At 39.3% G+C, this 57,671-nt stretch carries 51 protein-coding genes, 4 tRNA genes and 1 pseudogene (2 of these 56 cut by a window edge); 32 read left to right on the forward strand and 24 right to left on the reverse strand.

The window, feature by feature from the left end; translation table 11 throughout:
- From nagA to B5G52_RS05315, 5 genes are all read right to left on the reverse strand, one after another.
- Nucleotides 1-152 carry the start of an N-acetylglucosamine-6-phosphate deacetylase gene (gene nagA, locus B5G52_RS05295; RefSeq protein WP_087531665.1) on the reverse strand. The gene continues 967 nt to the left of window position 1, outside the view, so 152 of the gene's 1,119 nt are visible here — the first part of the coding sequence; it begins with the start codon at nucleotides 150-152; its stop codon lies off the left edge, out of view.
- The gene (gene nagK / locus B5G52_RS05300) at nucleotides 152-1,066 is read right to left on the reverse strand and encodes an N-acetylglucosamine kinase (RefSeq protein WP_087531666.1); all 915 of its coding nucleotides are present in this window, start codon (nucleotides 1,064-1,066) and stop codon (nucleotides 152-154) included. Before nagK ends, nagA begins: the two co-directional genes overlap by 1 nt.
- Before the next feature lie 349 nt (nucleotides 1,067-1,415).
- A complete protein-coding gene (locus B5G52_RS05305) occupies nucleotides 1,416-1,628 on the reverse strand; it encodes a helix-turn-helix transcriptional regulator (protein WP_087531667.1) in 213 nt (70 codons plus the stop codon).
- Between the two features lies 1 nt (nucleotide 1,629).
- Nucleotides 1,630-2,058, reverse strand: a complete 429-nt coding sequence (locus B5G52_RS05310) for a hypothetical protein (protein WP_087531668.1) — start codon at nucleotides 2,056-2,058, stop codon at nucleotides 1,630-1,632.
- Between the two features lie 141 nt (nucleotides 2,059-2,199).
- Complete coding sequence (locus B5G52_RS05315; RefSeq protein WP_087531669.1) at nucleotides 2,200-2,718, reverse strand: NYN domain-containing protein; 519 nt, start codon at nucleotides 2,716-2,718, stop codon at nucleotides 2,200-2,202.
- A gap of 154 nt (nucleotides 2,719-2,872) precedes the next feature.
- On the opposite strand from B5G52_RS05315, the gene B5G52_RS05320 reads away from it, so the two are divergent.
- On the forward strand, nucleotides 2,873-3,499 hold the full coding sequence (locus B5G52_RS05320) for a hypothetical protein (protein WP_087531670.1): 627 nt from the start codon (nucleotides 2,873-2,875) through the stop codon (nucleotides 3,497-3,499).
- Entirely contained in the window at nucleotides 3,496-4,242 is a 747-nt protein-coding gene (locus B5G52_RS05325; RefSeq protein ID WP_087531671.1) for a DUF3307 domain-containing protein, read from the forward strand. Before B5G52_RS05320 ends, B5G52_RS05325 begins: the two co-directional genes overlap by 4 nt.
- Nucleotides 4,243-4,285: 43 nt before the next feature.
- On the opposite strand, the gene B5G52_RS05330 is transcribed toward B5G52_RS05325, so the two are convergent.
- Both B5G52_RS05330 and B5G52_RS05335 read right to left on the reverse strand, forming a co-directional pair.
- Entirely contained in the window at nucleotides 4,286-5,686 is a 1,401-nt protein-coding gene (locus tag B5G52_RS05330; RefSeq protein ID WP_087531672.1) for a DEAD/DEAH box helicase, read from the reverse strand.
- 219 nt (nucleotides 5,687-5,905) lie between these two features.
- Nucleotides 5,906-6,745, reverse strand: a complete 840-nt coding sequence (locus tag B5G52_RS05335; RefSeq protein WP_087531673.1) for an isopenicillin N synthase family oxygenase — start codon at nucleotides 6,743-6,745, stop codon at nucleotides 5,906-5,908.
- Between the two features lie 236 nt (nucleotides 6,746-6,981).
- On the opposite strand from B5G52_RS05335, the gene B5G52_RS05340 reads away from it, so the two are divergent.
- A complete protein-coding gene (locus tag B5G52_RS05340; RefSeq protein ID WP_087531674.1) occupies nucleotides 6,982-8,184 on the forward strand; it encodes a bifunctional alpha/beta hydrolase/OsmC family protein in 1,203 nt (400 codons plus the stop codon).
- 91 nt (nucleotides 8,185-8,275) lie between these two features.
- Complete coding sequence (locus B5G52_RS05345; RefSeq protein WP_087531675.1) at nucleotides 8,276-8,599, forward strand: hypothetical protein; 324 nt, start codon at nucleotides 8,276-8,278, stop codon at nucleotides 8,597-8,599.
- Between the two features lie 39 nt (nucleotides 8,600-8,638).
- Here the strand turns inward: B5G52_RS05345 and B5G52_RS05350 are convergent, their stop codons facing one another.
- Both B5G52_RS05350 and aspS read right to left on the reverse strand, forming a co-directional pair.
- Nucleotides 8,639-9,232 (reverse strand): pentapeptide repeat-containing protein, encoded by a 594-nt coding sequence (locus tag B5G52_RS05350; RefSeq protein WP_087531676.1) that lies wholly within the window; start codon nucleotides 9,230-9,232, stop codon nucleotides 8,639-8,641.
- 89 nt (nucleotides 9,233-9,321) lie between these two features.
- Nucleotides 9,322-11,109, reverse strand: coding sequence for an aspartate--tRNA ligase (aspS, locus tag B5G52_RS05355; protein WP_087531677.1), 1,788 nt, complete (start codon nucleotides 11,107-11,109; stop codon nucleotides 9,322-9,324).
- 202 nt (nucleotides 11,110-11,311) lie between these two features.
- On the opposite strand from aspS, the gene B5G52_RS05360 reads away from it, so the two are divergent.
- Nucleotides 11,312-12,160, forward strand: coding sequence for a DUF72 domain-containing protein (locus B5G52_RS05360; RefSeq protein WP_087531678.1), 849 nt, complete (start codon nucleotides 11,312-11,314; stop codon nucleotides 12,158-12,160).
- A gap of 3 nt (nucleotides 12,161-12,163) precedes the next feature.
- Nucleotides 12,164-12,664 (forward strand): M48 family metallopeptidase, encoded by a 501-nt coding sequence (locus B5G52_RS05365; protein WP_087531679.1) that lies wholly within the window; start codon nucleotides 12,164-12,166, stop codon nucleotides 12,662-12,664.
- Nucleotides 12,665-12,693: 29 nt separating this feature from the next.
- Here B5G52_RS05365 and B5G52_RS05370 read toward each other — a convergent pair whose 3' ends face one another.
- A complete protein-coding gene (locus B5G52_RS05370; RefSeq protein ID WP_087531680.1) occupies nucleotides 12,694-13,707 on the reverse strand; it encodes a DUF5924 family protein in 1,014 nt (337 codons plus the stop codon).
- A 177-nt stretch (nucleotides 13,708-13,884) separates the two neighbouring features.
- On the opposite strand from B5G52_RS05370, the gene B5G52_RS05375 reads away from it, so the two are divergent.
- Together B5G52_RS05375 and B5G52_RS05380 are read left to right on the forward strand one after the other, a co-directional pair.
- Nucleotides 13,885-14,247, forward strand: coding sequence for a hypothetical protein (locus B5G52_RS05375; protein WP_140394302.1), 363 nt, complete (start codon nucleotides 13,885-13,887; stop codon nucleotides 14,245-14,247).
- A gap of 70 nt (nucleotides 14,248-14,317) precedes the next feature.
- Nucleotides 14,318-16,285 carry a TonB-dependent siderophore receptor gene (locus tag B5G52_RS05380; protein ID WP_087531682.1) on the forward strand — a complete coding sequence of 656 codons (1,968 nt, stop codon included), beginning with the start codon at nucleotides 14,318-14,320 and terminating at the stop codon, nucleotides 16,283-16,285.
- Between the two features lie 80 nt (nucleotides 16,286-16,365).
- Here B5G52_RS05380 and queE read toward each other — a convergent pair whose 3' ends face one another.
- The gene (queE, locus tag B5G52_RS05385) at nucleotides 16,366-17,031 is read right to left on the reverse strand and encodes a 7-carboxy-7-deazaguanine synthase QueE (protein ID WP_087531683.1); all 666 of its coding nucleotides are present in this window, start codon (nucleotides 17,029-17,031) and stop codon (nucleotides 16,366-16,368) included.
- Nucleotides 17,032-17,161: 130 nt separating this feature from the next.
- Between queE and queC the strand changes: the two genes are divergently transcribed.
- A complete protein-coding gene (queC, locus tag B5G52_RS05390) occupies nucleotides 17,162-17,842 on the forward strand; it encodes a 7-cyano-7-deazaguanine synthase QueC (RefSeq protein ID WP_356948015.1) in 681 nt (226 codons plus the stop codon).
- A 49-nt stretch (nucleotides 17,843-17,891) separates the two neighbouring features.
- Here queC and B5G52_RS05395 read toward each other — a convergent pair whose 3' ends face one another.
- Nucleotides 17,892-18,341 carry an isoprenylcysteine carboxylmethyltransferase family protein gene (locus B5G52_RS05395; protein ID WP_087531685.1) on the reverse strand — a complete coding sequence of 150 codons (450 nt, stop codon included), beginning with the start codon at nucleotides 18,339-18,341 and terminating at the stop codon, nucleotides 17,892-17,894.
- Between the two features lie 161 nt (nucleotides 18,342-18,502).
- Here B5G52_RS05395 and B5G52_RS05400 point away from each other — a divergent pair, with 161 nt between their 5' ends.
- Nucleotides 18,503-18,745, forward strand: coding sequence for a hypothetical protein (locus tag B5G52_RS05400; RefSeq protein WP_087531686.1), 243 nt, complete (start codon nucleotides 18,503-18,505; stop codon nucleotides 18,743-18,745).
- On the opposite strand, the gene B5G52_RS05405 is transcribed toward B5G52_RS05400, so the two are convergent.
- Genes B5G52_RS05405 through B5G52_RS05425 form a run of 5 tightly spaced genes read right to left on the reverse strand, consistent with a single transcriptional unit; the run spans nucleotide 18,732 to nucleotide 24,794 of the window.
- Complete coding sequence (locus B5G52_RS05405) at nucleotides 18,732-19,757, reverse strand: hypothetical protein (RefSeq protein WP_087531687.1); 1,026 nt, start codon at nucleotides 19,755-19,757, stop codon at nucleotides 18,732-18,734. The genes B5G52_RS05400 and B5G52_RS05405 overlap by 14 nt on opposite strands.
- A gap of 59 nt (nucleotides 19,758-19,816) precedes the next feature.
- Nucleotides 19,817-20,488 carry a tRNA (adenine(22)-N(1))-methyltransferase TrmK gene (locus B5G52_RS05410; RefSeq protein WP_087531688.1) on the reverse strand — a complete coding sequence of 224 codons (672 nt, stop codon included), beginning with the start codon at nucleotides 20,486-20,488 and terminating at the stop codon, nucleotides 19,817-19,819.
- Nucleotides 20,489-20,495: 7 nt separating this feature from the next.
- Nucleotides 20,496-21,425 (reverse strand): class I SAM-dependent methyltransferase, encoded by a 930-nt coding sequence (locus tag B5G52_RS05415; protein WP_087531689.1) that lies wholly within the window; start codon nucleotides 21,423-21,425, stop codon nucleotides 20,496-20,498.
- Nucleotides 21,418-23,418: an excinuclease ABC subunit UvrB gene (uvrB, locus tag B5G52_RS05420; RefSeq protein ID WP_087531690.1), complete on the reverse strand. Its 2,001-nt coding sequence runs from the start codon at nucleotides 23,416-23,418 to the stop codon at nucleotides 21,418-21,420. The genes B5G52_RS05415 and uvrB overlap by 8 nt, the downstream gene beginning before the upstream one ends.
- On the reverse strand, nucleotides 23,415-24,794 hold the full coding sequence (locus B5G52_RS05425; RefSeq protein WP_087531691.1) for an MATE family efflux transporter: 1,380 nt from the start codon (nucleotides 24,792-24,794) through the stop codon (nucleotides 23,415-23,417). The genes uvrB and B5G52_RS05425 overlap by 4 nt, the downstream gene beginning before the upstream one ends.
- A gap of 1,105 nt (nucleotides 24,795-25,899) precedes the next feature.
- Here B5G52_RS05425 and B5G52_RS05430 point away from each other — a divergent pair.
- The 12 genes from B5G52_RS05430 to nth all read left to right on the forward strand — a co-directional run bounded on the left by B5G52_RS05430 (nucleotide 25,900) and on the right by nth (nucleotide 35,219).
- Nucleotides 25,900-25,976: transfer RNA gene (locus B5G52_RS05430), tRNA-Asn, on the forward strand.
- A 21-nt stretch (nucleotides 25,977-25,997) separates the two neighbouring features.
- A tRNA-Asn gene (locus B5G52_RS05435) sits at nucleotides 25,998-26,074 on the forward strand.
- 24 nt (nucleotides 26,075-26,098) lie between these two features.
- Nucleotides 26,099-26,175: transfer RNA gene (locus tag B5G52_RS05440), tRNA-Asn, on the forward strand.
- Nucleotides 26,176-26,201: 26 nt separating this feature from the next.
- Nucleotides 26,202-26,278 (forward strand) — tRNA-Asn (locus tag B5G52_RS05445).
- Between the two features lie 152 nt (nucleotides 26,279-26,430).
- Nucleotides 26,431-28,374: an EAL domain-containing protein gene (locus B5G52_RS05450; RefSeq protein ID WP_087531692.1), complete on the forward strand. Its 1,944-nt coding sequence runs from the start codon at nucleotides 26,431-26,433 to the stop codon at nucleotides 28,372-28,374.
- A 206-nt stretch (nucleotides 28,375-28,580) separates the two neighbouring features.
- Complete coding sequence (gene rsxA, locus B5G52_RS05455; RefSeq protein WP_087531693.1) at nucleotides 28,581-29,162, forward strand: electron transport complex subunit RsxA; 582 nt, start codon at nucleotides 28,581-28,583, stop codon at nucleotides 29,160-29,162.
- 1 nt (nucleotide 29,163) lies between these two features.
- Nucleotides 29,164-29,718 (forward strand): electron transport complex subunit RsxB, encoded by a 555-nt coding sequence (gene rsxB / locus B5G52_RS05460; protein ID WP_087531694.1) that lies wholly within the window; start codon nucleotides 29,164-29,166, stop codon nucleotides 29,716-29,718.
- Between the two features lie 8 nt (nucleotides 29,719-29,726).
- Nucleotides 29,727-32,138: an electron transport complex subunit RsxC gene (gene rsxC / locus B5G52_RS05465; protein ID WP_087531695.1), complete on the forward strand. Its 2,412-nt coding sequence runs from the start codon at nucleotides 29,727-29,729 to the stop codon at nucleotides 32,136-32,138.
- On the forward strand, nucleotides 32,135-33,193 hold the full coding sequence (gene rsxD / locus B5G52_RS05470) for an electron transport complex subunit RsxD (protein ID WP_087531696.1): 1,059 nt from the start codon (nucleotides 32,135-32,137) through the stop codon (nucleotides 33,191-33,193). The genes rsxC and rsxD overlap by 4 nt, the downstream gene beginning before the upstream one ends.
- The gene (gene rsxG / locus B5G52_RS05475; RefSeq protein ID WP_087531697.1) at nucleotides 33,190-33,825 is read left to right on the forward strand and encodes an electron transport complex subunit RsxG; all 636 of its coding nucleotides are present in this window, start codon (nucleotides 33,190-33,192) and stop codon (nucleotides 33,823-33,825) included. Before rsxD ends, rsxG begins: the two co-directional genes overlap by 4 nt.
- Entirely contained in the window at nucleotides 33,822-34,520 is a 699-nt protein-coding gene (locus B5G52_RS05480) for an electron transport complex subunit E (RefSeq protein WP_087531698.1), read from the forward strand. The genes rsxG and B5G52_RS05480 overlap by 4 nt, the downstream gene beginning before the upstream one ends.
- A gap of 36 nt (nucleotides 34,521-34,556) precedes the next feature.
- Complete coding sequence (gene nth, locus B5G52_RS05485) at nucleotides 34,557-35,219, forward strand: endonuclease III (protein ID WP_087531699.1); 663 nt, start codon at nucleotides 34,557-34,559, stop codon at nucleotides 35,217-35,219.
- Nucleotides 35,220-35,680: 461 nt separating this feature from the next.
- On the opposite strand, the gene B5G52_RS05490 is transcribed toward nth, so the two are convergent.
- The 4 genes from B5G52_RS05490 to B5G52_RS05505 all read right to left on the reverse strand — a co-directional run bounded on the left by B5G52_RS05490 (nucleotide 35,681) and on the right by B5G52_RS05505 (nucleotide 41,863).
- Nucleotides 35,681-38,881 carry an efflux RND transporter permease subunit gene (locus B5G52_RS05490; protein WP_004588883.1) on the reverse strand — a complete coding sequence of 1,067 codons (3,201 nt, stop codon included), beginning with the start codon at nucleotides 38,879-38,881 and terminating at the stop codon, nucleotides 35,681-35,683.
- A gap of 11 nt (nucleotides 38,882-38,892) precedes the next feature.
- Entirely contained in the window at nucleotides 38,893-40,149 is a 1,257-nt protein-coding gene (locus B5G52_RS05495; RefSeq protein WP_010388432.1) for an efflux RND transporter periplasmic adaptor subunit, read from the reverse strand.
- Nucleotides 40,150-40,213: 64 nt separating this feature from the next.
- Entirely contained in the window at nucleotides 40,214-41,431 is a 1,218-nt protein-coding gene (locus B5G52_RS05500; RefSeq protein ID WP_010388430.1) for a TolC family protein, read from the reverse strand.
- Between the two features lie 81 nt (nucleotides 41,432-41,512).
- The gene (locus B5G52_RS05505) at nucleotides 41,513-41,863 is read right to left on the reverse strand and encodes a hypothetical protein (protein ID WP_010557528.1); all 351 of its coding nucleotides are present in this window, start codon (nucleotides 41,861-41,863) and stop codon (nucleotides 41,513-41,515) included.
- A 165-nt stretch (nucleotides 41,864-42,028) separates the two neighbouring features.
- On the opposite strand from B5G52_RS05505, the gene B5G52_RS05510 reads away from it, so the two are divergent.
- From B5G52_RS05510 to B5G52_RS05530, 4 genes are all read left to right on the forward strand, one after another.
- Nucleotides 42,029-42,928: a cation transporter gene (locus tag B5G52_RS05510; protein WP_002962256.1), complete on the forward strand. Its 900-nt coding sequence runs from the start codon at nucleotides 42,029-42,031 to the stop codon at nucleotides 42,926-42,928.
- Between the two features lie 455 nt (nucleotides 42,929-43,383).
- Nucleotides 43,384-44,676, forward strand: a complete 1,293-nt coding sequence (locus B5G52_RS05520; protein WP_002962255.1) for a TolC family protein — start codon at nucleotides 43,384-43,386, stop codon at nucleotides 44,674-44,676.
- 70 nt (nucleotides 44,677-44,746) lie between these two features.
- Nucleotides 44,747-45,643 (forward strand): efflux RND transporter periplasmic adaptor subunit, encoded by an 897-nt coding sequence (locus B5G52_RS05525; RefSeq protein WP_002962254.1) that lies wholly within the window; start codon nucleotides 44,747-44,749, stop codon nucleotides 45,641-45,643.
- A 10-nt stretch (nucleotides 45,644-45,653) separates the two neighbouring features.
- Entirely contained in the window at nucleotides 45,654-48,782 is a 3,129-nt protein-coding gene (locus B5G52_RS05530) for an efflux RND transporter permease subunit (protein WP_002962253.1), read from the forward strand.
- 84 nt (nucleotides 48,783-48,866) lie between these two features.
- Here B5G52_RS05530 and B5G52_RS05535 read toward each other — a convergent pair whose 3' ends face one another.
- Both B5G52_RS05535 and B5G52_RS05540 read right to left on the reverse strand, forming a co-directional pair.
- Entirely contained in the window at nucleotides 48,867-49,754 is an 888-nt protein-coding gene (locus tag B5G52_RS05535) for a cation diffusion facilitator family transporter (RefSeq protein WP_002962252.1), read from the reverse strand.
- Nucleotides 49,741-50,471: pseudogene (locus B5G52_RS05540) on the reverse strand (transglutaminase family protein). The gene B5G52_RS05535 and the pseudogene B5G52_RS05540 overlap by 14 nt, the downstream one beginning before the upstream one ends.
- Before the next feature lie 78 nt (nucleotides 50,472-50,549).
- Here B5G52_RS05540 and cadR point away from each other — a divergent pair.
- The 6 genes from cadR (at nucleotide 50,550) to B5G52_RS05570 (ending at nucleotide 57,453) form a co-directional block, all read left to right on the forward strand.
- A complete protein-coding gene (gene cadR, locus B5G52_RS05545; protein ID WP_002962247.1) occupies nucleotides 50,550-50,939 on the forward strand; it encodes a Cd(II)/Pb(II)-responsive transcriptional regulator in 390 nt (129 codons plus the stop codon).
- Nucleotides 50,940-50,990: 51 nt separating this feature from the next.
- A complete protein-coding gene (locus B5G52_RS05550) occupies nucleotides 50,991-51,359 on the forward strand; it encodes a MerR family transcriptional regulator (RefSeq protein WP_028834999.1) in 369 nt (122 codons plus the stop codon).
- A 102-nt stretch (nucleotides 51,360-51,461) separates the two neighbouring features.
- Nucleotides 51,462-51,704, forward strand: coding sequence for a MerC family mercury resistance protein (locus B5G52_RS22505; protein ID WP_327077832.1), 243 nt, complete (start codon nucleotides 51,462-51,464; stop codon nucleotides 51,702-51,704).
- A gap of 427 nt (nucleotides 51,705-52,131) precedes the next feature.
- Nucleotides 52,132-54,240 (forward strand): ATP-dependent endonuclease, encoded by a 2,109-nt coding sequence (locus B5G52_RS05560; protein ID WP_002963062.1) that lies wholly within the window; start codon nucleotides 52,132-52,134, stop codon nucleotides 54,238-54,240.
- A complete protein-coding gene (locus B5G52_RS05565) occupies nucleotides 54,222-56,234 on the forward strand; it encodes a UvrD-helicase domain-containing protein (RefSeq protein ID WP_087531700.1) in 2,013 nt (670 codons plus the stop codon). The genes B5G52_RS05560 and B5G52_RS05565 overlap by 19 nt, the downstream gene beginning before the upstream one ends.
- A gap of 409 nt (nucleotides 56,235-56,643) precedes the next feature.
- Nucleotides 56,644-57,453, forward strand: a complete 810-nt coding sequence (locus tag B5G52_RS05570) for a toll/interleukin-1 receptor domain-containing protein (protein WP_002962239.1) — start codon at nucleotides 56,644-56,646, stop codon at nucleotides 57,451-57,453.
- Between the two features lie 142 nt (nucleotides 57,454-57,595).
- Here B5G52_RS05570 and B5G52_RS05575 read toward each other — a convergent pair whose 3' ends face one another.
- Nucleotides 57,596-57,671 carry the end of a heavy metal sensor histidine kinase gene (locus B5G52_RS05575; protein ID WP_010388405.1) on the reverse strand. Its footprint extends 1,322 nt past the window's final position, so only the last 76 of its 1,398 coding nucleotides appear in the window; its start codon lies off the right edge, out of view; it ends in the stop codon at nucleotides 57,596-57,598.

Consider the following 57,671-nt stretch of genomic DNA (forward strand, 5'->3'; position numbering starts at 1 on the left):
ATAAACCCTGGTGCCACTAGGCCTTCAAGTTCTGTAATAGTGCTATCGGTATCACTTTCTAATTGAAAAAGCCCATTCGCTACACTAAATAACGCGTCATCAATAAAGTTTTCGCCAGTGAATAAACACTCAGCACGGTAAAATGTTTTCATTACAAAGCTACCTTTTGATTTTGTTCTAATACTGATTGCTGCGCAAAATAAATAGCGCCCATTTCAGGGGGTTGGATTGGTGCTTCAACCAGTTTTGCAATAGCAGGGTCAAGCCATTTATTAAGCGGCTCAGCAAGCCCGCCTATCATCGTTAGACGTGGTGGGTTGTTCTCTAATAAACGATGTGCTAATTGACTTACGTACGCTGCGCCTTCTTTTACTATCGCTAATGCAATTTCATCGTTTTGATGTGCTGCATCAAATACATATCGAGCAAGTTTAGCATAACTGCTTGAAGGCTGACCGGCCATCTGCTCAGCTATACCCATCGCGTTATCAGTATTAAAGTGTTCTTTAATTATTGCTGTCAGGGCAGTTTTAGGCCCTAAACCATCTAAATCAATTAATGCCGCTTTTATTGCTTCAAGTCCCATCCAGGCACCACTGCCTTTATCACCTAAGGCAAAACCATGACCGCCATAATTCACTGACTGACCTTTAACATATGAAAAACCACACGATCCGGTTCCCGTGATTATAACCGCGCCATCACCGCCATCATGTGCGCCAATGCACGCAGTATGCAGATCTGTGGTTAAAAACATTTGTTTAAATGGATGTTCCCATTCACTTATTTTTTCATATAAGCTGGGTAGGTTTACGCCAGCCAAGCCAAGACCCGCATATATTTGATGAATTCTCTCTAGGGATAAGCCTGCGTCACGCATAGCGAGTTGTGTAGACACCATTATTGACTCTAATGTGCGCTCTAACCCGTGTAGTGGATTCGCGGGGCCGCCAAGACCAGTTCCTAATACCCCATTTTGAACAGAGTATATAGTTGCACGGCACTTTGTTCCGCCACCATCGATACCAATAAACAATTGGTCCTCATTCGCACTCTTAGCCATCATCTAACGACCTCTAACCTTCGTTTTATATTTGTTTCAACCGCACTTTTTTTATTATATTAATGCGATTCACCCTCAACCCATGTTGAATTAATGTTACACAACAAATGACAGCGTTGTCATTATATTTTTGATAAAAATTCATATAACTTTTATATTTATTCGTAATCACCTGAATTAACTATAAATTTAGTAAAAATAAATTTATACCGGTTATTTTAAATACAGGTTGGTTTTATAGTTTTCACTCGTTTTTGTATCGATAATAGTTAAAAGTTGTTTAAGAACGTTATTTTCATTTGAAATCAAATAACATTCTTAAGGTACAACTTAAAAATAAATTAGTAAAGTTTTAAGGTGAATATTGGAATATATTTTCTAGAGGCTGACCAAATACCGTTGCAATTTTAAATGCTACTTCCAATGAAGGAGAGTACCTAGCGGCTTCTATTGCAGCAATTGTTTGACGCGTAACGCCAACGTGATCGGCTAACTGTTGCTGAGTCATTTCGTTATGGTGAAATCGTTGGGTTCGAATTGTATTTGTGATTGCTAATTTTGCCATTCTAACCTCTGTGCAGTAACCATGTTTCAACAGCGGCGCCAATCACCTCACTCAATAAAGCAGCAATAACTAACTGATGTACTGGGCTCATTGGTATTGGGTAAACTTGGTCAACTAATAGGGCAAAAACAGCATTAACAACACCCAGCTGTAAAATAAATAAGCTCACACTTTTAGCTTTCAAGGCAATTGCTTGTTCACGTTCATCTTTAGCCTGGTTAGCGTATTTTGAGTTAAACGTAGCTAAAATACTATGCATAATTACCAGCATTACGACCGTTTGAATCACTAACTTTATTAGTAAGCCACTGGCAAGTGTGGGATCCATCTGTGCTTCTGGGGTCATCGACAGCACAGCTTGTAAATAATTAAACAGCACAACTAACGTGATGCCTGCTTCTAATAACCGTGTTTTTTGTGTGTAACTCATTATTTGCTCCTCGTGTAAAAAATTACAAGCTCAATGTTAAAAATAGTTAACATAAGCAAATATAGAAACACTCACCCCAGATGTCAAACATTTTTAACATAAGGGCCAAGTTATTTTACATCAAAATTGAATAACTTTTCTTTAAAGCAATAATGTGTCATCAATACAATAAAAATGCTCTGCACTGTGTTTTAACGCTTCGGCAGTTAATTTATCTGCGCCATAAACATCAGCGGGTACATTATACTTATGTTCTAAATGACCTAGTAATAACGCAAAATCACCATCACCTGAGAGCAAAATAACACGATCAAGGTTTTTACCCTGTTCGATCATATCGATGGTTATACCTACGTCCCAGTCCCCTTTCGCACTGCCATCTTTACGCTGAATGAACGGTTTTAGCTTTACCTCAAAACCTATTGCCCGCAAGATATTTTGAAATTGTGATTGTTTATCATCACCTCGATAAATAGCATAAGCAAAGGCGCAGTCAATATCGTAACGTTTACTTACGTGTGCCCAAAATGCATTGTAATCAAAATTTTTGCCATAACTTTGTCGGCAGGTGTAGTAAATATTTTGCACATCAACAAATATTCCGACCTTAGGCTTTGAGGCTATTTTTGATGTATCTAACAACTGTGATGATTGCGCCATAAACTGCTCTTCAATTAAGTTTTAAACAATGTAGCATAGTTAACTTGAAAAAAAGCTAAAAGTAACCTAAATTGGTTACTTAGTAACAAGTAACTGAATTTGGTTACATAACAAAAAGTAACTTATATAGGTTACATATAGCTGGGTAAAAATAATGATTGCTGTCATTAGTGGCGACTTGATCAAATCACAAAAAATTCCGCAACAACAATACGATGATATGCTTTATCAACTAGATCAAAGCTTACGCTTTATTGTAAGCAAATTTAATGGTCAATTCAGTGTTTATCGTGGTGATGCCCTACAAATACAGTTACCCGATCCAACTGATGTTTGCAGTGCTGCCGTATTACTCTACTTACAGCTAAAATCAGCCAATTACTCATTACGCCAAAGCCTAGCTGTTGGGGCGCTTGATAACCCTCGCGCTGATATAAAAACAGCCACGGGCTCTGCGTATACGCTCTCTGGCCAAGGTTTAGATGCAATGAATCAACTTTTATTATTGCAAATTGAGCATAGTCCGCTCGATATAAGCTTCGCACTTAATATAGATTTCATTAATGTTTTACTCGATAAAATGAGCCAAAAACAAGCTAATGCGTTGTTCTACTATTTAACCACCAACAATAACAGCCATAGCGAATTGGCCAAAGAGCTTAACACTAGTCGCGAAAATGTGACTAAGTTACTTAATTTAGCGCATTACCAACTTATAGAACGCTTTTTGAATTACAGTAAAGATGCTATCGAGCAGCAACTCAAAGGACTGACAACGTGAGCTTTTATTTATTATTAATTGGCCTGGTTATTGCTCATTTACTTGCCGATTTTTATTGGCAACCCATGAGCTGGGTGCATGATCGAATCACACGGCACTTTAGAGCGAGCAAGCTTTATTTACATGTTTTAATGCACAGCCTAGTCAGCGCACTCGTGGTTACTCTATGGGAATACCACTATGGTTGGGGAGATTGGTTAAACATCGCACTTGCGACAGTGGTGATTGCAATAACCCATTATTTTATTGATATAGCCAAGTCATACTCAAATAAAGGGGTACTCCCTTTTGTACTTGATCAATGTGCTCATTTTATTGTCATACTCATGGTCGCTGTGTGGCTTGCTGATAACCACGACTTTTACTACCAACTATTACATCAGCTTATTGCCCTTGATAGCTTAATTGTACTGACAGGCTATTTATTAGTGCTCAACCCAAGCTCTGTGTTTATTCGCATGGCACTTGAGCGTATCACTAATGGCTTTGCAACATCTGGCAGCATTCCAGCGGCAGGGCATAGCATTGGTATATTAGAGCGCGTTTTGATGCTGACATTTATTTTAATAGGTGAGTATGCAGGTGTTGGATTTTTACTAGCGGCTAAGTCTATTTTTCGTTTTGGGGATTTACGTGCCAGTGAAGAAAAACAACTTACTGAGTATGTGATGCTAGGTACTTTGTTAAGCGTAACAGTAACTTTATTTATCGGTCTAACCATTAACTTTTTAACTGCACAATAAAAAACGCGCCATTAAAGCGCGTTATATATTATTACAGCAAAGGTTACGTGTTGCCCTGCGAGCCGCCATTACTTGGACGACGACGGCGCTGTGAGTTACCACCAACAGATTGGCGTTTTGCCCATGGGTTTTGCTCCCCCCCCTCGCCTTTAGCTGCAGGCTTTTTAGAACCACCACGGCGTGGTCCTGTACCGTTGCCACCATTGTTTGGCTTTTTGCTATCAGACTTAGATTTTGAAAACGGCTGTTTAGCTTTTTTAGGCTTTTTCGGTTTTATTGGCCTTGCATCAAGCGCTCTTTCTGGCACTGGGTTGTTTGGTTCAAAACCCGGCTCAGAAGCACGAGGAATAAGCTCACCAATAAAGCGTTCAATACCATACAAGTCAGCAGCATCATCAGTCGTTACAAAAGAGATAGCATGGCCTGTGGCACCCGCACGACCTGTGCGGCCAATACGGTGAACGTAATCTTCATAAATGTTTGGTAAGTCATAATTTACCACATGCGGAAGCTCAACAATATCAAGACCACGAGCCACAATATCTGTTGCCACTAATACACGCACTTCACCACTTTTAAAGCCATCTAATGCTTTGACGCGCGCACCTTGAGATTTATTACCATGAATCGCAGCTCCCACAATATCATCACGTTCAAGTTGTTTAACTAAGCGGTTTGCACCATGCTTAGTCCGACTAAAAACTAAAACTTGCTGCCAATCATTACTGCGAATTAAATGACTCAAAAGTGCCGTTTTACGTGCTTTATCTACAGCATACACTGACTGTGTAACGCTTTTAGCCGTGGTGTTTTTTGCTGCTACAGAAATCTCAACAGGATCATTAATCAAGCCTTTTGCAAGTGCACGAATTTCATCTGAGAAAGTAGCTGAAAACATTAAGTTTTGACGTTTTGCAGGTAATTTACTAATAATGCGTTTAATGTCGTGAATAAAGCCCATATCGAGCATACGGTCAGCTTCATCAAGCACTAAAACTTCAAGGTTATCAAACTTCAAAGCATTTTGATTATGTAAATCAATAAGTCGCCCAGGTGTTGCCACTAAAATATCCACACCTTTACGAAGTCTTTGCATTTGCGGGTTTATTTTAACTCCACCATAAACAACAAATGAGCTGATGTTAGAATGCTTAGCATACTCTTCAACGTTTTCACTTACTTGCAACGCAAGCTCACGAGTGGGCGCTAAAATTAAGGCGCGTACTTGGTTACCTTTGGCTTTTTGTCCTTTGGCTAACGACTCAATCAACGGTAACGTAAAACCAGCAGTTTTACCTGTGCCTGTTTGCGCTGCTGCCATTACATCACGACCTTCGATGATCGCAGGAATGGCCTGAGCCTGAATTGGTGTTGGCGTTTCATAGCCCTTTTCTAAAACTGCATTAACTAAAGACTGTGATAAACCTAACCCATCAAAACTCATATAAACTCTCTTTTAAATAAGGCCAAAGTGGCCAGTTGCGCGCATTATACCGATCGTGGCCAATAATGCATTGAATATTAACCCTACTCTTTATACGCTAGCTAGAAGTTGAGTGCTTATGTGTTCAAAATGGCGATAAAAACACAAGCAAATAAAAGTAAATATCCTGCAAAATAAAAAAGCGGCATTAAGCCGCTTTCATCTCACGAGAAAGAGTGATTACTTCACACCTAGCTCACGTAAACGCTCTTGTAAGTAGCTGTCAGCGGTATAACGCTCTGACAACACCACATCTGGACGCGGATGTAAGAATAACGGCAGCGAAATACGTGACTTAGTAGACGCCTTGCCTGTTGGGTTAATTACCCTGTGAATCGTTGATGGAAAATACCCGCCTGACGCTTCTTGTAACATGTCACCAATATTTATGATCAAACTGCCAAAATCACACGGTACGTCTAACCAACCACCGTCAGTTTTTTGCACTTGTAAGCCAGGCTCATTAGAGGCAGGTAAAACCGTTAATAAATTGATGTCGCCGTGCGCTGCAGCGCGGATTGCGCCAGGCTCTTCATCACCCGTCATCGGTGGGTAATGCAATATACGCAATAACGTTTGCTCAGAGTCAGCAATCATGTCTTTCAAATCGATTGAAAATTTAGCACGAACATCAGCTGGCGCTTCAGCTTGGACCCAGCTTAATAATGTTGCCGCAAACTCATTCGCTAATCGGTAATATTCACGCACGTCAGCTTCAAGCTGTTCAGGCACACGGCCTTTAGGATAAACATGAAAATATTCTTTAATGTCTTTTACTGTAAAACCTTTAGCAACCTCAGATACTGACGGTGGAAAATACCCATCTTGAGTATCTTTAGAGAATAAGAAATCATGCTTTTGCTCAGAGTTAAAAAATTCCTGCCAGTTGTGGTAAATCGATTCAACTAAAGATTGTGGAATTGGATGGTTTTTTAATACACCAAAGCCTGTGTTTCTAAGAGATTCAACAAATTGAGCGGCTGCATCGCTCGCTTGATAATCAACGGTAGGTAGTTGCATGTTCGTATCCAATGAATTAAGTTGTCAAAAGCCTGTGCTAATCATAGCAGTTGCTCTATTATTGCGCTCCGCGAGGATAATAAAATAGCCTTAAAAACATAAGGACTTATGTCCGCACCTTTACCGAGTTCAACTAATAGTTGATATGGATCAAACGCTAAAAATTAGCACAATTAAATTGAAATCATACCGTTATTATATTGGTCTACTCTTTCTAATTACTATAGGTACATTCAATGCGACAAAAAATAACTTTTCAAAGTGGTGAGTTACAACTTGCCGGACAATTAGAGTCACCGGCTGGCGATATTAAATTTTACGCCCTATTTGCTCATTGCTTTACGTGCGGTAAAGACATTGCAGCAGCTACTCGTATTAGCCGTGCATTAACACAGCAAGGTATTGCTGTTTTACGGTTTGACTTTACTGGTCTGGGTAACAGCGATGGCGACTTTGCCAATAGTAATTTTTCATCAAATATTCAAGATTTAATTGCAGCTGCTGACCATTTGAGAGAGCATTTTAAGGCCCCACAATTATTAATCGGTCACAGCTTAGGTGGTGCTGCGGTACTTGCTGCAGCAGAGAAAATAAATGAAGTACAAGCGATTACAACTATTGGTGCTCCATCAGATGCACAACATGTAGCGCATAACTTTAATGCCCACCTAGACGAAATAAACAGCACAGGTGAAGCCAAAGTGAGCTTAGCCGGACGCGAGTTCACCATTAAAAAGCAATTTGTTGACGATATAGCTCAATACGATCGTAGCCATATTAGTAAATTAAAACGCGCTTTACTGGTTATGCACTCTCCCATTGATGCTACTGTTAGCATCAATGAGGCTGAAAAAATTTACGCTACGGCAAAACACCCTAAAAGTTTTATTAGTTTAGATAAAGCTGATCACTTACTCACTAACAAAGAAGACGCCGACTACGCAGCTGAGGTTATCGCTTCATGGGCTAAGCGCTATGTCGATCACAATAAAACTCAATACTCTGCCAGACTAACTAGTGGCAATGTATTAGTGGAAGAAAAAGACCATGTGTTTACGCAACATGTTAGCACTAAGGATCATACTTGGTTTGCCGATGAACCTTCAAAAGTCGGAGGCAATAATTTAGGCCCAGATCCTTATGATCATTTACTCGCCGGGCTTGGAGCCTGTACTGCAATGACACTGCGCATGTACGCTAGCCGTAAAAACTTGCCACTTGAACATGTAAAGGTAGAACTTGATCATACCCGCGACTACCACACTGATTGTGACGATTGTGAAAAAGACACTAAAATTGAAGCCATCACCCGAAAAATCACTCTGATAGGCGATTTAACCGATGAACAACGCAAGCGCTTGCTTGAAATAGCAGACAAATGCCCTGTGCATAAAACCTTGCATAACGTTCCATTAATCGTCAGTGAGCTGGCTAAATAAATACATAGGCGCTGTGTCGTGTTTAGCAGCGCCATAATTTTAAATATATGCGATAATAGCGCTAATATTTATGTTTATTTAAAAGTGTCCCATGAAATCATACAGCAGCATCGAACAACGTATCGACATTTTACAAAGTCGCATTGAAGCCTATAAAGAAGAAATCGCAGTACTACAAGCCGAACCAAAAAGTAATAACGAGCGTATTATTTTTAAATTTATTGAAACCGGCAGCACAGGTAAAACCAAAGACTTCGTCAGAGAGCTTGGCATTAAATCACCCCGTGATAGCTTATACTCGTCTGGTGATGTGACTAAGTTAGTTAAAGATGGCGCTGATGATATTAACCCTGCGCTACTTGAGATTGCTCGCGCCCTTGCCAGCGCTCGCAATAAAAATGGCCCTGCTTGCTAATAAGTAAATACAATAGCGCATTAGCCGTAAGCTCTACGGCTAATCTACCAGCTCGATATCGAGTCCTGCTAATAAATTTAACGCTTCAAGTCGCTCAAACTTAGCACCACTTACATTGTTATTTTTTATATCAATATTAAACTGTGTGGCACTCACAAAATTAACACTACTTAAATTAGTTTGATGAAACACACTGTCTCTAAAATCTGTGCCCGTAAAGTTACTTATTGCTAAGTTAGCGTGCCTAAAATCAACATCTTTAGCAAAGCAGCCCGTCATTGTTAATGCTTTTAATTGCAACTCAAAAAATGAGCTATGGCTAAGCTCGCAGTCTTTAAAACTAACCGGTGCTGTTAATGCCAATTGCGGCCAGTTTACTTGTCCCCAAACAATGCTATTGAGCTTACATCCTTTAAAATTCACCTCTTCTAATGAGCTGTAGCTCCAGCTTAAATCACTCAAATTGCAATTAATAAATTCGCAATCAATAAAACGACAGTTACTGAATTGAGCTTGGCTAAAGTCACACTCAATAAATTGGCATTGCTCAAATTCAATGTCACTAAAGCGCTGTGCTGTTGCTTTAACTTTTAAAAATTCATGTTCATAATAATCGTTTTGTGAAAATAACATGCTTCTGGCATTACCTCTCTTAAAACAGCAATAAAAAAACCCTAAGTATCAGCTTAGGGTTTTTAACATTAAACTAGTTTGTCCGTGATTTATTCAGCTGGTTTTTCAGCTTTTTCAGCTTTTTCAACAACGTTGATAGCAAGCTCAGTCAATGAATCTGCATTGGCTTTGCTTGGTGCGTCAGTTAGTAAACATGAGGCTTGTGTTGTTTTAGGGAAAGCAATAACGTCACGAATGTTATCAGTACCACACAGTAGCATTACTAAACGGTCTAAACCAAACGCAAGACCTGCATGCGGTGGCGTGCCGTATTTAAGCGCGTCAAGTAAGAAACCAAACTTATCTTGTTGCTCTTGTGCTTCAATACCTAGGATTCTAAAAGCCGCTTCTTGCATATCTGCGTTGTGAATACGGACAGAGCCGCCGCCTACTTCGTAGCCGTTTAGTACCATATCATAGGCATCTGAGATAGCCGCTGCTGGATTTGCTTCAAGAGCCGCTGCATCAATGTCTTTTGGCGCTGTAAATGGGTGGTGTACAGCATGAAGTGTGCCTTCGTCGTCTTCTTCAAACATTGGGAAGTCAACAACCCAAAGTGGTGCCCAGCTATCAAGGTTGGTGATTTCTAAATCAACACCAATCTTCAAGCGTAATGCGCCCATGGCTTCATTTACTGTGTTGCGTTTATCTGCACCAAATAAAATGATATCGCCCGTTTGTGCATTAGTACGTGCAAGAAGTTCGTTAATCACTTCTTCGTTTAAGAACTTAGCGATTGGTGATTGAACACCTTCAGCGCCTGCATCACGGTCGTTAACTTTCATCCAAGCTAGACCTTTCGCACCGTAAATACCAATAAACTTGGTGTAATCATCTAACTGCTTACGAGAAAGCTTAGCACCACCTGGTACAGTTAATACTGCAACACGGCCTTTTTCATCATTTGCAGGGCCTGAGAATACTTTAAACTCAACATCTTTTACCAAATCAGCAACGTCAATTAGCTTCATTGGGTTACGTAGGTCTGGTTTATCAGAGCCATACAAGCTCATGGCTTCTGAATAAGGCATGATTGGGAACTCGCCTAAATCAACGTTAAGCAATGACTGCCACATTTCACGGATCATCTTTTCAGTCATACCGCGTACTTGATCAGAGCTCATGAACGACGTTTCTAAATCTATTTGAGTAAATTCAGGTTGACGATCAGCACGTAAATCTTCATCACGGAAACATTTAACGATTTGGTAGTAACGATCAAAACCAGACATCATCAATAATTGCTTAAACAACTGTGGTGATTGCGGTAATGCGTAAAAGCTGCCTTTGTGAACACGGCTTGGTACTAAATAGTCACGCGCACCTTCAGGTGTTGCTTTAGTTAAAACAGGTGTTTCAATATCTAAAAATGCATTTTCATCTAAAAAGCGACGAACAAAGCTGCTTGCCTTAGCACGTAATTTAATACGGTCGCTCATCTCTAAACGACGTAAATCTAAATAACGGTACTTTAAACGGCGCTCTTCTGAATTTACTTGGTTAAAATCAAGCGGTAACGGCTCAGAGCGATTGATGATAGTTAAGCTAGTGCCTAAAATTTCAACTTCACCTGTTGCCATATCTTTGTTTACTTGGCTATCAGGGCGTGCACGTACAACACCTTTTAGCTGCACACAAAATTCTTGGCGAAGTTTATTTGCTGTATCCATTAAACCTTCAACTTCAGGATCAAATACAACTTGCACTAAGCCTTCTCTGTCGCGTAAATCGACAAAAATAAGACCACCAAGATCACGTCGTTTATTTATCCAACCACATAGTTCAACTTCTTGATCTACGTGAGTTTTGTTAAGCTGTCCGCAGTATATAGAGCGCATAGTATTCCTGTCAGTTAAAGACTCATAGCCGCTTTCCCTAAGAATTTGCTGTTTTTGGGGAGTTAAAGCCACTATTTATTAATCATTTTAGGGGGTGCATTATACCCAAGTTACTTAAAAATGCGAGCGCGGCAGCGGTCACTGTGCTTTCAATTTATAGATTTGATATACTAGCTAAAACACACAATCAGTTAACCGTTTTATGTTGTATTTAGGGTGTCCGCAGTGGTCAAGCACCGCGTGGAAAGGCAATTTGTTATCCAGCCATTGTAAAAATGCTGACATGCTGCATGAATACGCGCAGGTGTTCAATTCTGTTGAAGGTAATACCAGCTTTTACGCCGACCCTAGTATTGAGTCACTCAAGCGCTGGCGTGATGCTGTTAATAACGATTTTAAATTTACCTTTAAATTTCACCGCCGCTTTAGCCACGAATTGCAATTAACCAACATTGATGATGAGCTAACTGCTTGGTTTAACTTATTCGAACCGCTATTACCTCATATTGGGCAAATCATGCTACAACTACCAAGTAGCTTTGGCCCTGCACAATTGCCCCTTCTCACTCAGTTTATTAGTAAGTTGCCACACGATATAAATTACGGGGTTGAAGTACGCCAACCTGAATTTTTTAAAAAAGGTGATGCAGAAGTTGCGTTAAATCAGCTATTAATGGGCAACAACATAAACCGTATTGCTATGGATACACGTGCCCTGTTTGCGGTAAAAGCTAATACCGAAGCCTTGATAGATGCCCAGCAGAAAAAGCCTCATTTACCTGTGCATGCCATCGCAACCGGTGAGCAGCCAATGGCCAGATTTGTTATTGCCAGTTTAGAGCATGACTATAAAAGTTATTACCAGCCGTGGCTGAAAAAAGTACAACAATGGCTTGATGAAGGTAAAACCCCTTTTGTGTTTTTTCATACCGCCGATAATCGCCAAGCTCCATTGTTAGCGCGTCAATTTTGCCAAGACTTAAATTATAACCACCGCGTTTTATCACCTTTTGTAGGTGAAAAAGAAGCCACTCAATCGAGCTTATTTTAATTTATGAAAGACTACTCTCGCTATTTTATCAGCTACCCGGAGCAAATTGTCACCCAAGTGATGCAGCTCATTAATAACAATAAACACAGTGCCTATTTAACAAAAAAATACCCACATGCTCACACGATAAAGAGTGACAAGTCGTTATATGCTTACGCAACCGAGCTTAAAAAGCGCTACTTAAAAAATGCCCCGCCGTTTGGCCGCGCCGCGTTTAAAAAACAAGGTGACATGGTCACTAATGCACTGGGTACGCATACCTACCGTATGCAAGGTAAAACCCGCAAACACGATTTAGCGATCAACAGCGATTTACTGCGCGCGCCAGAACCATTATTAAAAGCATTAGTGGTACATGAACTCGCCCATTTTAAAGAAAAAGATCACAACAAAAGTTTTTACGCCCTGTGTTGTCACATGGAGCCAGAGTACCACCAGCTGGAGTTAGATTTACGGATATTTTGTGTCTTGGTCGAACAAAATATCAATCCTTATATAACCTAATGGGCCCTATTCATAATAAGGACAACTGATTATAGACTAACATTAAATTTAGCTAGTCCTATCAATTGTCCTGATTCAGTAACAACGTGTACTTGCCATTTCCCAACCGGATCTGCGGGAAAGTTCATTTTATGGGTCCACGCTCTATAACCTTGCTCACGCCCACCTGTAATATCTAATGCAATTCGTTCCACGACTTGGTTATTAAGGATCCAAACATGAAAAATCTTTTCATTTAACCCTCTTGGTGCTTTCACCGCTGTCCAACTATACAAACCTTCCTGTCGTAATGTATTTACATCTAACTGCTTAACGTTACCGATGGGCTTGCGTTGTGCAATATCGACTTCATGGGATACTGTAATATCAGTTAAGCGCAGCGCTGCCGGCGGTACCCAGCTGCGAAGTTGCCATAAACCAGCGCTAAGCGCACTCAATAATAAAACGAGTAAAGGAAAGCGCCACCAGCGCGCATTTGGCATTAAATTACCCATGCTTGGCAGTGTACAAATAACTGAGGTGATCAATGCTATTGTTAGGCTTTCACTGGTGGTGAGATTAAGTAAAATAGGCAAAGTAACGAGAATAACAACGAACAGTGCGAAGTTGTGAAACACCGTAAATAATATACTGTGCTTAGCCAATTTTTTATAATACAGCGGATCGACAACCGATATAAATGCGCAAAGTATAATTAATGATGTAAAAACAGCCTGTGGATGATTCCACGAAGTCACCGCGAGAAAAAATGGCAATGCAAAAAACAAGCTTTCTTGTTGTACCATTTGTAATGCAAAACGCATAAAGTTAGGTGAAACAGCAACACCGAAGCGCTGCTCAACTTTATCGCGCAGCCAATTATCTACGATTAACCACACCCAACTGACGAGTAAAAGTATAGCTATAATTTGCGAAAACGACTCCTTTCGCTCAACTAAAACGTAACTTGCCACACCACTGCAAAAAGCAAATACGGCCAGCAAGCCTGGATGCTGCTGCATCATTAAAATAAATTTTGTTATTATATTTTTAAAATAGCTCATGCAAAAATAAGATCCTTTTACAACTTAACATCTTAGTTAGTCACCTAAACAATATACCTTAATACATGAACAACGGGTTTACTCATTTGTCTAAAATTATTTAGTTATGAGACACAAGTATTCACATAGCATTGTAAATTCAATATAATGTTCACACTTTTTACTTTTGAGATTACTATGCCTAAGCCATTTTCAAACATGTTGGCTGTTTTGTTTATTTTGCTCACCTTTGCTGAACAAAGTATGGCGTATAGTGTATCTCCTTCGAACAGTACTCACCTTTACAGTCAAACGTTAAATATTGACAGTCCGCTGGGGATTGAAAACACCACAAAGAGTGACGATGACTGTTGCGAAATAGAGTGTTGTGATAGCACCTGTTTTTGCCCTGCAAATACTTGTGTATCAGCCTTTTACCTGCCGTCAGAAATCACGACAACTCAAATTGATATGCAAAATCATCACGCTATAAAACAAAATATTGCAAAAATAATCTCCGTTGCCACTTATATTTACCGCCCTCCTATCGCTATCTCATAAATACAGTTCCCATGTTTTTAGCCACGTTAAGGGCTAATTCGCTCTACTTTAATACAATTATGAGATAAATATGTTTACGAAAACATCTAAGCTAGCTGTTGTTGCTGCGTTACTCCCTGCTTATTCGTTCGCCCACGAACAGCATCATGACCATGACGAACATGAAAAAAAACCGATAGAGAAAATACAAGTCACCGCTTCTCGTCTTGGTCGCATTGTTACCGAGTCAGCAACTCGTACTGAAATTATCAATGCTGAAGAAATACATGAAAAAGCGTTAATGCGTCCTGGTAACATTTCAATGCTAGTGGCAGAAACTGGTGGTGTACGCGTGCAAAACACTTCACCCGCTTTAGGCAGTGCAAATATCCGTTTGCAAAGCCTATATGGCCGCTATACCCAGCTACTTAGTGACGGACTGCCATTATATGGCGGTCAATCAATAGGCTTATTACAAATCCCGCCGACTGATCTTGCCAATGTTGAGATCATAAAAGGCTCTGCTTCTTCATTATATGGAGGCTCTGCGCTAGGTGGTGTGATCAATTTGATTTCACGTACGCCGAGCGATGAATTTGAGGGCGAAGTTCTCCTTAATGCGACCTCAAAAAATGGCCAAGATGTTACCTCTTACTTTGCTGCCCCGTTAACTGACTCAATCAGCGCCTCTGTTACCGCAGGGCTTCATCATCAAGAAGAGCAAGACTTAGATGATGATGGCTGGCTTGATATGGCAAGCTATAATAGAGCAAGTGTACGGCCGCGTATCTATTGGGAAGGTGATAATGGCGCCAATTTATACGTCACTGTAGGTGCAATGACCGAGCAACGAGATGGCGGCACCGCTGAAAACGCAACCATGCCAGATGGCAACCCATTTGCACAAACACAAGACAGCTTAAGGCTCGATACAGGGTTTATATTTGATAAACCATTAAATGAAGTACTGGCTTTAAATGTACGTGGTTCTGCAATGCAGCAAGATCATGATCACGTGTATGGCACAGTAAACGAAGATGACAATCATGAAAGTTATTTATTTGAGTCAAGTATCTCTGGTTATACCGACAACATAGCATGGCTAGTCGGTGCCGCTTACCAATCTGAAAAATACCATTCTGAAGATTTTTCCGCGTTTGACTACAGCTACGAAGTGCCGGGCGTTTTTTCACAGCTTGATTATGAAGCCAGCGAAAATGTGTCGCTGTCATTAAGTGCACGTGCCGATTGGCACAATGAATACGGTACGCAATTTAGCCCACGTATTTCAATGTTATACAACCCAGAAAATTGGACTGTACGAGGCTCTTACGGCAAAGGATTCTTTGCCCCTACTCCATTTATTGAAGATATTGAAGATGCCGGTTTATCCCATTTAGAGCCGCTTGAAAATATTGAAGAAGAACATGCAAACACCGCTTCTATCGATATCAGCTATGCATTTGATAGCGTCGAAACAAGTGTTACCTTTTTCTCCTCCGATGTTGAAAACGTCACTGAGTTAGAAGTTATTAATCAGCAACTCACACCTTCAGATAAAAATGTTCGCATTGTCAACGCACCTGGCCAAAGTGAAATACGCGGTGCAGAATTTCTATTACGTTACCGCTGGAATGATATCAAACTAACGGGTAGTTATTTATATACAGATGCAAGTAAACAAAGCAGCTCAGGAACGGGTCGTGTGCCTCTTACTCTCACTCCAGAACACTCAGCGGGTGCAGTAATCATGTGGGAAGAACATGGTAGTCACCTAGTTGGTTTTGAAGCCTACTACACCGGCACACAACACCTTGAGAATAACCCGTACAGAGATAAAAGTGATGCCTACTGGCACTTAGGTTTACTTGGGCAAATTACCGTTGGACGGATTAGCTATTTTGTTAATGCAGAGAATCTGCTCAATGTAAGACAAACAAAAGAAGACTCTCTTATATTGCCACAACAAGCACCGAGTGGCCGTTGGACGACAGATATTTGGTCTCGAAACGATGGTTTTACTGTCAATGCTGGCATTCGTATCAAGTTTAACGATTAATGAAAGGATAAACACGCTGGTAAGATAATCACCGGCGTGTTTTTACAAATTCAGCTATAAAAAATAAAAGACAACGTTTGCTAACTGATTCCCAAGTACTTGTGTACTTGCACAGATAAACGCCAGTTTTTATCAATGCACGTTTCTATTGCCAATTTCGTTGCAGAAACTTTTTGGCTAATAGGTTGCAAGTAGACCAATTTAGGGTCAACACCCGTTTTAGCAAATAATGCTTCAAGCTCTTCTACATGTTTTTGCATTGCGATTGGGTGCTTTATTTCATCTGCGCGCTTCATTGCCGAGGTCAGCACTTCATAGCCACCACGCATATTAATTTTTGGCGATACAGTAACCCACGTTTGCGTTGGTACTAAAATTTCAAAAGTCCCGCTGGTTTCTATTTGAGTACTAAAACCATTCTCATGAAGTAATTCGCATACTGGGTTTAAATCATACATGCATGGCTCGCCACCGGTGATCACCACATGTTTTGCACGGTAACCTCGCGACTTAAATAGCGCTAATATTTGCTGTGCTGATGCATCAGCCCAGTGATCTGAGTCGGCTTTTTTTTCAACCGTCTCATCAAGTGAAACTTTATATACGTTATCGACATCCCAAGTTTGTTTTGTATCACACCAAGCACACCCAACCGGGCAGCCCTGCAGACGCAAAAATATTGAAGGCGTGCCTGTAAAACTTGCTTCACCTTGGATTGTTTCAAATACTTCATTTATTTTGTACAAACGTTATCTCACTTACTACTTGGCATATTTATCGGGTAAAATAGCGATAAAATAGAAATCAAAAAGCACGGGCAAAAATTGTTATTTATGCTCCATCCGTGTAGTATATCGCGCCCTGATATAAACCTCTATTAAAACTAAGAGCAAAACAGATATGACGCAAAAAGTAGTTGTGATTTATTCCGGCGGTATGGATTCATTTACCGTATTAAATAAAGCCCTGCAAGAAGGCCACGATGTTTACGCCTTATCATTTGATTATGGTCAGCGTCATGTTAAAGAGCTAAAAGTCGCCGCACAAGTATGTGAAAAGCTTAATGTTCCACATAAAATCGTTGATATCTCTGCCATCAACCAACTTATTGGTGGCTCATCATTAACTGACGATATTGACGTGCCTGAAGGCCATTACGAAGAAGAAAGCATGAAAAGTACTATCGTACCTAACCGTAATATGATTTTACTGTCATTAGCTGTTGGGTATGCAGTTTCTCTTAAAGCCAGCCAAGTTTATTATGGTGCCCATTCGGGCGATCATGCTATTTATCCTGATTGTCGCCCTGAGTTTGTGAAGAAAATGGACGATTTATGCCGTATTGCTAATTACGATGCTGTCGAAATTTTTAGCCCTTACTTAAACAATACTAAAATTGATATTTTAACCGATGGTATAAAAATGGGGCTAGACTACAGCCAAACTTGGACCTGTTATAACGGCCGAGAAAAAGCCTGTGGTAAATGTGGTGCGTGCCAAGAACGCCTTGAAGCATTTAAACTTAACGACGTTACAGACCCACTTGAGTATGAATAAGCTTATTTGAAGCTAATTAAAGGCTATCATTGATAGCCTTTATTATTATTTATAACCAGCGTCTTACTTGGTTCATGTAATCTGTGTATTGTTGACCAAATATTTTGCTCAATGCGCGCTCCTCTGGAATTATCTGAAAAAGCGTTAAATACGCAACAAACCCCGCAATGCAAGCGATAGCCCAAATAGACATTAGCCATACGCCCCAGCCTAATAATATAAACGCAAAACCAACATACATAGGATTACGAGACAACTTATACACTCCTGCTGTTACAAGCTCCGTAGCCTGCTCAGGGTTATTAGGATTAACAGTAGTTTTAGCTAAACGAAAACTCACCACACCGGCAATACAAAAAATAACCCCTATAACCACAAAAATAGCGGCAACATAGCTAATAAATGCGCTCAAATCGATAACACTATAGTGAGCAACTAACGCCATAATCGCGGCGAAAAAAAGTACTACCAATACCGGCGGTATTTTATTATTTAACATACATATCCTTCTAGATAGTTTCACTTATACTGACTTAGTAAACGGCCTTAATTTAACCTCTCAGACTAAGAATACAAATAAAGTTACAATTGTCAGCTTTCTGGGTGCGTAAAGCAGGTTATACTTTATACTAATAAAAACGAATAAAGGAAATAAAAGTTATGTCAGGTACAACGATGATCGTGTTAATTGTGTTTATTTCGGTTGGCTCTGGAGTCATATACGATATGTACAAGAAGCACCTTGAGTTTAAACATAAAATGCAAAACAACAATAACGATGCAAATAAGCAACTAGATGCGGTAAATGCTGAAGTACGCGCACTAAAAGAGCGCGTACAAACACTGGAAGCTATCGTAACCGACTCAAGTTATGATGTTAAACAAGAAATTAATCGACTTTAAACTGCTTTGAGTACAAATGCGCATTTTCTGGCCGTTCGATACCATGAGCGGCTAAAAAACCCGTAATTTCGCTATCACAACCTTGTGGAACGCGTGCACTATCGATTTCAAAATTAAGTTGATTCGCGTTTTGTTTACCCAAAGAGCATAATTGTAAGGTATTATGCGATCTCAACTTGATGCTCAACTCCCCCACTTTTTCAACTGCGATACATCGACCAAACCGCGTTAATCCAGCGTAACTAAATTGCTCACTCACATATTCGTTACTTTTATCCACAAGCGCATTCATTAAGCCATGTAAAAACCCGTTACTTGTATTATCAGTAACCAAAAATGTAATGGACGCATTATTAAATTCACTAAGCTGACACTCACTACACATCAGCTGAACACGATATAAACAACAAACTGAATCAATATTGTGTACTGATACTAATTCAAGCGCTTCACCTGCAAACAGACAATGACTTAAGAGCGTATGTATATCGAAGTCACCCTCTTCGCTCTGATTCACTAAAGCTGCATTGTCAGCCATTAAGGGAAGATCATGATGGTTATTAAATGGTGTACTAGCACCGTGACGGTGTTTGAACTGAAATAACTCTCTTACTTCATGTTCTCTCGCGATTTTTAGCGCTAAAAAAGCGGTTTGAATTAACTCCGAGGTGGGTAGGTTTTCTTCCACGTACCAGCGCCGACCAAAAAGTAACTTTTTAGCATCAGGACTTTGTGTATTAGTTTGATAATTATCAGGGCTCAGAACCGCTACTTGTAAATATAGTTGGTTATCTTTTTGCGCTGCGAGCACTGTAAAGTGTGCTGAAAACTTGATTTTTTCAAGCACTTCATTGACTGATGTTAACGTATGCTTGTAACGTAAAAAGTGCTGCGGCACGACCCAATTATTATTAGCAAGTTGAACAAGTGGCGCATAAGAGATGGGCTGTTCATAACTATGCGGCCACTTTTCATTATTATTGCTTGAAGGTCTCATTGTTTGACGATTCATACTTACTTCAATTCATCTACAGGTTATCTTTGTATTACGAATTAACAGTACTAAATAGATCACTCAATGCTTAACAATTGTTTGTAATCATTGATCACTTTTTCAAAGCGTTGTGGGCTCTGATGTGCCATTCGCGTATAATGCAAAAGCAGTTTATTTAAATAGCTACGATGATGTTTATTACTCATATCCCACATCGTATTGCCTGTTGGGGTTATTTTAGTTGTGCTTTCAAAACTAAGGTGTAGGGCTTCATAAAAACGCTTATTTTCAACAATAATTTGTTCTGATATCAGGCCTAAATCAAGCTCGTTTAGCCCCTCTCTTAAACTGTAGGTATGATGAACTGAGCAGATAATAAAGCTTATTTTAGCTAATTTTTGTTGAGTGTGGTTGGCTATAATTTGCTGCATTAACTTAAGTAGTAACTCGCCTCCCACACCGGCGATAATCACTAACTGTTTGGCGTTTTTCTCAAGTGTAATACCGCCTACATCTTTACACATTACTTGCCAGTCACTGCTTGACTGAGAACCTGCAAAACGCGTCAACGTCACATTAAGCTCGCTCATCAGCGAAGGTACAATATCAACAAACACCACTTTTTTTGCAATCTGGCGCTTGAGAATTGCCATACCCAGTAAACCATGATCGCAACAGCAATCCCAAATCACATCATAGGGCTGAGTGATTAATGCATTGATCGCATTTAAACGATTACTCAGTTTCATTCATACCCTATTTTGCTGAGGTTTTATAAATAAGCGCTTTTAAGCTACGGTCACTGTCTATTTCAATAAAACCAGCCGTAGGAGCTAGGCGCTCAACAAACTCAATGGCATCTTGGGTATGCTCTGCAATCAGTGCTTTGAATGCACTTTCACTTAGCTCAGGGCTATTTGCGCAGAGCAAAAGCTGGGTATTACTATTAAGTAACTCTGGTAAACGTCGTAATACTTTTTGATAGTCTTTAGTGAGTATAAAACTGCCTTTTTGAAAGCTAGGCGGATCGACAATGATCAAATCAAACGGTGCCGCTTTTTTTAGCTTACCAAAGGATTTTAAAATATCATGAGGTAAAAAGCTCACGCCGCGCTCAAAGCCATTCAATTGATGATTTTGTTTACCTGTGCGTAATACGCCTTTATTCATATCCATGTTGATCACGGAATCAGCCCCACCCTGCATCGCACTGACTGAAAAACCGCACGTATAAGAGAATAAATTAAGGACCTTTGCGTTTTGGCTGTTGCTACTTACAAACTCGCGGCCACTTCGCATATCAGGGAAGATACCGGTGTTTTGACGACTCATTAAATCAACAATAAATTCAACGGCACCCTCTTTTACTGTATGACGCTCAGGTAATGTTCCCTGCACTAATTTATTTTGTGTTTGTAACCCAGCTCTTTGCTGGTAAACCATCGCCGTAACCTGCTCAGGTGCATGTTGTTGCGCCCATTGCCACACCTGTTCAGTTAATATATTTAACGTGTCATCGTCTATTTCTTCATACGATACTAAAAACAAGCTCGGTGGGTAAAAGTCTAGATTTAAATGACTTAAATGCTCAACACTGTGACCACGACCATGAAAAATACGGCACAGCTCATTAGCTGCAAGCGGTGCACTTTCAAGTGCACTAATAAGAGGAGAAAAATTATGCATTTTTAATCAACTGTTGTTGTAATTCGTGTATTTCATCGCGTACTGAGGCGGCCTTTTCAAACTCAAGGTCGCTCGCATAGGCATGCATTTTACTCTCAAGTTGTTTAATCTGCGCCGCAATCTCTTTTGCACTAAGCACTTGCGTGGTTTCTTTACGAATAAGTTTTAAGTTATCTTGTGGACCGGCTTGCTCACCTACATCCATAATGTCGGTTATTTTCTTCAGCAGTGCTTTAGGCTCTATACCATGCTTTACATTGTAGGCATGTTGGATATCACGACGACGCTGAGTTTCGTCCATCGCTTTGGCCATCGACTTAGTTACCCGATCAGCATATAAAATGGCACGGCCATTTAAGTGCCGTGCAGCACGCCCTATTGTTTGTATAAGCGAACGAGCCGAGCGTAAAAAGCCTTCTTTATCAGCATCAAGTATCGCCACTAACGACACTTCTGGCATGTCTAAACCTTCACGTAGTAAGTTAATACCCACTAACACATCAAACACCCCAGCACGAAAGTCACGAATAATCTCAACGCGCTCGACAGTGTCTATGTCTGAGTGTAAATAACGTACTTTTACATTATGCTCATTGAGGTAGTCGGTTAAATCTTCGGCCATGCGCTTAGTCAGTGTTGTAACTAACACCCGCTCATCAATCTCCACCCGTTTATAAATTTCAGAGAGTAAATCATCAACCTGGGTGCCTACAGGGCGCACTTCTATTTCAGGGTCGAGTAAACCAGTTGGGCGAATAACTTGCTCAGCAATATCATCGCCACAGCGCTCTAGTTCAAAGTCCCCTGGGGTTGCTGAAACATAAATAGTCTGTGGCGCAATGGCTTCAAACTCTTCAAATCGAAGTGGTCGGTTATCCATTGCTGATGGCATCCGAAAACCGTATTCAACTAAATTTTCTTTACGGCTGCGATCACCTTTATACATAGCGCCAATTTGCGATACGGTAACGTGTGATTCATCAATGATCATTAATGCATCGTCAGGCAAATAATCCAGTAACGTAGGTGGTGGATCGCCAGGCGTACGGCCCGATAAATAACGGCTGTAGTTTTCTATGCCTGAACAATAACCAAGCTCGGTCATCATTTCTATGTCGTACTGGGTTCGCTGTGCAACGCGCTGCTCTTCAACCAGCTTATTAGCACTGAGCAGTTGTGCACGGCGTTCTTTAAGTTCTGCTTTAATATGCTCTACCGCATCAAGAATCTTCTCGCGTGGCGTAACATAGTGCGTTTTAGGGTAAATAGTCGCACGTACAATGTGCTTCTCAATTGCACCAGTGAGTGGATCAAAAATACTTAAGCGCTCTATTTCGTCATCAAACATTTCAACGCGTACGGCATAGGTGTCTGACTCTGCAGGAAATATATCGATTACTTCGCCCCGCACTCGATAGGTACCACGACTAAAATCAATGTCGTTACGGGTGTATTGTAATTCAGCTAATCGGCGTAACATATCGCGTTGGTCAACGGTTTCACCGACTTTTAATAACAGCATCATTTTCATGTATGAATCAGGGTCACCCAAACCATAAATGGCTGATACTGAGGCCACTATTATCGTGTCACGGCGCTCTAACAAGGCTTTAGTCGCACTTAAACGCATTTGTTCTATGTGTTCATTAATTGAAGCGTCTTTTTCGATAAATGTATCGCTGGCAACAACATAAGCCTCAGGCTGATAATAATCATAATAAGAGACAAAATATTCAACAGCATTATTGGGGAAAAACTCTTTCATCTCACCGTAAAGTTGTGCTGCTAAAGTTTTATTGTGCGCCATAATAATCGTTGGGCGATTTAAATCATTAATAATGTTCGCCATGGTAAATGTTTTACCAGTCCCGGTAGCACCAAGTAAAGTTTGGTGAGCTAAACCAGCTTCTAGCCCTTCGCAAAGCTGGGCAATCGCAGTGGGTTGATCGCCACTTGGGGTAAACTGTGATACCAATTGGAAATGGTCACTCATGCTTGGCACTCCTTAACTGGTTGATTATTAATAGCGTCTAGCTCTTTTATAAACCACTTATACGCCACAATGCCGGTAAATACATTGCCTATTGCAGCACCTATTAACAGCCCTGACAACCCTGCAAGTACACTCCCCAGATAAGCAAATGGAACATAAAACACAAATAAACGCACCACACTCAAAATAAGCGCATTCATTGGCTTATGTAAGGCATTAAATGATGAATTAGATAAAATTATCACCCCTTGAAAGCCATAACTAAGCGGCAATGTGTATATAAAAAGCTTGATAACATCAATAACCATTTGCTCTTTACCAAACAATTGGCTGATGACACCTGAAAACACGATTAATAATAAATAAATAATAAATTGCCATACCATGACAAATTTTAACGTTGTACTGTAGGCACTCTTCACTCGGCTTAGCTTACCTGCACCAAAGTTTTGACTAATAAATGGGGGTAATGTCATTGATAAGGCAAGCACAACAAGGCTTGCAATGGATTCAACCCTACTGCCGACGCCAAAAGCGGCGACTGCTTCTGGACCATAACCCGCCACTAATGCTGTCATTACGGCCATAGCAATTGGGGTTAACATATTGGCTCCCGCTGCCGGAAAACCTATTTTTAATATCTTTTGCATTGATGCCAAAGGCGTTTGATTTCTCGCGTGTAAGCTTAACAGCCCTTTTTTTACGACTAAAATATATAAAATGATCACCACCGCAACTGACCACGCAATGACACTGGCGATGGCCGCACCTTGAATCCCTAAAGCAGGAATAGGACCAAAGCCAAAAATTAACACAGGATCAAGAACAGCATTAATCAGCCCTGCTCCCCCCATAACAATGCTTGGTGTTTTTGTATCGCCGCTAGCGCGAAGCACTGAATTACCAACCATTGGAGTAATCAAAAATACACTACCCAGAAACCAAACACTCATATATTCATGTATTAATGGGAGTGTATGCTGTCCTGCCCCAAGTAAACTAAATATGGGTTCAAGCATTAAATAGCCAAAAAGTGACAAACACAAAACCATTACTACGGCGATAATCAACGCCATGCTGGCATCAAAACGTGCTTCTTCTATATTGTTACTGCCTAGTGCTTTGGCAATCACTGCGGATGTTCCAATACCTAAGCCAATTGCTAAACTAATAACAGTAAACGTGACAGGAAAAGTAAAGCTCACAGCAGCTAAAGGCTCTGTTCCAAGCATACTGATAAAAAAAGTATCAACAAGATTAAACATCATTAACGTGATCATGCCAAAAATCATTGGTATGGTCATTCGTTTAAGTGTTGGAACTATAGGGGCATTTAATAAATCAGGAGATGTGTTTGTTTGCAAATTAGCGCGCATGGGAATAAATAAGCCTCTTTTATTAAGCGTGCTATTTTAAAGCATGATGCCTTTTCAAGCCATGCATTTATCAAATGAATCCCAACTAGCAGCAATAATTATTAAGAATAAGTAAACAGAAGCTACTTTCTCTACGAAAACTTACTATTTCAAGCTGTTTAACGAAAATTGTAGCCAACCTTTAGTAAAAAACAATAAAAATACAGCTTTGCAACTTTTTATCATATAAAACGTGTGGCCACTGCTGTATTTTTACACAAAATTTACTGATATCTAATCATCACGAATAAATTTACTCATCAATCAGTTGTTTTCCACCCTTAATTTTTAAGTTGTTGTTTTTATTAACAATAAAAAAAATGTTTTAAAGACTTGATATCCTTACAGCGCCCGAAAAATCAGGCTCAAACGATGTTCTTAAAGTTTCATAAACAGAGTTATCCACAGAAACCGTGGATAACTCTCTCAAACCCGCATTAATAAAGGCGTACAACCATACTCAAATTTCTATTCAAACTTCATGTTGGCGAATACTAACTTTAATGTATTTAATCAATCAGTTCAAAAAATATACTCAAACCAAACATTGCAGAAATATTAATGTAAGTGAATTATTTTTTATTATCGTATCTGAACAACTATATAACTGATATAGAATAACTTTTACTAACCTTCTACTCAGATCCTAAAAACCAAATTTAATTAAAGCAAAATATAATCATGGATTTTATTGCATGGGAATAATGAAATGCTTACTCATTAACTTAGTTTATGTCGCTGGCAAGCTCAACTTAGCTAAATATTCTTTCTGCCTCTTAAAATACTTTTTTATGATTTTGATGCCTTTGAGCGAGGCAACTGCATTTTAATACATTTATTACTCGCGTAACCCTAGCGAATTTTTGTACAAAACTAATTTGATTTTCGGTATTTGCTATTTCGACTGCTATTTTCGTGCGTTATAAAACGTACGATTAAAGCTATAAAACACACAGATCGAACATAAAAACATCGAATAGACTACTTTTTTGAATTTATGAAGTTTTTATGTTGACACTTTGCGGCTCCATCATTAATATTTCGCCCCGTTGAAAGGCATGACGCTTCCCCCTTAGCTCAGTTGGTTAGAGCGACGGACTGTTAATCCGCAGGTCCCCCGTTCGAGTCGGGGAGGGGGAGCCAAGTTTATCAGCCATAAACGATTCCCCCTTAGCTCAGTTGGTTAGAGCGACGGACTGTTAATCCGCAGGTCCCCCGTTCGAGTCGGGGAGGGGGAGCCAAGTTTATGCAATATGATATGTAGTTCCCCCTTAGCTCAGTTGGTTAGAGCGACGGACTGTTAATCCGCAGGTCCCCCGTTCGAGTCGGGGAGGGGGAGCCAAATCATATAATTTAAGTTATTGTAGTTCCCCCTTAGCTCAGTTGGTTAGAGCGACGGACTGTTAATCCGCAGGTCCCCCGTTCGAGTCGGGGAGGGGGAGCCAAGTTAACGAATCAATTAGACTTTTCTTAATATTTCCTCTACTCTACATCTGTCAAATAAATAATTTTTGTTATTACATTAACAACCAAATAAAACCTTTGACTGATCAAGGACTTGATTCCTTCCCTTTTGAACGACTTAAAGACTTAAAACATGGCTGGTTTTAAAAAACTTATATTAATACAACTTATTTCTTGGCTGTTACTAGCAAGTGTGGGCGGTTATTTTGTTGCTTTAGCTTTTGACAACGCAGCGAGCTCTGCACAAAAGAAAGCTCAAAATGTTGTGAGTAATTATATCAACGATCACACCATTGAAGAAATCTCACCACAACAGATTCAGCAAGCACTTGCTGATGGCAATACTTTTTCGTCATTTATTCTTCGCGATTATGATGGAAAAGAGCTTATAAATATTCAGTCCCCCACTCCATTGCCAAGTTTTGCGGCATTTGTTGAGAAACGTTTTAACTCTATACGCCCACAATTTGCGGTTAATAAAGCATCTGATATCAAAGTTGAATTCACAATTAATGCTCACAACCTAGGCGCATTGTTACAACAAGCCATGTTCATTGTTATTTTGGTTTCAGGATTGATGGCAATAATCCCCGTTATATTTATGAAAGCTATGCTCAAAAGGCTTAACAGAAATATAAGCATGACGGTGGCAGAGATTGTTGACGTTTATATAAATCAAAACCAGGTCAACAGCGGATTAGAAGCGTCTATTGATAATACTAAAATTAAAAGGCTTGCCGCTGATTTAGTGCCAAGCTTTAATCGGCTGTCACATTTTTTACAATCTAAACACGAAGATATCCAAAATGCAGCCCTCTCTATTAAGCAAGAAGCATATAAAGACGTAGTCACTGAGCTTGGTAACCGTAATATGTTTGTTGAATATTATGAAAAGCATATTGAGAGCAGCGAAAAAAGTACGTTTGGTTCACTGGCGATGGTCAGATGCAGTGAACTACAATCTATTAACCAAACTCGTGGTTACCAAAAAGGCGATGAATACGTTAAAGCCGTTGCTGATATTATTAAGCATATAAGTGGTACGTATACCGGAAGCAAAGTTTTCCGATTAAATAGCTCTGACTTTGCTGTAGTACTGCCAAACATTCCACTAAAAGAATCTGAACGTTTTGGTGATAACTTACAGTCCCGTTTTACCCAGTATCAACAAAACCAAGAACTCAGCTCCGTCGCTAATACAGGTATTGTTGGCTACGAAAAAGGCAAACCTTTAGGAGAGTTACTGTCAATTGTTGATAATGCTATGAGTATGGCACAATCAAAACAAGCAAATGCATGGCATGTACAACGAGACACTGACTTAATAAATAACGTCAGCGCTGGTTTTGGCAACCAAAATTGGCGCAAGGTTATAAACGAAGTAATTGAAGCTGAGCGAGTGCATTTGGTAATGCAAAACATTATGCCAATAGGCAAAAGTATTAAAGCTTATGCTGAGATTCAAGTACGTTTTAAAACCGAAGAAAACCAAGCGTTACCAACAGCTTCATTCTTAGCCATGGCTGAAAAACTCGATATGGCCATTGAAATCGACCGGCTTATTATTGGCACTTCATTAGAAAAAATCAAAAGCCGTAATTTTTCAGAAAAATACTTTGGAATCAACGTAACTGCATCGAGCGCCCATAATGACCAATTTGTCATTTGGCTAGAGCGCCGCTTATTAAAAGACACTAACATTGCTTCTAAACTGGTTTTTGAAGTCAGCGAATTCGGACTACAGCAAAATATTAAAGCTAGTAAACGCTTTATCGACATGGTGCACCGTGTCGGTGCTCGTATCACGGTTGAGCGTTTTGGTGTTGGTTTAACTTCATTTAAGTTTTTCCGAGATTTAAAGCCAGACTTTATCAAAATGGATGCAAGCTATACCCGCGGCCTAGAGGAAGATAAAAACAACCAATACTTTATGCGTTTAATGGTTGACTTAGCACATCGCATAGGCGTCAGTGTTTTTGCTGAAGGTATTGAAAGTCAAGAAGAAAAGCATATTGTTGAAACATTGTGTTTAGATGGTGTCCAAGGCTATTACATAGAAAAACCAAAAGATATCTAACATTTCACATTTCTAATAAGGCGCGTCTAGCGCCTTATTGCTGCCCGTAAAAACACGCCGATACTAACAAGATCCAACTGACTTATATTGCAAAATTGTAAATGATAGTAAGTATCATTACTAAAGTAGCTTTTTTCCTTTTGATGTGTTGTTAAACTAGTGAGAAAAAAGGATAATGTCGACGATTATGATTGCTTGAGGCGAATATGACAGAATATGTCTTGCTGTTAATTGGCACTGTGCTGGTTAATAACTTTGTTTTAGTACAGTTTTTAGGTTTATGCCCTTTTATGGGGGTATCAGGTAAATTAGATACTGCTATTGGTATGTCGCTCGCGACGACCTTTGTACTGACGCTCGCCTCTGTAACAAGCTATTTAGTCAATCAGTATATTTTAGTTCCTTTAGATATCACTTTTTTACGTACAATGAGTTTTATTTTGGTGATTGCGGTCGTCGTTCAATTTACCGAAATGGTGGTAAAAAAAACCAGCCCTACACTCTATCGCTTGTTGGGGATATTCTTACCTTTGATCACCACTAACTGTGCAGTATTGGGGGTTGCAATATTGAATATTAAAGAAGACCATACTTTCTTACAATCAGCGGTTTATGGCTTTGGCGCTGCCGTTGGTTTTTCATTAGTGTTAGTTTTATTTGCCGCCCTACGCGAGCGCTTAGCTGCCGCAGACGTCCCCTCTCCTTTTAAAGGTGCATCTATTGCAATGATCACCGCAGGCCTTATGTCTATGGCCTTTATGGGTTTTACAGGATTAGTGAAGTTTTAACATGACCTTGTTTTATGCATTGCTGGCGCTTGGTTCGCTGGCACTTATTTTTGGCTTAATTTTAGGCTTTGCTGCTGTACGCTTTCGCGTGCAAGGCAGTCCTATTGTTGAGCAAATAGACACCATTTTACCGCAAACTCAATGTGGTCAATGTGGTTACCCTGGTTGCCGTCCTTATGCTGAAGCTATCGCCAATGGTGATGAAATCAATAAATGCCCACCAGGTGGTGAAGCGACCGTTAAAAAGCTGGCTGATTTAATGGGCGTTGAAGCCAAGCCACTTGCCGGAGGTGAGCAAGCTGATCCTGTTAAAACTGTTGCCTATATACGAGAAGATGAATGTATTGGCTGTACAAAATGTATTCAAGCTTGCCCTGTTGATGCCATTGTAGGTGCAACAAGGCAAATGCACACTGTACTGATAGATGAATGTACTGGCTGTGATTTATGTGTTGAACCTTGTCCTGTTGATTGTATTGATATGTTGCCCGTAGAAACCACAAAACAAACGTGGAAATGGCAACTAGATGCAATCCCAGTTACACAAATAGATTAAGGTCACACATGGAAAAGTTAATTCAGCAAATAAAACAAGGTAAAGTGTGGCCGTTTCCAGGCGGAATTCACCCACCGGGGCAAAAAGCACTGTCGAATACTCAGGCTATATCGCGCCTTCCGTTGCCTGATAAGCTTATTGTGCCACTTAAACAGCATATCGGTGCAAACGGTCAGCTCATCGTCGAAAAAGGTCAGTCGGTTTTAAAAGGCCAAGCACTCACTAAGCCTGTTGCTAATTGGTCAGTGCCGGTGCATGCACCTACATCTGGTGTTATCGCTGACATTTGCCAGATGCCATCAGCACACCCATCAGCATTGCCAGAGTTAAGCATTATCATTACACCTGACGGCCAAGATACATGGTGTGAGCTTAACCCTATTGCCGATCCCAGTAACCTTACTCATCAAGAGTTAATTGATATTATCCATAACAGCGGTATTGCTGGCATGGGGGGAGCTGGTTTTCCTACATATATAAAAGCTGATAGTCGCAAGCCGATTGAATTTTTTATTGTTAATGCCGTTGAGTGCGAGCCTTACATCACCGCCGATGATGTTCTCATGCGCGAACACGCAGATCAAATCGTAAAGGGGATAGAACTGATGCAACAGTTACTATCTCCTACATTAACAATCATTGGCATCGAAGATAATAAGCCTGAAGCCATTGCATCGATGAAGCATGCGGCTCAGCACAATGCTAAAATTATCGTGCAAACCGTGCCAACCGTATACCCGTCAGGGGGTGAAAAGCAGTTAATTCAATTATTAACTGACAAAGAAGTTCCCAGTGGTGGAATACCTGCCGATATTGGTGTACTGGTGCAAAATGTGGGGACCTTGTTCGCCATTGAACAAGCGGTGACACAAGGCAAGCCACTTATAGAGCGTGTGATCACTGTCACTGGTAATACAATTCACAATGCAGGAAATGTTTGGGCTCTATTAGGCACTGAGATAAAGCACTTATTAGATTGCCAAGGTTTTTCGCCTGTTCCTCAGCAACGTGTATTAATGGGTGGGCCTATGATGGGCTTTACTCTTCCTACAGTGCGCATTGGTGTAGTTAAAACTACAAACTGTATTTTAGCACCTGATCATAATGAGCTAGCAGAGCCAGGCCCAGAGCAAGCATGTATTCGCTGTAGTGCCTGCGCTGATGCATGCCCTGCTTCTTTATTACCTCAACAGTTACAATGGTTCGCTAAGTCAAAAGAATACGACAAACTCAAAGAATATAACTTATTTGACTGTATTGAATGTGGGGCATGTGCGTATGTATGCCCAAGCGAAATTCCTTTAGTTCAATACTACCGTGTCGCTAAAGTCGAGATAAAAGAGCAACAAGCAGAACAAGTTAAAGCTGAACGGGCAAAAGAGCGATTTGAACTGAGAAAAGAGCGCTTAGAACGTGAACAAGAAGCAAGGCAAAATCGCCATAAACGCAAGCCTGCAGCGAAATCGGCTGATGAAAAGCAAAAAGTCGCAGATGCGCTAGCACGAGTTAAAAAATCAGACGATAAAGCAGACAGTAAATCAGCCGTCGCTGCTGCCATTGCCCGTGCTAAAGCTAAAAAGCAAACAGGTGAATTAGAGCCAGATAATAGCGAAGTAGCGCAAGAGCGCGCTGCACGTAAAGAACAAGCACGGGCCTACAAAGCGCAAAAAGAAGCTGAGAAAAACTCAACAACGCAAGAAACAGGTGATAAGAAATCAGCCGTTGCTGCGGCAATTGCACGTGCTAAAGCTAAAAAAGCCGCGCAAGCTAATAATAGCGATACCGCTGATGCGCCTGTTGATGACAAAAAAGCGGCTGTCGCAGCCGCTATTGCCCGCGCTAAAGCTAAAAAAGCTGCGCAAGCTGATAATAGCGAAACCGCTGATGCGCCTGTTGATGACAAAAAAGCGGCTGTCGCAGCCGCTATCGCCCGTGCGAAAGCGAAAAAAGCAGCCAAACAGACTGATACGGCACAATCGGATGAACTAACAACCGACGACGAATCAAGTCAAGTGCAAGAACCTTCACCGCAAACCGCAGATGATAAAAAGAAAGCTGCCGTTGCAGCCGCTATCGCCCGCGCTAAAGCTAAAAAATCAGCCAAAGAGACTGAGACTGCACAATCGGATGAAGTAACAACCGACGACGAATCAAGCCAAGCACAAGAGCCTGCTCCGCAAACCGCAGACGATAAAAAGAAAGCGGCCGTCGCTGCAGCTATCGCTCGCGCCAAAGCGAAAAAAGCGGCCAAAGAGACTGAGACACCACAATCGGTTGAAGTAATAACCGATGACGAGTCAAGTCAGGTGCAAGAACCTTCATCGCAAACCGCAGATGATAAAAAGAAAGCTGCTGTTGCAGCCGCTATCGCCCGCGCTAAAGCAAAAAAACGCCAACAAGAAGGAAGTGATAAGTCATGAAGTTAACCATGGCAAGCTCGCCCCACAATCATAGCCATAAATCACTTAATAAACTGATGCTGACTGTGATTTTAGCCTGTATTCCGGGTTTAATTGCCCAGCTGGTGTTTTTTGGCACAGGTGTTTTAATACAACTGATCCTAGCACTGCTCACCGTCAGTGTTGCAGAAGCGGCTATCATGCGGATACGTAAACGCCCAGCACTGACAGCGTTGAGTGACGGCAGTGCTTGGTTAACCGCAGTATTACTCGCTTTAAGCATTCCGCCACTTGCCCCTTGGTGGATTATTGTCATTGGTTGTTTATTTGCCATCATTATTGTGAAACAGCTGTATGGTGGCTTAGGGTTTAACTTATTTAATCCAGCCATGGCTGCCTATGTTTTACTGCTTATCTCATTTCCAGTACAGATGACTGCTTGGCTACCTACGGCCGATTTATTGGCAAAGCCAATAAGCTTTACTCAGCAGCTGAGTGTTATTTTTAATGGTTATACAACAGCTGGTTTTAGCGTTGATCAACTTAGGGTAGGCATTGATGGTATGACGATGGCCACCCCCCTAGATACGGTTAAGACTGATGTCGCACATGGTTTAACAATCACTGAAAGCATGCAGTCGCCACTATTTAATCAATGGCTTGGTAAAGGCTGGGGATGGGTAAACCTTGGCTTTTTGCTAGGTGGATTATATTTAATTAAAACTAACGTTATCAATTGGCACATTCCAGTTAGTTTTATCGCAACACTTGCAATATGTAGTGGCATTGGCTATCTCGTTGCCCCAGGCACAGAGCCAGGTGTCGTGTTTCACCTATTTAGTGGTGCAACCATGCTCGGCGCATTTTTTATAGCCACAGACCCTGTTTCAGCTGCTACAACGAATCGTGGGCGTTTAGTATACGGTGCATTAATTGGCTTATTAATTTATCTGATCCGTACATTTGGCGGTTTTCCTGATGCTGTCGCTTTCTCAGTGTTGCTTTTAAATATGGCAGTCCCTTTAATTGACTATTACACACAGCCTCGAACATACGGCCATGGGATGAAAAAATGATCCTACCTTCAATGACAAAAAATGGCGCGATATTGACCCTTTTTGCGCTGCTTACAACAGGCGCTGTTGCAATTATTCATGAATTAACAGCTGACAGTATTGCTGAGCAAGAACGTAAGCAGCTATCAACCCAATTACAAGAAGTGCTGGATCCTAGTTTTTACGATAATGTTTTATATAATGATTGCGCCCTCATTAATGAGCCATTATTAGCTAAAACACCACAGATTGTTTACCGAGCTCGAAAAAATGGTGAGCCTGTTGCCTTAGTTATGCGACATATCACCCCTAAAGGCTACAGTGGTGATATTGAGCTGTTAACCGCGGTATTTGCTAATGGTGATATTGCAGGTGTTCGTGTGACTAAGCATGAGGAAACTCCTGGCCTTGGTGACAAAATTGAAATTAAAAAATCACCTTGGATCACTGTATTTAATGATAAAACAGTCTTGGGCGAAGACGACGAACGCTGGGCGGTAAAAAAAGATGGCGGTAGTTTTGACCAGTTCACTGGTGCCACAATTACACCTCGCGCTGTTGTTGGCTCTGTAAAACACGCTGTGCTATTCTCTCAAACTCAATTTGATGCTGTATTTAATGCATCTAACGCATGCAAAGTAGGTGAGTCATGAGCCAATTAAAAGAACTTTTTAACGAAGGAATGTGGAAAAACAACCCTGCCCTCGTCCAGTTACTTGGTTTATGTCCATTACTCGCTGTCACGTCAACTGTCACCAATGCAATGGGGCTGGGACTGGCAACTTTAATGGTGCTAGTCGGTTCTAATGTTACTATTTCTGCTGTAAGAAACTGGGTACCAAAAGATATTCGGATTCCTGTCTTTGTGATGATCATCGCAGCCTTTGTAACAATTATTCAGCTTTTAATGAATGCCTATACATTTGGCCTGTATCAATCTTTGGGGATTTTCATACCCCTTATTGTTACTAACTGCGCCATTATTGGTCGCGCAGAAGCGTTTGCATCAAAAAACCCAGTGCATTTATCCGCCTTTGACGGACTCATGATGGGCGCAGGCTTTATGGTGGTATTGTTAGTTTTAGGAGCAATGCGAGAAGTCATTGGGCAAGGCACTCTTTTTGATGGTGCCGATTTATTACTTGGCCCATGGGCTGCTGTTTTGCGCATCGAAATATTTAGCTTTGACAATCAATTTTTACTGGCCATATTACCACCAGGTGCTTTTTTAGGGTTAGGTTTATTAATTGCAGCTAAAAATGTGATAGATGCACAAATAAAAGCAAAGCAAGTAGCACCGCCAGAAGCAGAAAAAGGCCCAAGGGCACGAGTAACTAGTTTAACTTAAGGGGAAGCGTATAGCTTAGCTGTACGTTTAAGTTGCATGAATAAAGAAAAACGCTACGAGATTTTAACTCGTCTACGCGATGATAATCCACATCCAGAAACCGAGCTTGAATACTCAAGCCCATTTGAATTACTTGTCGCGGTCACATTATCTGCGCAAGCCACAGACGTAGGCGTCAACAAAGCCACCCGAAAACTGTTTCCAGTTGCTAATACGCCACAAGCTATTTTAGATATTGGCCACGATACACTGCGAGACTACATTAAAACCATCGGCTTATTTAATTCAAAAGCTGCTAACGTGTATAAAATGTGTGAAATTCTCGTCAATCAACACAACAGCGAAGTCCCTGAAAACCGTGAAGCCCTAGAAGCCCTCCCTGGCGTTGGCCGTAAAACTGCCAATGTAGTACTCAACACCGCATTCGGCTGGCTAAAAGATAATGAAGGTAGATACTTTTTAGCAGTAGATACTCACATCCAACGTCTTGCAAACCGTACTGGTTACGCTAAGGGTAAGACTGTTGAGCAGACTGAACAGGCTATAATTAAAAATACGCCAAATAAGAAAGAATTTATGTTTAACCTCCATCATTGGTTTATTTTACATGGGCGCTATACGTGTACAGCGAGAAAACCAAAATGTGGAAGTTGTATAATTGAGGATTTGTGTGACTATAAAGAGAAAACTGAGTCATAGTTAAGAGTAGTTATTTTTTAATTAGCATAAACCTTTTAACGGTCACATCTTTAGTTTCTATTTAAGAAGCTGGCGATTTGATTCTCATATGAGCCTTTATTCGGCCAGCACCAATTAAATTGAAAATTTGCGTTAACTTCAGAATAGTTTGAATTTAAGCGAGGTGTTGCAAATAGATTATGATTTATTAATTAGAGCCCAGCTAAAACCTAAAATTTAAATACGGAGTTAATTGGAAGCTATTTCCGGTTTGTGCCATAAGCCGACCTTGAGACACATAAAGATTAAGACTGCAAAGATACGAAAGCGGAAGTTAGCTTTGGCCTGTTTAACGACAAATATTCCGACAAAGCAGTCATGACTATTAGTTTATTGTTAAATCTAATCTTTCTTTTCGTTCATCTACTCAATAACCCCACGCTAAACGTGACTTTAGCGTGGGGTTAGAGTTCACAGTCATTTTATCTGGATAGCTCTTTTATTTTTTTCTCTGAAAACCAGCGATATAAAACAGGTAAAACAAATAATGTTAACAGTGTTGCAGTTACCAAGCCGCCAACAATAACACTCGCTAAGGGGCGCTGTATTTCTGCACCAACACCATTAGACATTAACATCGGTATCAAACCTAAAGCTGATGTTATAGCAGTCATAAGTACAGGTCTTAATCTTGAAGTAGCGCCTTCAAAAACGGCTTTAGATGCTTCTAGACCGTCTTTAATACGTTGGTTGATACTTTCTACCATAACGACCCCATTCAATACCGCTACACCAAATAAGGTAATAAAGCCAACGGAGCTTGGTACAGACAAGTATTGTCCAGATAAATATAAGGAGAAAACTCCGCCAATTACAGCAAGCGGCACGTTGACCAATATCAGCATAGCTTGACCAACAGAACCAAAGGCAAAGTAAAGTAGTAGTGCGATTAGTGCTAACGATAAAGGTACAACTATAGCTAACCTATTTTGAGCACGTTTTTGACTTTCGAACTGGCCGCCAATCGAAACAGAATAACCTGAAGGTAAGTCAACCTTTTCAGCAATTACCGTTCTGATATCGGCAACCACGCTTCCCATATCTCGATTTTGTACATTTGCTTGGATAACGACTCTTCGTTGTACATCATCGCGTCTAACTTGTGGTGGGCCTGACTCAAATGAGACTGAGGCTACGTCACCCAGTCGCACCCAAGCACCAGTAGGTGATTGAAGCCGAATATCAGCAATAGCTTCTTTGTTACTTCGGTACTCTTCCTCTATGCGAACGTAAATATCATAACGTTCATTACCATTGATTATTTGTCCGGCTTCAACACCACCAATACCATCACGCACAACCTCCATTATGTCACTCACAGACAATCCAAAGCGCGATAGTTCTTGCCTGTTAGGACTTATCACCAATTGCGCTTCACCAGCAATTTGCTCCAATGCAACATCCCTTGCACCTTCAATGTTTTTAATTGCTGTTTCTATTTCTTGACCTTTAGCCGCCAGTACCTCAAGTTCAGGCCCAAACAACTTTATCGCCAACTGAGCCTTAACACCAGATAGTAGCTCATCGACACGAGTCGCAATAGGTTGAGAAAAGTTGAGTAGCAACCCAGGGAATTCTTCTAAAGATCTCTCCATTTTTCCTTGAAGTTCATATCGATTAGATGCACTGGTCCACTCAGAAACAGGCTTCAACCCTATGTAAATTTCGATGTTATTCACAGGCTCTGGGTCTCCACCTATTTCTGCTCGACCAATTCGGCTTAATGCATAGGTTACTTCAGGGAAAGCCATTAGTTTTTCTTCTAGAATTGGTGCCACAGTGAGCGCGGTATCTAAACTGGAAGAAGGTGCAAGCGTTGCTCTTAAGTTTATCGTCCCTTCTTCTAACTCAGGTACAAATTCAGTACCAATTAATGGAACTAATGCAAAGGCAGAGAAAACTAATATAAGTGCGGCTGAAATGACTAATTTGGTGCGTTTTAGTGCGAATGTAAGCCCTTTTCTGTAGAGTTTGTCTAATGGCCTAAGAACAAAGCTTTCCCTCTCTTTTACACCTGACTTAAATAAATAAGTAGCTAAAGCGGGTACAACAAACAACGCAACCACAATAGCAGATATAACAGCTAAAATGATGCTTATTGCCATAGGTTGAAATAACTTTGCCTCAACACCTTCAAAGCTAAATAAAGGCGTAAATACGACTAAAATAATAGAAGCTGCAAAAAATACGGGACGAGCCACTTCTTTACCCGCATTTTGAAGACGTAACTTAATACCATGCTCATCTTGTTCTACATCATGTGGATCAGTATCAGCACTAGGCACTCTTTCTTTTACAGTTTTTAAATGGGTAGAGTCTGGTCTATTTAAATGCTTAAACATGTTTTCAACCATCACGACTGAACCATCAACTAGCATACCAATGGCTACGGCAATGCCACCCAATGACATAAGGTTTGCAGAAATGCCCCACCAAGCCATGATCATTAACGCGATACCAATTGAAATTGGAATAGATATTAGGACAAGGAAGGTTGCACGTATATTCATTAAAAATAGTGCTAATACAATACAGATGAAAATAAATGCTAGTAATAGTGCATCAACTACTGTATCAACGGCTTTTTCAATCAAATCAGCCTGATCATAAAATGGTTCAAAGCGAACACCTTTAGGCAATGCTTGATTAATTAATGGGATTCTTGCATTGATACCATCAATGGTGGCTTTAGTATTAGACCCCATGCGTTTTAAGACAATGCCAGAGACAACTTCACCTAAATTTTCGACTTTACCGTCTTCGGTTTTGCGCGTCATTGTGACAGCACCTTGACGAATTTCACTGCCCATTTCAACTTTAGCAATATCCGAAACCGTCACAACTGTCCCATCAACTGTTTTGACGGGAACTTGTTTGATATTACTAATACCAGCGTCACCACTTTCAAACCAACCTGCACCTCTAATAACAAGCTGCTCTTGCCCACGGTTCATATACCATCCGCCAACATTGGCATTGTTGTTATCTAGGGCACCAACAACGTCTTCTTGCGTTAGGTTATAAGAAAGAAGCTTAGATGGATCTACATTTACTTGGTACTGCCTAACAATACCTCCAAAGGAGAGTACATCAGTAACACCATCGACAGGCATAACGAGTAATTTTACTACCCAATCATTGAGACTCCTGAGTGCCATAGCATCATAGCCTGCATCTTTATCTGAAATAAGAAGGTACTGAAATACTTGGCCTAGCCCTGAGGTGTTTGGCCCCATTTCGGGTGTGCCGACACCTTCTGGTATCAGTTCTTTTGCGGCTTGAAGACGCTCAAATACAAGTTGTCTTGCAAAGTAAATGTCGGTGCCTTCTTTGAAAACAACCGTGACGCCAGACAAGCCTGTTTTAGAAATTGAGCGCACTTGTTCTACATCAGGTAAGGCATACATGACCGCTTCAATGGGGTACGTAATGAGTTGTTCAACTTCTTCAGCAGCTAGTCCTGGCGCTTCAGTATTTACAGCAACTTGAACATTAGTAACATCAGGAAAGGCATCTAAATTTAGTTTTGGTATAACCATAATTGCGCCGACAATTGTGGCAAACAGCGCAATCAAAATCAGGAGTCTATTATTAACAGACCAATCTATTATTTTATTAAACATAGTCTTGCTCCTTAGTGGTTATGCGGATCAAATCCGCCTTTAGCGATTTCAGAAGCAACAAAAAATGCGCCTTTGGTTACAATTCGCGTCCCACTATCAAGGCCAATGATTTCCCTAAAATCACCTAAGGCTCGGCCTAGTTCTACTTCTACAGCTTTAAATTCTCCAGGGTGGTCTTCGACAAATACGGTCCAATCACCATCTGCGCTGCGGATCAATGCTTCTTCTGGCACAGCCATCACTTTCTGCTTTGTGGCAAACTGAAAGTAAACTTTTACAAACATACCTGAATGAAGGTTATCATCAGCATTCTGTACCCCCAATCTAATAATTCTTGTACGAGTTACGGGATCAATTGTATGGGCTTCTTGGATAACTTTGGCATTGTAACTCTGGCCTTCTAATTTAAGTACCGCAGGAGAATCAATTGATAAATTTAGCTTTTTATTTGGAGAAACTTTTGCTTCAACCCATAGTTGTTTTTCATCAGCTAACAACATGACTGAATCCCCAGCATCAACACGTTGCCCTTGGATAAAGTCGTCTTGAAGCACGACACCTTCACGGTGCGCCGTTAATGCATATTGCCCAAATGCTTTAATGTCTTTGTTAGAAATACCATTTATTGCTTTTTCAGTTAACCCTAAAGCAATGAGCTTGCCATAGCTCGCATTGTATGTTGTTTCAGCTTGTAATAATCGACTTTCACTCACCGTCTTATTACCCAGCTTTTTTACACGTTGCCATTCGGTTGAAGCGATTAAATAGTCAGCTTGTGCTTGTGCCATTGCTTCACTAAATAATGTAACTAACTTCTGACCTATTTCTACATACTCGCCAAGCGCTGCATGGCGACTGATAATGACTGACTCTGTACGTGGTGATACCACATAACTTTTATAGCCATTAGCTTTTATTTCGCCAGGTGCATATACGGAGCTAAATTGATATTCAGGCTTAACACTTTCCACTTTAATTTTAGCAAGCGACATCTTCTTTGGATCAATAGTGATACCTTCTTCATGTTCTTCTTCTCCCTCTTTATTACCACCTTCATGGCCGTGCTCGTCATGGTCACCTTTATCTTCTTCATGTCCCTTTTCGTGTTCATGCTCATCTTGATGTTCTTTTTCTTCTTGTTTCGAAACGTTTGTGACAGAACCAGTTCCATCTGACGACTGTGCAAAAGCATCATGATTTGTAGTAAACCCAACTAACAGGCTGCTAATTACTACGGCTAAAAATTTTTTACTAATTACTGTATTCATTTTTGTAACCTATATTTTTAATAAATTTAAGATTTCGTTTTTCGCTACTGAAAAAACAAAGCGCTCAAATCTCAAATTTGGATAACTGACCCATACTTAAAATGAAGGATATTTCTGCAAGCTTGAATTGATTTTCCAAACGTATTCCTGCATGAAGCCCTTCCGCACGTTGATTTAATGCAAGTAAGTAGTCAGAAGTATTAATATCACCAGCTTGCCAGCGCTTATTTAATAAGTTTTCGCTGCTATCTAATCTGCCTTTTGTCAGTTTTTGCCATTGCTCATAATATTTTCTACTGACATTAAGCGATTCATAATTAGCTTTTGCTTCAAAAGACTGCTTTCGATATACCGACTGAAAATTCGCCTCGGCTGCAATGGCTTCTGAATAAGCGGCTTTAACATTATCTGTATAGTTATTTCTGATGTTTAAAGGCATTGAAAAAGTCACACCAACCAAGTCTTCATCTCCACTTTTCCCTGCGCTAACGCCAATGGTTGGATTAGCTTTAGATTCCATAGTGGTTAGTTGAGCTTTAGATTGTTGTCCCTTCCATTTCGCTCTAGCAAGTTTAACTTTTGGATGTTCCTCAACCCACTGGGAGTTAAATGAGTAGCTTGTTGCTCCAAAAGTAAATGAAAACAAATTGGTAGTATTAGGCGTCCAATCAGGCAATAACTCCTGAACCTTTACCTCTGCATTTTTCAAAGCAATTTGAGACTCAGATATTTCACTAAAAATTTGCGACAAGTTTAAATAGACTAGCTCAGCGTCAAGTGGCTCTAGAAGTCCAGCTTTTCGTTTGTCTTCAACAATTCCAACGAGCGTTTGCAATTGCTCTTCTCTTTCTGAAAGTAACTGAGCAGCTTTTTTTGCTGCTTGCCAATTAACTAATGCAGTTAAGGCATTAGCCTTTTTAGAATCGAGTAGAGATAACAATTGTTGCTGGTTTGCATAAACATCAATTTCACCAATGGTTTTATTTGTTGATTGCTTATCCCAAAAATCTATCGTTTGACTGATACCAATAGAGTAATTATCAAAATCACCTTCTTTTTCATAGCTTGCTTCAAGCTCTGGGTTATATACGGCTTGAGTTAAGCTTTTGGCTCTATGATTACTTGCATTAAGTAACTCTTTAGCCGCAACAACTTCGGGATCTTTATTTATTTGACTATCTAGCCATGAAATACTTTTCTGTTTGCCATAAGTGGCAACTGAAAAACTCACAGCCATGCATAAAGACAGGGTTAAACCTGTATTTTTTAAAAATATATACATAAAACTTCTTAATTTTTTAATTTATAAACACGAACCCTTTATCCTTCTCATGGACAAATAGGTCATTAAAAATCAATCTAATTAAGAAATGGGTGGGCGAAGTATCGCTTCAAGGTAAGTATTTGTTTGATCAATTTGATAAGGCGTTTTATTGATAATGTTTAGTTTGCCCGTGGTATTTGAATTACTGACTAAAATCCAAGATAAGTGGCTGCCACTGCAATGACCGCAGTGATGACAATCTTTTTCATTATGCTGCTCATCACCTACATTATCATTTGAGACATTTCGATCATCTGCATGATCATGTTGAGTTTGAAGGTGCTCTATATCTATTTGGTGATTCTCAGATGTTGAGGATGCTACAGCAGTTAACGATTGTAAAACAATCGAAATAACCAAGAGCATTTTTAGTACAACATTAAGGTTCAAAGTTATCACCAGTTAAATATAGTATTTAAAATACTAGCAGAAACTATTTTCTTAAACTAGCTTTTCAATTCAGTTTCCACGCTTTTACATTAAATAATTTTTTATTTGACTCTATAGCCACTATAGATTTTATACTTATTTTAATATTATTACGGAGTGTTAAATATGTCAGAAAAATGTAGTGGTCAGTGTCAATCATCTTCTACCAATGAAGATGTAAAAATTGATACACAATTAGATAACTATAGTGGCGCGTTTGTCAGTACATTTAAAGTACCTCAAATGGACTGTCCTTCAGAAGAGAGATTGATTAGGTTAGCACTTGACTCAATTGAGCCTTCAGTTGGGTTGCAATTTGATATTCCTAGCCGTTTAGTCAAGGTTTTTCATGATGAAAATTTAGATGAGATAACAAAAAAATTACAACAACTCAATCTCGGTGCAGAGTTGGCATCAACTAAAGAAAGTTGCAGCACCGAAGCTGCAAAAGCAAAAGATCTAGCCCAAAAAAATGAGATGAAAGAAGCATCAACGCTAAAATGGTTGTTAGCCATTAATGGAGTCATGTTTTTTATAGAAGTAATTGCTGGGATTATTGCGCAATCTGCTGGCCTTATTGCCGACTCATTAGATATGTTTGCTGATGCTGCTGTTTATGGTTTAGCTATATATGCTGTCGGTAAAAGCATAAGCATGAAACTTAGAGCGGCACATATATCTGGTGTACTTCAAATTATTCTAGCGCTAGGTGCTTTGAGTGAAGTCGTAAGACGCTTTATTTACGGTAGTGAACCTATCTCTTCTTTAATGATGATATTTGGTGGAATAGCACTAATCGCTAACATTGCTTGTCTGTTTTTAATATTTGGCAACAAAGAAGACGGCGCTCATATGAAAGCGAGTTGGATTTTTTCCGCAAATGACGTAATCGCAAACGTAGGTGTAATCTTAGCTGGCTTATTAGTTACAGTAACTAGCAGCCGTTATCCAGATTTAGTGATTGGTTTGATTATTGCTGTTGTCGTTTTAAACGGTGCTCGCCGCATCTTACAGCTAAAGTCTTAAGTAGAAAGTAGTTAAAAGAATGCACCCGTCATATTTTAAACCATATATATCATACGTGATAATGATTTTAATCGCGGTGCAGTCTGTGTTTTTTTCGCAAGAAGAGATTGAAGGAAACTTAATTGAAAGTTCTTTTAATATATCACTAACTGAGTCTATTACCCCGCTAAAAGCTCCTGAAAGCTCTAATTTATTTGAGGAGGGTAATAGCCAAACTTTAATTGATAATTGTAATTTTTGTTGCTGCTGTCAGTTATTTTTAAATACAGATTCTTCTTGTAATATTTTACAAGCAATAGAATATTTCCCTACCTACGCCTTAGTTTCCCCTGAGCTAAAAGGCTATATCTCGGTGCCATTCCGCCCACCTAAATACGCCTAAATTTTATAGAAAATTAAGAAAGGTCAAATGTTAATGACCTAAATATCACATATAAATTTATAGGAAAGTATACATGGCACTTAATACCTGTGTGCATCGCAAGATAGCAATTTTAAGGTGTGTAACACCTCGGCTTAAATATATCGCGTTTCTCGCTTTGTCACTTTTTACATTTAATGTTTATGCCTTTGAGAAGCAGTTAAACCTTCAAGAGGCAATTCAGTGGACGCTTAAACAAAATCCAGAACTTAAAATATTTGATTTCAAGCAAACGGCATTAATTGGACGAGAACAAATCGCAAGTTTAAATCCTGCTTATGAACTAGAGCTTGAAGCTGAGAACTTTGCAGGCTCAGGTGAATTTAATACATTCGACAGTGCTGAATTAACAGTCGCTCTATCTTCGGTTATCGAAATGGGAGATAAACGCTCAGCGCGGATTGGAATTGTTTCAAAATCAAGAACACTACTCACTGCTGAAAAAGAAGTCTCTGCGCTTAATTTAATGGCTCAAGTCACTGAGAAGTACGTGGAAGTACTTGCAGCCCAACAAAGAGTTATATTGGCAGAAAATGCTTTGAGCTTAGCACAAGAAACCTTAGAGATTGTATCTCAGCGTAACCGCGCAGGTGCTACTCCTGAGGCTGAAGTGAAACGCTCAAAAGCAGTTATTGCTCAGGCTAACCTCACCCTTCAATCTGAACAAAAGCGCTTGGAATATCTAAAGCTTTCTTTATCAGCTTACTGGGGAGAAACATCAGTGTCATTCTCTAGAGTAACTGGAGATCTGTTTCAGTTTGGCAATGATAGTGATTTTAGTAGTCTCTTTGCGAAATTAGAGAAAAACCCTGCTATTCAAGTTTATGCAAGTGAGCAGCGACTAAAAGAGGCCGAGTTACAGTTGGCTAAAACAGAGTCAACGGCCAATATCAAATGGTCTGTTGGTGTTAGGCGCTCTCAAGAAGCCAATGATACGGCACTGGTCGCTGGCTTTAGCTTACCTTTGTTTGCTGAAAAGCGAAATTCTGGCGCAATCGCTAGTGCGCTAGCAGAGCGTGACCAAGTTGCCATAGAGAAAGAGGCGACTAAGTTAAGATTTAGAAATCACTTACTACGAGCATACTCCAATAGAAAACAAGCCATATTAACAGCTAATTCATTAAAGCAGTCGGTTATCCCAATGCTTGAAGATGCACTGGAAGATACTCAAGACGCCTATCAAAAAGGTCGATATGGATATCTTGATTATGTATCGGCTAGACAAGAGCTGTTAAATGCTCGGCGAACCCTTATTGACGCGGCATCTGCTGCCCTAATTTATGGCGCAGAGATAGAAAAACTAACAAACGAAGCGCTGTCACTCTAAATAAACATCACTTTAAGTTTAATAACAATTTATTGATTCAGTGATTAACTGAATCGTTTAGGAATTCAAAATGAAAAACTATTTACTCGCACTATTGATTTTTATTGGGTATCTATCACCCATTCAAAGTGTTTTCGCTAGTGAAGATGAACATGAAGGCGAAGAAGGCATAAGCAAAATCGACAATAACATGGCAAAAAAGGTTGGTGTTGAAACAGCCTATTTAGCTTCAAAAACGTTGAACCAAACTATCCCTGTATACGGCTCTACGACGATAGGCGCTGAACAATTATTTCAAGTTAGCGCTAGATATAACGGCGTTATAAAGACAATAAACTTCACTGTTGGTGATACGGTAAAAAAAGGCGATCTATTAGCCGTTATTGAATCTAATGAGAGCTTAAATACTTATAAAATAACATCGCCTGTTTCTGGGACTGTTTTACAGCGAAATGGAAATATTGGCGGTATCACGCAAAACACTAGCTTGTTTGAAATCGTCAAATTTGACACCTTGTGGGCTGAATTTAAGGTGTTTACCAGCCAATATAATCAAATCAAAGTCGGTCAGCATGTTGATATTGAGCAAGGTGAACACGCATTCAGTTCAGTCATCACTAATATTATTCCAGCTAAAGATCAGCCTTATGTTTTAGCACGGGTACGATTAAACAACACTGAGTTAAAGCTAACGTCAGGTCAATTATTAAAAGGCAACGTAAAGATAAACCAATTTGAGGTGGATTTAGCGGTCGAGAAAGTTGCCATACAAGAGCTAGGTGGACAATTAGGTGTCTTTGTAAAAGAAAATGAAGAGTACGAGTTTGCACCACTTGTCCTTGGTCGTTCAGACAAAAACTATATCGAGGTCATTGATGGCCTCAGTAAAGACGCTGAATATGTAAACAAAAACAGTTATCTGATTAAAGCAGATATCTTGAAATCTGAAGTAGAAGACGACGATTAGGAGACGCAATATGATTGAATCAATTTTGCGTCTTGCAATAAATAGGCGCTATTTAGTATTAAGCTTGCTGATGGTAATCATCGGCGTTGGTATGTGGAGTTATCAAAAACTTCCCATTGATGCTGTTCCAGATATAACAAACGTACAGGTACAAATAAATACCTCTGCCCCCGGTTATTCACCTTTAGAAGCGGAGCAAAGGGTAACTTTTCCAGTAGAAAACGCATTAGCTGGACTACCAAAGCTGTCTCACACCCGCTCTCTTTCAAGATATGGTTTATCCCAGGTGACCGTTATCTTTGAAGAGGGAACCGATATTTATTTCGCACGCAACTTAATCAATGCAAGATTAGCTGCGATAAAAGGCGTTATTCCCTCTGGCTTAGAGCCAGAGATGGGTCCTATTTCCACAGGGCTTGGTGAAATATTTATGTATACCGTACAAGCTTCTCCTGACGCTAAAATGCCTAATGGAGAGCCTTATACCGCTATTGCCTTAAGAGAAATACAAGACTGGATCATTAAACCGCAATTGGCTCAAGTTAAAGGCGTCATTGAGGTCAACAGCATCGGCGGCTATAACAAGCAGTATCATATAACGCCGAAACCCGAAAAATTACTTTTTCATCAGGTAAGCTTTGAAGACGTTTCTGATGCATTACGTAAAAATAATGATAACCGTGGCGCGGGTTATATTGAGCAAAACGGACAACAAGTGTTAGTGCGCTCCATCGGGCAACTTGCGACAATGGATGAAATCCTCAATGTCATCATCAAAAAGAACGATGGTATTCCTGTAAAAATAAGTGATGTTGCCAATGTTGCTATAGGCAAAGAACTTAGAACAGGGGCTGCTACTCGTAATGGCATTGAGACAGTGCTTGGTACAACCATGATGCTGATTGGTGAGAATTCTCGCACCGTTGCTTTAGAAGTGGAACATAAGCTCAGCGAAATACAAAAATCTCTGCCAAAGGGCATTACCGCAGAGCCTGTTTACGACAGAACAACGTTAGTAGATAAAGCGATTGCAACCGTTACCAAAAACCTCGTTGAAGGTGCGCTTTTAGTTATTGTTGTGTTATTTATTCTACTTGGAAATTTACGTGCAGCTCTCATTACCGCTGCTGTTATCCCTATTTCCATGTTAATGACAATCACAGGTATGGTGCAAGCAGGAGTATCTGCCAATTTAATGAGTCTCGGCGCATTGGACTTTGGCTTGATAGTGGACGGGGCTGTAATCATCGTTGAAAACTCTGTCCGTAGGTTAGCACAGGCCCAACACAACGGTCATAGGCAAGACTTAAGAGAACGCCTAAATACCGTTTTTGAAGCCACTTCAGAAGTGATACGTCCAAGCTTGTTTGGTGTGGCAATTATCACTGTTGTTTACATCCCCATTTTCACGCTAACTGGCGTTGAAGGGAAAATGTTCCACCCTATGGCGGCAACTGTCGTTATGGCGTTAATTTCCGCAATGATCCTTTCAGTTACACTGGTTCCTGCTGCTGTAGCTGTGTTTATGAAAGGTAAAATCAGCGAAAAAGAAAGTGTAGTTATTCGTTCAACCAAGTCTATTTATGAACCATTGTTAAAAATGGCGATGAAATTTCGTTGGATTATTGTTTCATTCTCAACGCTGTTAATGGGGTATAGCCTTTGGTTAGCAACTACGCTTGGGACAGAATTTGTTCCTCAATTAAATGAAGGTGATATTGCACTACAGGCATTAAGAATTCCATCGACTGGCCTAGAGCAATCAGTAGAAATGCAAGAAGTACTTGAGCAACGTATTAAAGCGTTTCCTGAAGTTGATAAAGTATTCTCGCGCATTGGCACACCAGAAGTAGCAACCGACCCAATGCCACCGAGTATTGCTGATATCTTTGTTATTTTAAAACCACGTAAAGAATGGGCCGAACCTTCAAAACCAAAAAGTGAATTAGTTGAAGAAATGGAAAAAGTACTGAAAAACATTCCAGGCAACAACTATGAATTCACTCAGCCTATTCAAATGCGTTTCAATGAATTGATTTCTGGCGTTAGAGCTGATGTCGGCATCAAAATATTTGGTGATGATTTGGATCGGTTATTACTTACCGCAAAAGATATTCTAAATATTGTGAAAACCGTGGATGGTGCCGCTGATGCTCGAATAGAACAGGTCACAGGTGTTCCATCTTTATCAGTAATTCCTAAACGAGAAGCGCTTGGTAGGTATGGATTGAACGTTACCGAATTGCAAGACTGGGTTGCCACTGCGATTGGCGGTGAATCTGCGGGGATCATTTATGAAGGTGACAGACGGTTTGAGTTAGTTGTTCGCCTACCAGAGCAAATAAGAACGGATATCGATAGCTTGAAGCATCTGCCGCTTCCACTTGAGAATGGTAACTATGTGCCAATTGAAGAAGTTGCAGAGCTTAAATCAGAGTCTTTACCCGCGCAGATTAGCCGAGAGAACGGAAAAAGAAGAGTTGTGGTTACCGTCAATGTTCGTGGTAGAGATTTAGGCGGTTTTGTAAAAGAAGTTAAAGCTAAAATTAATCAGGAAGGAGAAATTCCAGCAGGATACTGGCTTGATTATGGTGGAACGTTTGAACAACTAGAATCAGCAAGTAAGCGATTAAGCCTAGTTGTACCGATAACATTGGTTGTTATCCTAGGTATTTTGATTATAGCATTTGGTTCATTAAAAGATGCATTAATCATTTTCAGTGGCGTGCCTTTAGCATTAACAGGGGGCGTATTTTCACTTTATTTAAGAGACATGCCCTTATCAATTTCGGCAGGTGTCGGCTTCATTGCATTGTCAGGTGTCGCAGTATTAAATGGCTTGGTTATGTTGGCTTTTATTCGAGATCTTTGGCATGAAAAAGGCGACCTATACGTAGCGATCATTGAAGGTGCCATCATTCGTTTAAGACCTATTTTAATGACGGCACTGGTCGCAAGTTTAGGTTTTATTCCAATGGCGTTAAACACTGGAATTGGTGCAGAAGTACAACGACCACTAGCAACAGTTGTTATCGGCGGTATTGTATCTTCTACCATTTTAACTTTGTTTGTATTGCCTATTTTATATCAATGGGCGCATGGCGCTGAGAGTAACAAACAGCAATCCGACGAAATCTAAAAGCAAAAAAGCAGCTTAATTACTAAGTTATGCCTAATTAAGCTGCTTTTTATATTGTATGCTCCAAAATTTTATTGATAAAACTTACTCTGCTTCATCCCTACAATTTTCATTTAAAAACTCAAACTCTATCGTCGTATGCGATAAATGATAGGAAGATAATTTAGCTGCAACCTCTTGTTTAAGCTTAATTAATTCTTTAACGTCAAAGTTGTCACTCAGCTCAAGGTGCGCTGTTAAAACGTGACTTTCACCATCCAGTGACCAAAAATGCATATGGTGTATACCATTTACTTCAGGAAATTCAATTAATGACTGCTTAATACGCTCTTGGGTCTCTTTATCGGGTGCAGCTTGAAGAAAAAGCACCAATGTTGATTTAAGATTTTTGAAAACGTTAAATAAGATAAACAGCGTAAACCCTATTGATAATAGAGGATCTAATATCGGCAGTTCAACGAACAACAATACAATAGAGACTATAAGAACGGCAACCCAACCGAGTACATCTTCAAGTAGGTGCCATGTCAGCACTTTTTCATTTAGTGTTTCACCCGCTTTTAATTTGAATACCGCATAACCATTTACGGCAACACCGAGTATGGCTAGCCCTAACATCCCCTCAACTACAGGCATTTCAGGATTGGACAGCTTAGGTATTGCTTCAAATAAAACCCAAATAGAGCCGATAATCAAAACAATACTATTTACCAATGCACCAAAAAGTGTAAGTCGGCGATAACCATAGCTGAATTTGTCTGATGCTTCTTTATCTGAAAAACGACTTAAAATCCACGCAAAACCTATTGAAAGACTATCACCAAGATCGTGAACGGCATCCGCCATTATCGCCGTACTGTTTGTGAGCCAACCACCTATAAATTCGATAATGGTAAATATCACATTAAGGAAAAATGCCCAACCAATCCGGTCGTCTTTACCATGCTGATGACTGTGACTATGGTTGTGCATTTTGTACCTCCAGTACTTTTTTATTTCTTATTTTTGATACATTCATATTAATCAAATGTCGGATCACTCGTTGATACAACCAACGTTTTACACCTGATAGATTAGTACCTTTTTCGAGATAGAACTTATCTGGTGAATCATAAAGCCCAAAGTCGTCATGAATACCTTCTTTTTGAATATAGGTATCCTCTCCACGCCAATCCGTACCGGGTGAAGATAAGCACTTTGTTGCAACACCATAACCACAAAACTCATCTTTTGCTTGGCTAAATTTCTGCTGTAGTGAGCTTAAGTATTGCTCATCCAATATAAAGCCCTCTAAGTTTATCCAACGCCCTTCAAAGTAAACTTCTACCCAACTATGAATGATGTATTTAGGTGCTAACCAAAATACAAGCTTAGGATAGCACCTTTTTATAGTTGCTGATCAATGGTAAAACCTTGGAAACGACACTGGATACCTAGTCCACGCAATAGTGCCATTAACAGATTACCCTTAGTATTACATTGTCCATAACCATCTGCTAGCACATCGCTTGCTGAAATATCATCACTCTTGTTATAGCCAAACATTATTTCATCTTTTACAAACTGATAAGCGGCACCAATTTTGTTGAAATTATCCAAATTTTTCCACCCTCGTTGATCGATCAGGGATTGGATATCTTTGTGTTCAAAATTAACGATATTCGTATTGTTTAAATATTTCTCAGTCATTTTTATATATCCCTTTCGTTGCATACCTATACTATAGATCCTATAGTAACTATAGAGTCAAATGTCTGGGGGAAATTGATGAAAATAGGCGAATTGTCAAAAAAATCGGGCTGTTCAATACAAACGATTAGATATTATGAAAGAGAAGGATTACTGTTAAATCCAAACCGTTCAGAAGGTAATTTCAGGCTGTATGATAGTAAAGCACTTAAACAATTGGAATTCGTAAAGCATTGTCGCAGCCTAGATATATCACTCAATGATATTAAACGTCTTATCGAATTAAAAAATAAGCCAGAAGAAAGCTGCTCTAGCGTTAATGCATTAATTGATCAGCAACTTGCACTAGTGAATAAACGTATGAAAGAATTAAGGGCGCTTAAAGCTGAATTACAACAGATGGCAAGTGCTTGTGGTTCAGACAATACAATTGAAGCGTGCGGCATCATCAAATCATTGGATAGCTAAACTAAATATAACTTTAGGTTAGTAGTATTCACAAAGGCAATAATGTAAACCATTGGCAAATTAGCACAATCATTAAATTTAAATGTAGAAACCATTCGTTTTTATGAACGAGAAGGGCTGATTACACAACCTGAAAAACCAATATCTGGTTATAGACAATATGACGAAACAATAGCAGGACAACTTAGGTTTATCACAAAAGCCAAAGCGCTCGGCTTTACGTTAAGAGAAATAAAATCGCTAATGTCTATGGACAGCAACTGCACTCAAGTTGAGCTATTAAGCCGACAAAAGTTAGCAATCATTCGAGACAAAATTAATGACCTTCAACGTTTAGAGAAAGTAATTGTGGATATGACAAATACCTGTATGCAAAACGAAGATCCAACACATTGCCCCATAATTGATTCATTAAAATGATTGACTCCGTACTTATATACGGAGTTTAGAATGATGGTAATATCAACCAATAGACTTTCAAATGATAAATAAAATATTAGACAGAGTAGGCTCTAGTGGCGTTTGGCTAGCGGCACGGCCTGCTTCCCTGCATTAAGGTCACTTGCATCGGCATTAGGACTAGGCTTCTTCTCTCACTTCGAAGGAATAGCTGTAAATACGCTTTTACCTATTTTTGCATCTTTGGAACTATTGGTAAACTTATACAACTGGCACAAAAATAAAAACCATACCAGAGCTGTCTTCAGCATTCTAGGGCCTGTAGCAGTGCTATTAACGCTTTATCCTCTTTGGCTATATGATTGAAGCACATACCTATTTTACTTTGGTATTTGCTTAATGGTCGTTATGTCGGTTTTGGATATCGTAAAACCAGTAAGGGAGCAAACATGCAACGTATGGCTAATTGCCGTCGTTGAAACGATTAACGGTCAATGTCTGCTTTTCGCTCTTTGCCGAAGTTCGGCTCAGTGCCATAAGCGGACGTTAGATGATGGTGGGAGTAATACATAAACTCAATGGTAACGACATTATTCCTACTTTGATTAAAAAGCCCTGCTAAGGAGTTTTTTATTGTGTGAGATCAAGCTCATGCTTAACCATTAGCTATTTGTTTTATTTAAAAATATTATTGTGCTATGGTCAAATTTAGTGGGTAATCAATCAGACAATATATACAAGGAAAGCCAAGCTTAATTCGAAAGAAAAGCTAGGTATTCATAAAGGACTAAAATTGAAAATATCAAAAATTCAAATCAGAAATTTCAGGTTGTTAAAGGATTTTTCTTTAGATCTTGAAGATGAACTTTCGCTTATTCTCGGTAAGAATAACACAGGAAAAACTTCTATATTGACCGCGCTTGATAAGTTTCTTAATCAATCAAGCCGTAGGAGCATTACGCTTGATGACTTCAATGTTGGATTGAAAAAAGTGTTGCTTCAATACCTTTCTGGTGTCAAAGAACTTCCTATTGAGAACTGTTATCAACCCTTAGGAATAGAACTTAAAGTATATATTGAGTACACAGAGCAAGATGACTTGTCACAAGTTAGTTCACTGATAATGAGCCTAGACCCCGATGATAATAATATTGTTTTGAAGTTTGAATACAATATTGACCATGAGCAGCTTATAAAGCTTAAAGATGACTATACCGAACAATCTGAAAAATTTGATAATAATCCTGAATTATTTCTTAAAGAACACCTCGGTGACTATTTTGGCTCAGTAAAAAAGAAAAGCCTTTTATTCACCGATGAAGCTGTTTTTATTGACCTTGTAAAAGAGAATATTCCCCTCAATGACATCTTATCATTCAACTTTATTAGTGCCAAAAGAAGTGTGACTAATAAAGATAATGATAAAACCTTATCTCATCAAACGGCTAAGATATATAAGATCTCAGACGAGTCAAATGAACAAATAGATGCCTCCGAAAAGTTTAAAGAAACCCTTCGAAAGACTGATGATGAGTTAAGTGCAATTTATGCAGATATGTTTGATGGGCTAATTCAGAAGATTAACCAATTTGGCGGTGTAAATCCTACAGATACCAAACTAAAAGTATCATCAACACTACAACACCGTGATTTACTCGATGGTAATACAACAGTGATGTACTCGCACGATACTCATGACCTGCCAGAGCATTATAATGGTTTAGGGTATATGAACTTGATAAGCATGATCTTTGATATTGAAATGGTCATGGGCAAGTTTCGACGTTCACTAAAGGAAAAACCTGCTGCGATTAATTTGTTTTTTATTGAAGAACCAGAAGCGCACACTCACCCTCAAATGCAATATATCTTTATCAAAAACATTAAAACATTATTGAAAGGTAATCGAGAACGCGATGATGGAATAACGATTCAACTTCAAACGGCTATTACAACACACTCATCTCATATTGTTTCTGAATGTGATTTTGATGATATTAAGTATTTGCGAAAAAACAACTCAACCTGTGATGTTAAAGCAAAAAACCTGAAATCACTTCAAGATGAGTACAAATCAGAAGATGATGCTGAAGATATTAAACTGAAAAAAGCTTATAAGTTTTTGAAGCAGTATTTGACTTTAAATCGAGCAGAGCTATTTTTTGCGGACAAAGCTATTTTTATTGAAGGAGAGACTGAAAAAATATTAGTCCCTGCCATGATGAAAAAAATTGATCAAGAGTTTAGGGCTCCTGATGAAACACCATTATTATCTCAAAATATCTCAATGGTTGAGGTTGGTGCTTATTCGCAAACATTTGAGAAATTCATCGATTTTATCGGGGTTAAATCATTAGTTATTACTGATATTGATAGTCAATATGTACGAGATATTATTAAGGATGGTAATACAAAGAAAGAGACAATTAAATGTAAGCCTTCAGATCCACTCGCTAACCAAACTTCAAATGCATCATTAAAATTTTTCTTCGGTAATGACGATTTAGCTTTTTACAAAAATTTATCCATTAATCAAAAGTTATTAAGAAAAGATGGTACCCAATGGATTCAAGATCCTGATGGATACTTCCTAATGGCTTACCAAACAAACGAGGACGGATATCATGGACGTAGCTTTGAAGACGCCTTTTTTAGTTTAAATAAAGATCTATTAGGTAAGAGTGCAGAAGCTTTTCCTTCATTAACAAAGAGACATTTTGATATTTATGTAGACAGTGACGATGCTTGCCCATTCGACTTTGCTGAAAAAGCAGTAAATAGCAAGCCAACATTAGCTATTGAAATATTACTGAATAGCAAAAAAACTGGTGATAATGAATTTAGTAATTGGCAAGTCCCTAGCTATATCAAGGAAGGATTATTATGGCTACGCAAGAATTAGATATATCGCATCTTACTACTGAATCCCAAAAAGTTATTGGGTTAATAAGACAAGGCTATAGTTTTTTATTAAGCGGTGGTGCTGGTAGCGGTAAAACCTACTCTCTAGTTGAAATATTAAAAGCCGTTTTAGTTGAAAATCCAACAACATCTATTGCCTGTATTACCTATACGAATGCAGCAGTCGATGAGATTGAAGAGCGTGTTCAGCATGAACATCTTCATGTTTCGACTATTCATGATTTTTTATGGAGTAATATTAAGCACTTTCAGTGTGAACTGAAGAGTACGCTAATTGAATTAATAAATGATGACGAACAGCCCAAAATAAAATCTCCAGATGGAGAGAAAGTCACAAATAATTATTTTGATGATCTTGATGGTGATATTAAATACAAAGAGTTTGTTAGGATTAAAGATGGTTGTATTTCTCATGATGAGGTGATCATTCTTGCCTGCAAAATGTATGAAAAATATGAAAAACTCTGCACTATAACTAAAGATTCATACCCATTTATTCTTGTTGATGAGTATCAAGATACAGATCCTAACGTAGTAAAGTTGTTGCTAGAGAACTTAAATCAATCACCTAAAAGAAACATTGTTGGTTTTTTTGGTGATGCGATGCAGTCAATTTACGAAGGAAGCGTGGGGAATTTAAATGGAAATACTCAACCTAAACGTATTACCGCATTAAAAAAGGAACAGAACAAGCAGGGAACTTACTTCTCAGTCATTAATAATTTAAAAGAATATACTTTACTGACACCAACAGTTATAGAGGTCAAAAAAGTCCAAAACCGACGGAATCCTCAACTTGTTATAGATCTCGCTAACAAAATAAGAACTGATGGCTTAATGCAGGAGCCATCAGAAGATATTAACGCGCCTAATATGAATGCAGATGGGACAGCAAAACAAGGAAGTGCACTTTTCCTATATTCCAATAACGATGATTTAGGCGCAGTCTGTCATCACTTAGCTTGGGACTTTGATAGTTCAATTGAGACCAAAGAACTTAACCTAACTCACAATCTAATTGCAGGAAAAGCAGGTTTTGGTGATTTAATGCGCATTTACGATAAAGATAAAATTTTAGAATCTATTAAGCGTGTTAAGGGGTATATAAAAAAGAATGATATTAAGATAGATACTGAAGGCAGAACATTTAAGCATGTATATGAGGAGTTAGGTGGTTTACAAGATGGTACTCCTAATCCACTCGCACCTACCAAAGGCCAAAAAGAATATATAGATGCTAATCCCGATGTTTATGAATTAGCATTAGCGCAGCCTTATGATGAGATATCAAAACTCTACATTGATAAAGACATGTTGGTTGACGATAAAAAAAATACAGCTGATGATTTAAGTAAGCCTAGTTCTAATCGAGATGATCTGATCAAGCACTTATTTAAAATTGAGCACTGTATTTATTTGTATAAAGAAAAAAGATTTAATGAGTTTTCAAGAATTACTGATTTCTCAATAACATCAGTTGCTGATAAGAAAAACTTAAAAAAATCAATGGAAGAATTGATTAAAGTTGACAATAGATCTATTGACGAAGTTATAGCTCTTGCGAATCAACTTAACCTTGTTGTTGAAGATGATAAATTAGAAAGGTTTAAAGTATCTAGAAATTATGTTTATCAGCAAGTATGTCAAATACCTTATCAACAATTTAGAGGGCTATATCAATACTTAGAAGGCTATACTCCTCTTTCAACACAGCATAAGACTAAGGGTGCAGAGTATCCTAATGTACTTGTCGTTCTAGATAATGGCCAATGGAATAGTTATAACTTTAAAAATTTATTTGAAGGAGGAGGAAAAGAAAGTGTACGGCAGAGGACAGAAAAAATATTTTATGTGTGTTGCACACGGGCTAAAGAAAACCTTGCTGTTTTTTTCCATCAACCTAGTGCAAATGTGATTGCTAAAGCCAGTGAGTGGTTTGGTGCTCACAATATTGTTAATTTGGATGAGAAATAGCAATCTTTTAAAGGGGAAGCAGAATGACCATATTTTATGTTAACCCTGCTTAAATTAGTGTGCTATTACTGGTCATACTTCTATATATGTTTATGTCAGCTTTCTCTACAAGCTGACATAAACAATAGTTTTTACATTTTCAATGTCCGCTTATCGCTCTTTGCCGAAGTTCGCCTAAGTGCCATGAGCGGGCATTAAAGCGTAACTCGTTTCTGCCCCAAAACGTGTTGAGGCGAATGCCTCAAAAGAGCGATTACCGGCCATTGAGGTTGGTTAAATACAATGGAAAACTGTGATAGTAATATCTAAAGTTATTTGTTAAAACTATATAGATTATAAAGGCGAGCTTTACATCCGCTCAGATGTGCCCTTCGAACACTAAGAAATGTTAAGCATTTAAGGAATAAATTTGAAACATCCCAAATATAAAGGTGTTAACTTTCTAGATGCAGAAATACGAAAACTTGAACAAAATGTAATTACTAGAGAGATAGAGTTCGAGTGGGCAGTAAAAAAATTAAAAAATGCAGATCCTTATGACGATATACATAAATTAAGGAAGGCCTTAAAAAGTAAAGAAAAGTCTGTTATTAAAGCTAGACGACAAGTTAAGTCAAAAATAGCTCAAAAAACCAGAAAGTTAGCTGAGCGAAATAAAGAAAAATTTGGTGGTAAAGTTCAAAAAAGAAAGAATATTGCACTTAATCAATCATTAAATGAAGAATTAAAAATTCAGGGAAACATATTGTCTCAATTAAAAAATATGCCGATCAGTTTTGCTAAGGATTTAACTAAGCAAGATGGTAAAGCAAGCGACTTATTTATTTCACACGCCTCTGAAGATAAAGCTGATTTTGTGAAATCATTAGCAGATGAGCTCATAAAACAGGGAGTTTCAGTTTGGTATGATGAATACGCACTAAGAATTGGTGATAGTTTAAGGAAGTCCATTGATAAAGGCCTTTCTCAATCTAGGTTTGGTTTAATTATTTTATCTAAAAGTTTTTTCGAAAAAAACTGGACACAATATGAACTAAATGGATTAGTCGCAAAAGAGATGGAGGGTGAAAAAGTCATTCTTCCTATTTGGCATAATATTAGTAAAGATGAGATTATGAAGTTGAGTCCTACGCTTGTGGATAAGTTTGCTCTTAATTCAGCAACTAATACGGTATATGAAATTGCAGAAAAAGTTGCAGATGCCGTAAACAACGCGTGAAAGCTAATTAATTAGAAAATCCCTAAGAGAGAATAAGAGCAAATTTTGGCTCATGAATCTCATTATCGAACGTCTGCAACTGGCACTTAGCTGAACTTCGCCAAAGAGCTACAAGCAAACATTGAGTTATTGGTTTTAATAATTAGCTTTTAACTAAATTTAAATAAACTTTAAAGCTGGTAGTTTGATTATTTGAACTGACCTCTATATCTCCACCG

This window comes from Pseudoalteromonas sp. A601 (assembly GCF_002165575.1).
Taxonomy (GTDB): Bacteria; Pseudomonadota; Gammaproteobacteria; order Enterobacterales; family Alteromonadaceae; genus Pseudoalteromonas.

Excerpts from the sequence above, each read along its gene's own strand:
- nagK (WP_087531666.1), bottom strand. The coding sequence starts at position 1,066 with ATGATGGCTAAGAGTGCGAATGAGGACCAATTGTTTATTGGTATCGAT.
- B5G52_RS05305 (WP_087531667.1), bottom strand. The coding sequence starts at position 1,628 with ATGGCAAAATTAGCAATCACAAATACAATTCGAACCCAACGATTTCAC.
- B5G52_RS05310 (WP_087531668.1), bottom strand. The coding sequence starts at position 2,058 with ATGAGTTACACACAAAAAACACGGTTATTAGAAGCAGGCATCACGTTA.
- B5G52_RS05315 (WP_087531669.1), bottom strand. The coding sequence starts at position 2,718 with ATGGCGCAATCATCACAGTTGTTAGATACATCAAAAATAGCCTCAAAG.
- B5G52_RS05320 (WP_087531670.1), top strand. The coding sequence starts at position 2,873 with ATGATTGCTGTCATTAGTGGCGACTTGATCAAATCACAAAAAATTCCG.
- B5G52_RS05330 (WP_087531672.1), bottom strand. The coding sequence starts at position 5,686 with ATGAGTTTTGATGGGTTAGGTTTATCACAGTCTTTAGTTAATGCAGTT.
- B5G52_RS05335 (WP_087531673.1), bottom strand. The coding sequence starts at position 6,745 with ATGCAACTACCTACCGTTGATTATCAAGCGAGCGATGCAGCCGCTCAA.
- B5G52_RS05340 (WP_087531674.1), top strand. The coding sequence starts at position 6,982 with ATGCGACAAAAAATAACTTTTCAAAGTGGTGAGTTACAACTTGCCGGA.
- B5G52_RS05345 (WP_087531675.1), top strand. The coding sequence starts at position 8,276 with ATGAAATCATACAGCAGCATCGAACAACGTATCGACATTTTACAAAGT.
- B5G52_RS05350 (WP_087531676.1), bottom strand. The coding sequence starts at position 9,232 with ATGTTATTTTCACAAAACGATTATTATGAACATGAATTTTTAAAAGTT.
- aspS (WP_087531677.1), bottom strand. The coding sequence starts at position 11,109 with ATGCGCTCTATATACTGCGGACAGCTTAACAAAACTCACGTAGATCAA.
- B5G52_RS05360 (WP_087531678.1), top strand. The coding sequence starts at position 11,312 with ATGTTGTATTTAGGGTGTCCGCAGTGGTCAAGCACCGCGTGGAAAGGC.
- B5G52_RS05365 (WP_087531679.1), top strand. The coding sequence starts at position 12,164 with ATGAAAGACTACTCTCGCTATTTTATCAGCTACCCGGAGCAAATTGTC.
- B5G52_RS05370 (WP_087531680.1), bottom strand. The coding sequence starts at position 13,707 with ATGAGCTATTTTAAAAATATAATAACAAAATTTATTTTAATGATGCAG.
- B5G52_RS05375 (WP_140394302.1), top strand. The coding sequence starts at position 13,885 with ATGCCTAAGCCATTTTCAAACATGTTGGCTGTTTTGTTTATTTTGCTC.
- B5G52_RS05380 (WP_087531682.1), top strand. The coding sequence starts at position 14,318 with ATGTTTACGAAAACATCTAAGCTAGCTGTTGTTGCTGCGTTACTCCCT.
- B5G52_RS05395 (WP_087531685.1), bottom strand. The coding sequence starts at position 18,341 with ATGTTAAATAATAAAATACCGCCGGTATTGGTAGTACTTTTTTTCGCC.
- B5G52_RS05400 (WP_087531686.1), top strand. The coding sequence starts at position 18,503 with ATGTCAGGTACAACGATGATCGTGTTAATTGTGTTTATTTCGGTTGGC.
- B5G52_RS05405 (WP_087531687.1), bottom strand. The coding sequence starts at position 19,757 with ATGAATCGTCAAACAATGAGACCTTCAAGCAATAATAATGAAAAGTGG.
- B5G52_RS05410 (WP_087531688.1), bottom strand. The coding sequence starts at position 20,488 with ATGAAACTGAGTAATCGTTTAAATGCGATCAATGCATTAATCACTCAG.
- B5G52_RS05415 (WP_087531689.1), bottom strand. The coding sequence starts at position 21,425 with ATGCATAATTTTTCTCCTCTTATTAGTGCACTTGAAAGTGCACCGCTT.
- uvrB (WP_087531690.1), bottom strand. The coding sequence starts at position 23,418 with ATGAGTGACCATTTCCAATTGGTATCACAGTTTACCCCAAGTGGCGAT.
- B5G52_RS05425 (WP_087531691.1), bottom strand. The coding sequence starts at position 24,794 with ATGCGCGCTAATTTGCAAACAAACACATCTCCTGATTTATTAAATGCC.
- B5G52_RS05450 (WP_087531692.1), top strand. The coding sequence starts at position 26,431 with ATGGCTGGTTTTAAAAAACTTATATTAATACAACTTATTTCTTGGCTG.
- rsxA (WP_087531693.1), top strand. The coding sequence starts at position 28,581 with ATGACAGAATATGTCTTGCTGTTAATTGGCACTGTGCTGGTTAATAAC.
- rsxB (WP_087531694.1), top strand. The coding sequence starts at position 29,164 with ATGACCTTGTTTTATGCATTGCTGGCGCTTGGTTCGCTGGCACTTATT.
- rsxC (WP_087531695.1), top strand. The coding sequence starts at position 29,727 with ATGGAAAAGTTAATTCAGCAAATAAAACAAGGTAAAGTGTGGCCGTTT.
- rsxD (WP_087531696.1), top strand. The coding sequence starts at position 32,135 with ATGAAGTTAACCATGGCAAGCTCGCCCCACAATCATAGCCATAAATCA.
- rsxG (WP_087531697.1), top strand. The coding sequence starts at position 33,190 with ATGATCCTACCTTCAATGACAAAAAATGGCGCGATATTGACCCTTTTT.
- B5G52_RS05480 (WP_087531698.1), top strand. The coding sequence starts at position 33,822 with ATGAGCCAATTAAAAGAACTTTTTAACGAAGGAATGTGGAAAAACAAC.
- nth (WP_087531699.1), top strand. The coding sequence starts at position 34,557 with ATGAATAAAGAAAAACGCTACGAGATTTTAACTCGTCTACGCGATGAT.
- B5G52_RS05490 (WP_004588883.1), bottom strand. The coding sequence starts at position 38,881 with ATGTTTAATAAAATAATAGATTGGTCTGTTAATAATAGACTCCTGATT.
- B5G52_RS05495 (WP_010388432.1), bottom strand. The coding sequence starts at position 40,149 with ATGAATACAGTAATTAGTAAAAAATTTTTAGCCGTAGTAATTAGCAGC.
- B5G52_RS05500 (WP_010388430.1), bottom strand. The coding sequence starts at position 41,431 with ATGTATATATTTTTAAAAAATACAGGTTTAACCCTGTCTTTATGCATG.
- B5G52_RS05510 (WP_002962256.1), top strand. The coding sequence starts at position 42,029 with ATGTCAGAAAAATGTAGTGGTCAGTGTCAATCATCTTCTACCAATGAA.
- B5G52_RS05520 (WP_002962255.1), top strand. The coding sequence starts at position 43,384 with ATGGCACTTAATACCTGTGTGCATCGCAAGATAGCAATTTTAAGGTGT.
- B5G52_RS05525 (WP_002962254.1), top strand. The coding sequence starts at position 44,747 with ATGAAAAACTATTTACTCGCACTATTGATTTTTATTGGGTATCTATCA.
- B5G52_RS05530 (WP_002962253.1), top strand. The coding sequence starts at position 45,654 with ATGATTGAATCAATTTTGCGTCTTGCAATAAATAGGCGCTATTTAGTA.
- B5G52_RS05535 (WP_002962252.1), bottom strand. The coding sequence starts at position 49,754 with ATGCACAACCATAGTCACAGTCATCAGCATGGTAAAGACGACCGGATT.
- cadR (WP_002962247.1), top strand. The coding sequence starts at position 50,550 with ATGAAAATAGGCGAATTGTCAAAAAAATCGGGCTGTTCAATACAAACG.
- B5G52_RS05565 (WP_087531700.1), top strand. The coding sequence starts at position 54,222 with ATGGCTACGCAAGAATTAGATATATCGCATCTTACTACTGAATCCCAA.